This window comes from Nocardia sputorum, from assembly GCF_027924405.1.
In the GTDB taxonomy this organism is placed as follows: domain Bacteria; phylum Actinomycetota; class Actinomycetes; order Mycobacteriales; family Mycobacteriaceae; genus Nocardia; species Nocardia sputorum.
Genome location: NZ_AP026978.1, coordinates 279,806 through 337,476 on the forward strand (window position 1 = coordinate 279,806; position 57,671 = coordinate 337,476).

Below are 57,671 nucleotides of genomic sequence, written 5' to 3' on the forward strand. Positions count from 1 at the left end.
TGGGCGACGGCTGGGCGGTCACCTTCAAGGTGGAAAGTCACAACCACCCCTCCTATGTCGAGCCGTACCAGGGCGCGGCCACCGGCGTCGGCGGCATCGTGCGCGACATCATGGCGATGGGCGCGCGCCCGATCGCGGTGATGGACCAGCTGCGCTTCGGCGCGGCCGACGCGGCCGACACCCGGCGCGTGGTGGACGGCGTGGTGCGCGGCGTCGGCGGTTACGGCAACTCGCTTGGCCTGCCGAATGTCGGCGGCGAGACCGTGTTCGACGCTTCCTACCAGGGCAACCCGCTGGTGAACGCGCTGTGCGCGGGCGTGATGCGGGTCGAGGACCTGCACCTGGCGTTCGCGTCCGGCACCGGCAACAAGATCGTGCTGTTCGGCGCGCGCACCGGCCTGGACGGCATCGGCGGCGTCTCGGTGCTGGCCTCGGACACCTTCTCCGGTGACGAGTCCGGTTCCGGCCGCAAGAAGCTGCCCTCGGTGCAGGTCGGCGACCCGTTCACCGAGAAGGTGCTCATCGAGTGCTGTCTCGAGCTGTACGCGGCGAAACTGGTGGTGGGCATCCAGGACCTCGGCGGCGCCGGATTGTCCTGCGCGACTTCCGAGCTCGCGGCGGCCGGGGACGGCGGCATGCACATCGAGCTGGACAAGGTGCCGCTGCGCGCGGCAGGCATGACGCCCGCCGAAGTGCTCTCCAGCGAATCGCAGGAGCGCATGTGCGCGGTCGTCACGCCCGAGAACGTGGACGCGTTCATGGCCGTGTGCCGCAAGTGGGACGTGCTGGCCACGGTGATCGGCGAGGTCACCGACGGTGACCGGCTGGTGGTCACCTGGCACGGGGAGACCGTGGTCGACGTGCCGCCGCGCACCGTCGCGCACGAGGGCCCGGTCTACGAGCGTCCGGTCGCCCGCCCCGACGAGCAGGACGCGCTGATCGCCGACACCCCGGACCGGCTGGCCCGGCCGCAGACCGCCGACGAACTGCGCGCCACGTTGCTCCAAATGATCTCCAGCCCGCAGCTGTGCAGCCGCAAGTGGATCACCGAGCAGTACGACCGCTACGTGCGCGGCAACACCGTGCTCGCCGACCAGGCCGACGCGGGCGTCATCCGGATCGACGAGCAGACCGGACGCGGCATCGCGCTGGCCACCGACGCGTCCGGCCGCTACACCAAGCTGGACCCCTACGCCGGTGCGCAGCTGGCGCTGGCCGAGGCCTACCGCAACGTGGCCACCACCGGCGCGACGCCGAAGGCGGTCACCAACTGCCTGAACTTCGGCTCGCCGGAGGATCCCGGGGTGATGTGGCAGTTCCAGCAGGCGGTGCGCGGACTGGCGGACGGCTGCGTGGCGCTGGGCATCCCGGTCACCGGCGGCAACGTCAGCTTCTACAACCAGACCGGTCAGACCGCGATCCTGCCGACCCCGGTGGTCGGCGTGCTGGGCGTGATCGACGACGTGCACCGCCGCATTCCGACCGGGGTCGGCCTGGAACCGGGCGAGACGCTGATCCTGCTCGGCGAGACTCGCGACGAGTTCGGCGGGTCCATCTGGTCCCAGGTGGCGCACGACCATCTCGGCGGCGTCCCCCCAAAGGTCGACTTCGCCCGCGAGCAGTTGCTCGCCGAGGTGCTCACCGCCGGTTCGCGCGACGGCATGATCAGCGCCGCGCACGACCTCTCGGAGGGCGGTCTCGCCCAGGCTGTCGTCGAAGCCGCGCTCGCCGGGGAGACCGGCTGCCGAATCCTGCTGCCCGAGGGCGCGGACCCGTTCGTCACCCTGTTCTCCGAGTCGGCGGGCCGCGTACTTGTCGCCGTTCCGCGCTCGGAGGAGACCAGGTTCACCCGCATGTGCACCGCCCGCGAACTGCCGTGGGTGCGCATCGGCGTGGTCGACCAGGGCTCGGATTCGGTCGAGGTGCAGGGCCAGTTCTCGATCACCATGGACGAATTGCGGGCCGCGCACGAAGGCACCCTTCCGAAACTGTTCGGCGCGGGCGCCGTCTGACGAACCGCCCACCTGGGCGGGCCTGGACCCCTCGTTGCCGGGCCCGCCCAGGTGCGCGGGTTCAGGCGACGGAATTGAACGGATCGTGCTCGGAGAGCAGCTTCTCCATCCGCGCCTGATCGATGCGACCGTGGATGGTCGCCGCCTCGTGCTGGTCGCGGACCACCTTCGCGAGCGTGAAGGTGCTCGTGACCAGGAAGAGCATGGACATCCCGAGGAACCCGCGCTGCCAGACGTCCAAGGGCAGCGCGTAGATTCCGATACCGGCTCCGACGAAGCTGATGCCGAACGCGATCGCGGCCTGGGCGACGTAAGCGGCGCTGGCCTTCTGCCGCGCGGTCGTGGTGCTCATGGACAGAAAGTTTCCGGACGACGCGGCGTAGGCACCTGTGTACAACTACTCGAGCGGCGTGGGTAGTTGCCTAGGCCGCGGCCGGTGTGATCCGCGTCCCGGTGCGACCGCGTCGCGGCGGGCGACGCGCCGGACGGTCGGTGGCGACCGCCATACTGATCGAATGCTGGAGACCGCCGGGACCATGCGGAAGCTGCGCACGCGCGCGGTCGCGATGACCCGGCGCGCCGAGGACGTCATCGATCTGAATTACGTCGGCTTGGTGGTGGCGACGGTGTTCTTCGCGTTGTCGGTGACGCCGTCGCTGCTGCCGCGCGACTGGTTGTTCCAAGGGTTGATCAGCGGGATCAATGCCGCGATCGGGTACGGCGCGGGCTGTTTGCTGGAATGGCTGTTCCGGCTGTGGGTGCGGCCGCGGTTGAAGATTTCGCCGCCGCCGACGTGGGCGCGATACGCGGTCAAGTCCGCGGTGCTGCTCACCGCCGCGCTGAGCGCCGCGCTGATGCTGGTGCAGTCGGCGCGGTGGCAGCGCGAGATCACCGCGTTGATGGGCATGGAAGGCACCACCACGCCCGCCTATCTGCGCACCGGTCTGCTCAGCCTGGCCGTCGGCGCCGCGGCGGTCGCGGTCTACCGCACGCTGCGGGAGATCATCCTGTTCCTGGCTCGCGTGCTCAACCGGTGGGTGCGAGTGCCACGGGAGCTCGCGCCGGCCGCCGGGTTCCTGGTGCTGGTGGTGCTGGCGGTGACGATCTTCAACGGTGTCGCCACCCAGGCGTTCTTCGCGGTAGCCAACTCGGCTTTCAGCGTGCGCAACGACCACACCTCGGCGAACGCGGTCCAGCCGCAGCAACCGGAGCGCTCCGGCAGCCCGACCTCGCTCGCGAAATGGGAGACCTTGGGGTTCGAGGGGCGCTGGTTCGTCTCGCACGGCCCCACGGCGAGCCGCATCACCTCGGTCACCGGCCGTCCGGCCAAGGAACCCATCCGAGCCTACGTCGGCCTGGAATCGGTCGAAGGCGACCAGCAACCGGCCGAGCTGGCGGTGGCGGAACTGGAGCGGACCGGAGCGTTCGATCGGAAGGCGCTCGTGGTGGTCACCACCACCGGCACCGGATGGGTGAACTCGCTGGCGGCGGGGGCGATCGAGTACATGTACGACGGCGACACCGCGATCGTCGCCACGCAGTACTCGTACCTGCCGAGCGTGCTGTCGTTCCTGGCCGACCGCAACAAAGCCGCCGCGGCGGGCCGGGACGTGTTCGACGCGGTGTACCAGCACTGGACCGCGCGGCCGCCGGAGGTTCGGCCCAAACTGCTGGTGTACGGGGAGAGTCTGGGCTCGCAGGGATCCGAAGCGGCGTTCGACGGCCTCGCCGACCTGCGGGCCAAGGTCGACGGCGCGCTGTGGGTGGGCCCGCCCAACTCCAACCGGTTGTGGCAGCAGTTCGTCGCCCGCCGCGATCCGGGGTCCAGGGAAGTCGAGCCGCTGTACGCGGACGGGCTCGTGGTGCGATTCGCCACCGACAGCGCCGACCTGGCGCGGCCTTCGTCGGAGTGGCGGCCTCCGCGCATCGCGTATCTGCAGCACGCGTCCGACCCGATCGTCTGGTGGTCGCCGGATCTGATCTTCTCCCGGCCGGATTGGCTGTCGGAGCCGCGCGGCTCGGACGTCTCCTCCCAGATGCGCTGGTGGCCGTTCGTCACGTTCTGGCAGGTGGCCGCGGATCTCACCAACGCGCAAGGCGTCACCGACGGGCACGGACACCGTTACGGCAGCCTGGTGCTGGACGGCTGGGCGGCCATCGCCGCGCCGCCGGACTGGACCGCCGAGCGCGCCGAACGGATCCGGGCCGTGGTCGAGGCCGCGGAGGACTACGAGCGAGAGACCAAGTGAGTTCCGGCGTGGCCGCGAGAGCGCTTGTGGCGGTGGCTGTTCCGCTCGCTTGGAGCAACGCGGTCCTGCCTCGCCTCGGTCTCGGTATACGCGCGCGAACGGCGGCCAATGCCGGTTTCGCCACCCTGTACGCGCTCGCGCTGCGCGCCGACCCGGGCCGGTGGTCGGTGCGTGGCGTTCGCCATGGGCTGGTCGCCGCCTCGGCGGTGACAGCCGGTTACGCTTCGGCCCTTGCCGTTCCGTCGTTGCGATGGCAATTGGCCGAACTCGCCGAACGCGGCCCTGACGTGTCGACCACCGAGTGGGCGGCGGTGCACATTCCCCTCGGGACCGTCTACAGCGAGGAACTCGTTTTCCGCGGCACGCTGGATCCGCTGCTCGACAACGTCTTCGGTCCGCGAGCAGGCGCGTTGCTCGGCGCGGCCGTCTTCGGGCTCTGGCACATCGCACCCGCGCGGGCCGTAGGTGACAGTGTTCCCGCCACCGTGGCCGTCACCACGGCGGGCGGTCTCGTGTTCGGTTGGCTGCGCCGCCACACCGCGGGCGTCGTCGCTCCGGCGCTGCTGCACCTGGCCATGAACGCGGGTGGTGCGATCGCTCCCCGCCTGGCCCGCCGCCTCGAGGGTTCGGTGCGCGAGTCCAGGACGGCGCGGGGAAGTAGGGTCGGGAAGGTGGCAGGACGAGGGACGGTCGACCCCGCTCAGATGCGGGCAGCGGTGGCGGCGGTGAGCGAGTGGTTGCGCGATGAATCGGTCGATCCGCCCGCCCGCGCCGACCTCGGGGCGGCCGTGCGGACAACGGCGCGCTCGCTGGCGGTCTCCGCGCCCGGGCACTCCGTGGAGCTGCGGGTGCCGCCGTTCGTCGCGGTGCAGTGCGTCGAGGGGCCGCGGCACACCAGAGGCACCCCGCCGAACGTCGTCGAGACCGACCCGCGCACGTGGCTGCTCTTGGCCACCGGCCTGCTCGAATTCGACGACGCCCTCGACTCCGGCGCGGTGAGCGCATCCGGCACCCGCGCGGCCGAGATCGCCCACTGGCTCCCGATCGTCCGGGCCGCCGCCTGACGCCGCGCGTACGCGGCGCCTGCGGGCGTCACGCCTGGATGATGTTGCGGCGCTCCAGCCCCTTGCGGTCGTAGAAGCGGGTGACCGCCGCGCCGAAGACCAGCCCGATCACCAGCCCGAGGACGGCCATCCATACGCCGCGGGTGAGTCCCGCCTCGAAATTCGCGTCGAAGTACAGGATCGATCGCACCCCGAGGAACACCTGGTGCATGGGCTCGAAGGAGGCGAGCCAGCCGAAGTACCGCGGCGTCGCCTCGATCGGCACGGTGCCGCCGGAGGACGGCAACCCGAGGATGACGAACAGGATCAGGTTCACCAGCAGGCCCGCCGAGCCGATCGCCGCCAGCATGGACAGCCCGGTCACGCCGACGGCGATCATGGCGAGCGCGCTGTAGAGGTACAGGGCGAGCGGATTGCCGATCGGCATGTCCAGCAGCTCACCGACGACCAGGAACACCGCCGCGACGATGTTCGCCGCCAGCACGAACACGCCCCACTTGATCAGCAGCGTCTTGAACCGCGAGATCGGCGTCGGCGGGTAGTGCACGTACCACGGGCCGTACTCGGTGGGCACGAAGCCGAGCTGCGCGTCGATCATGGTGTGGATCACCATCGCGCCGACCACCCCGGCCAGCAGCAGCAACAAGGAGTAGAAGAACGCGGTCAGCCCTTGGCCGCTGCCGTGCGGCAGCGGGTGGTACTGCTGGGTGACCACTTCGATCGGCGACGCCAGCGCCACCTTGGTGGCGCCGGTCAGCTGCGGCGCGGGCGGACCGCCGGGCCGCGGGGCGAGCTGCGCGGTGACCTGGTCGAGCAGCTGCTTGCCGACCTGCTTGTTCACTTCGGCCAGCGCCTCGTTCCCGACCCGCAGCACGATCTGGGTGCCGAACGCGCCGGTGCGCGGGTTCGTCTGCACGGTGATGATCGGTCGCGGGATGTCGCCCGGTATGACACTGCCCACACCCAGATTGCCGAGCCGCTTGCTGAAATCGCTCGGGATGACGATCGCGCCGTAGACCTGCCCGGACTGCATCTGTCGCTCGGCCTCGTTGATGCTGATCACACGCAGGTCGACCTTGTCCGAGGGCACCCCGTCGGCCAGCGCGCGAGTGATCTGGTCGCCGAAGTTCACCTGCTGCGCGCTGTCCCCGCTGCCGATGGTGTCGCCCACGTCCTGGTTGACGAGGGCGATCGGGAAGTCGTGCAGGTTCTTCTCCGGATCGACGACATAGTCGAGGTACATGATGCCCAGCAGCGCGGTGAGCAAGCTCAACACGGCGAGGGGAAAGAGCACCATCCGAGGCCATGGCCTGCGCGCGGGAGTCGCACCCGACTCCGTCGTGCCCGCGTCGTCCGTAGTCGTCACGGTGCGCACCGTAACAGCTGTGCGGCCCGCGTCGGCCCCGCTTCGGTCGCGCCGGATTGCTGCTCGGATGCGGCGGCGGTGCGAAAGCACGGCTGTCCACCCGTAGAATGAAATCTGCCCCCAGCCCGCCCGAACAGGGAGCAAACGGTGACCAACGCCGAACTGCCGGTCCAGAGCATTTCCGCCACCTCCTGTCCCGCCCCGGACGTCGACGAGAACGAGCCGCGCGAGGAGTGCGGAGTCTTCGGAGTCTGGGCGCCGAGCGAAGAAGTGGCGAAACTCACGTACTACGGGCTCTATGCTCTGCAACACCGTGGGCAGGAGGCGGCGGGCATCGCGGTGTCGGACGGCTCGCAGATTCTCGTCTTCAAGGATCTGGGTCTGGTCAGCCAGGTGTTCGACGAGCAGACCTTGGCAGCCATGCCGGGCCACATCGCCGTCGGCCACTGCCGCTACTCCACCACGGGTGGAGTGACCTGGGAGAACGCCCAGCCCATCTTCCGCACCACCGCGGTCGGTTCCGGAGTTGCCCTGGGCCACAACGGCAATCTGGTCAACACCGCCGAATTGGCCGGTCGCGCACGCGAACTCGGACTGCTCGGCGCCTCCGTGCGGGGCGGCCGCCCGCAGCCCGCCGCGGCGACCTCCGACTCCGACGTGGTCACCGCGCTGCTCGCGCACGCCTCCGCCGACTCCAGCATCGAGCAGGCCGCGATGGAACTGCTGCCCACCTTGAAGGGCGCGTTCTGCCTGACGTTCATGGACGAGCACACCCTTTACGCCGCGCGCGACCCGCACGGCGTGCGCCCGCTGTGCCTGGGCAGGCTGGAGCGTGGCTGGGTCGTTGCCAGTGAGACCGCCGCGTTGGACATCGTCGGCGCCGCATTCGTCCGCGAGATCGAACCCGGCGAACTGCTGGCGATCGACGCCGACGGCGTGCGCTCGATGCGCTTCGCCAACCCCGAGCCCAAGGGCTGCGTCTTCGAGTACGTGTACCTGGCCCGGCCGGACAGCACCATCGCGGGCCGTTCGGTGCACGCCACCCGGGTGGAGATCGGCCGGCGCCTGGCGAAGGAGCACCCGGTCGACGCCGACCTGGTGATCCCGGTCCCCGAATCCGGGACCCCGGCCGCCGTCGGCTACGCGCAGGGGTCGGGCGTGCCCTACGGCCAGGGTCTGATGAAGAACGCCTACGTCGGTCGCACGTTCATCCAGCCCAGCCAGACCATCCGGCAGCTGGGCATCCGGCTCAAGCTCAATCCGCTGCGCGAGGTCATCCGGGGCAAGCGCCTGATCGTCGTGGACGACTCGATCGTGCGCGGCAACACCCAGCGCGCGCTGATTCGGATGCTGCGCGAGGCGGGCGCGGTGGAGATCCACGTGCGGATCGCCTCGCCGCCGGTGAAGTGGCCGTGCTTCTACGGCATCGACTTCGCCTCCCGCGCGGAGTTGATCGCCAACGGGGCGGGAACCGAGGGTGACGTCGCGGACATGGTCGAGGGCGTGCGCCGCTCGATCGGCGCCGACACCCTCGGCTACATCTCGCTCGACGGCATGGTCGCCGCGACCGAACAGCCGCGCTCGCGGCTGTGCGCCGCGTGCTTCGACGGCAACTACCCGATCCCGCTGCCCACCGAGGCCGCCATCGGGAAGAACGTGCTCGAGGGCATGCTCACCGGCCAGTCCGAGGCCGTGCTGCTGGGCGAGAACGCGAACGCGAGCGCGCTCAGCCGCCCGTGAGCGGCTTCTGATCACCGATCCGGTGGTTTGCCCGCTCCGGGCGACCGCCGGATCACTCTGCACCGCGGCGCGTGCTGGTTTCGTCGCAAGCGTTCATGGGTACCGTCATGCACTGTCGCGCAGTGTGGTCTGGCGTACTCGAGACACCACGCCCAGCGCTCCGCGGCAATTCTGGACGTACGACCGGTATTTCCCCGCGGTCGTAGGCGCCGCGCATAATGCCTGCTGACGGGCTCGCGAATTTTCTTCGAAAACGTAACGTGCCGAAAATGCTTCGTAGGTACGGTGCCGATCAGATCGGAAGTTCACCCGTGTCCGCACCGGGCCTGCGATCCCAGCGGAACGCGGTGCGGCGCTCGAGAAGTGGGGCCGTGATGAGGAATTCGAGGTTGGGGCGACGGAGCGGGACGCGAACCATCGCGGCCCTCGGGTTGCTGGCGCTGGCGGCGTCGGTACTGGCCGGCTGCGGTTCCGGGCGAACCGGTGAGGACGACGGCGGCGGCTTGGTGGCGGGCACCACCGACAAGATCTTCTCGCTCGATCCGGCGGCCGCCTACGACAACGGCTCACTGGTCGCCGAGACGCAGATCTACCAGTACCTGCTCAACTTCGCGCCCGGCGACGCGACGCCGCAGCCGGACGCCGCCCAGAAGTGCGAGTTCACCGCGCCCACGGTGTACACCTGCACGTTGAAGGACGGCCTGAAGTTCGCCAACGGCAACCCGCTGACCGCGACCAGCGTCAAGTTCTCCTTCGACCGGATGCTGCGGATCAACGACCCGAACGGCCCCGCGTCGCTGCTGGGCAACCTGGAGAAGACCGACGTGGTGGACGCCCGCACCGTCGCGTTCACGTTGAAGGTGGCCAACGATCAGACCTTCCCCGCGATCCTGCCCACTCAGGCGGGGCCGATCGTCGACGAGAAGGTGTACCCGCCGGACCGGGTTCTGCCGGACCAGGACGTGGTGCAGGGCAAGGGCTACTCCGGCCCGTACACCATCGCCGGTTACGACAAGAACAAACTGGTCGAGTATCGGGCGTTCGCCGACTACAACGGCATCCTCGGCAAGCCGAAGACCGAGACGGTGTCCACGAAGTACTACGCGACCACCGACAACATGAAGCTGGACCTGCAGAACGGTTCGCTCGACGTCGGGTACCGGTCGTTCACGCCCACCGACATCGAGTCGCTGCGCGGCGACGGCAAGGTCACCGTGCACGAGGGCCCCGGTGGCGAACTGCGCTACATCGTGTTCAACCTGAACACCATGCCGGGCGGCACGCCCGCGCAGAAACTGGCCGTGCGCAAGGCCGTCGCGTCCACCGTCGACCGGGCCGCGCTGGCCGACGGCGTCTACAAGAAGACGTATCTGCCCGCGTATTCGTCCGTGCCGCAGGGCGTGCCGGGTGCGGCGGAGCCGTTCAAGGACATCTACGGCGCCCAGCCGAACAAGGACCAGGCGGCGAAGATCCTGGCCGACGCCGGGGTGCCGACGCCGGTCGAGCTGAATCTCCAGTACAACCCGGACCACTACGGTTCCAGCAGCTCGGAGGAGTACGCGGCGATCAAGTCGCAGCTGGAGGCCACCGGCCTGTTCCGGGTGAACCTGCAATCCACCGAGTGGGTGACCTATCAGCGGGAACGCGCCCGCGACGGGTACCCGCTCTTCCAGTTCGGCTGGTTCCCGGACTTCCCGGACCCCGACAATTACCTGTCCCCGTTCTTCGGCCCGAACAACTTCCTGCAATCGCATTTCGAGGACCCGGGCATCTCCGCGCAGTTGATCGCCCAGGCTACCCAGCCCGACAAGGACCAGCGGCTCGCGCAGATCCAGCGGGTGCAGCGTGATCTCGCGCAGAACTTCCTGCCGATCGTCCCGCTGCTGTCCGGCAAGCAGATCGCGGTGTCGGCCGCCGGAGTGCACGGCGTGGAACAGACGCTCGACGCGTCGTTCAAGTTCCGCTACACGGTGCTGAGCAAGTGAGTTCCGGCGACACAGCCGGGCCCGGGACGACGATATCGGCGGACAGCGCGCCGACACCGATCCTGGCCCGGCCCTCCGGCCTGCGGCGACGTGGCGACGACTCGCGCCATCGCGCGCTGCTGCGCTACCTGAGCGTCCGCCTGCTGCTGATCCCGGTGACCGCGTGGATCCTGGTCACGGTCGTGTTCTTCCTGATGCGGGTGGTCGGCGATCCGATCAGCGCGGCCATGGGCGGGCGCATGACCCAGGAGCAGATCGAGGCACGCAAGGAGGCGGCCGGGCTGAACCGGCCGATCCTGACCCAGTACGGGGGCTACCTGTCCGGGCTCCTGCACGGTGATCTCGGTCGCTCCCAGGACAATCGGGAGATCAGCGAGGTGGTGGTCACCTACGGCGCGGCCTCGCTGGAGCTGGTGTGCTGGGCGCTGGTCGTCGCGTTCGCGATCGGCGTCCCGCTGGGCAGATACGCCGCGACCCACCGGGATTCGGCCGCGGACACGACGCTGCGGTTGCTGGCCATCCTGTTCTACGCCGCGCCGGTGTTCTTCGTCGGCCTGCTGTTGAAACTGGTGTTCGCGGTGCGCCTGGGTTGGTTGCCGGTGGCGGGCCGGGCCAGCACGAACGTAGAGCTGCGGCTGCAACACGTCTCACCGAAAACGAACATCATGGTGATCGACGCGATCCTCTACGGCGACACCGGATACCTGATCGACGTGCTGAAACACGCGGTACTGCCCGCCATCGCGCTGGGCCTGCTCACCGCGGGCATCTTCCTGCGCCTGGTCCGGATCAATCTGATCCAGACCCTTCGCGCCGACTACGTGGACGCCGCACGGGCGCGCGGTCTTTCCCGCCGCGTGGTGACCGGCCGGCACGCGTTCCGCAACGCGATGATCCCGATCGTCACGGTGATGGGCATGCAGATCGCCATGATGCTCGGCGCGTCGGTGCTCACCGAGACCACGTTCGAGTGGAAGGGGCTCGGCTACCAGTTCGCGCAGTACCTGTCCGCGCGCGACTTCATCGCCGTGCAGGGCATCGTCGCGTTCATCGCGCTCATCGTGGCGGTGATGAGTTTCCTGGTGGACGTCGTGGTGGCGCTGATCGATCCGAGAGTGAGGTTCTGATGACCGCTCCGGAATTGCTGAACGAACCTCCGATCCTGCCGCCCGTGGCGCGCCGGGGCGTGCCGGGCCTGCGGTTGTTCTCGATGACCGCGGGGTTGCAGCGCGCGACGCTGATCCTCGGACTCGTCTTGGTCGGCGTCTTCGTGGTCGCCGCCGTCTTCGCTCCGCTGATCGCGCCGTACGGATTCGCGCAGAGCGCCGCCGACGGTGTCGATTTCGCCCGCCAGCAAGCCCCGTCGGCGGAGCACTGGTTCGGCACCTCGGTGCGTGGCGAAGACGTGTTCTCCCGGGTCGTCTACGGCGCGCGGACGGCCCTGTGGGTGATCGCGATATCGCTGGTGCTCTCGCTGCTGATCGGTGTGCCGCTCGGGCTGCTGTCCGGCTATGTCGGCCGGTGGCCGGACCGGCTGCTCGTGTTGTTCATGGACGCCATGTACGCGTTCCCCACGCTGCTGCTGGCGATCGTGGTGTCCATCGTGGTCGCGGGCGGCCGATCGACCAGCCTGGGCGGTGTGCTGTCCGCGGCGGTGGCCATCACGGCGGTCTTCGTGCCGCAGTACTTCCGGGTGGTGCGCAACGCCACCGTGGCCGTGAAACAGGAGCCGTACGTCGACGCGGCGCGGGTGACCGGTGCGTCGACGGCGCGAATCCTGTTCCGGCACATCCTGGCCAACGTCACCCAGTCGCTGCCGGTGATCGTCACGCTCAACGGGTCGGAGGCCATTCTCACACTGGCCGGACTGGGCTTCCTCGGTTTCGGCATCGAGCCGACACAGGCTGCGGAGTGGGGCTTCGATCTGAACAAAGCGCTGTCGGACGTGTCCAACGGCATCTGGTGGACGGGCGTCTTCCCCGGCGTCGCCATCGTGCTCGTCGTGCTCGGCATGACCTTGGTCGGCGAGAGCCTGAACGAGGTCCTCAACCCGATCCTGCGCACTCGTCGTGCCGTGGCGGTGGCGAGCGCGCCCGTTCTCGCGCCGAACGGTGGAAGGGAAGCGGCCGATGACTGAGTCGGTCACGGCGGACCGGGGCCGTCCCGCTCTGTCCATCGAATCGCTGTCGGTCACCTTCGCCACCGACGCGGGGCCCGTCCACGCGGTCACCGACGTCTCCTACGAGGTCTATCCGGGCGAAGTGCTGGCCATCGTCGGGGAATCCGGTTCGGGCAAGTCGGTGAGCTCGCGCACGGCGATGGGGTTGCTTCCCGAGACGGCGACCGTGCGCGGCCTGGTCACCCTGGGCACCGAGCAGGTCACCGCGATGAGCGAGAAGCAGCTCACCGCGTTGCGCGGTGGCGCTGTCTCGATGGTGTTCCAGGAACCCGGCTCGGCGCTGGACCCGCTGTTCACCGTCGGCTTCCAGATCGGCGAGGCGCTGCGAGCCCACACGCGGCTGACCAGAAAAGCTGCGAAGGCGCGCGCGGTGGAACTGCTGCGCCTGGTCGGGTTGCCCGACCCGGAGCAGCGGGTGGACTACTACCCGCACCAGCTCTCCGGCGGACAGAAACAACGCGTTGTGATCGCCATCGCGATCGCCTGTGAACCAAAGGTCATCATCGCCGACGAACCCACCACGGCGTTGGATGTCACGGTGCAGGCGGAGATCCTCGACCTGCTGCGGGACCTGCGCGACCGGATCGGCAGTGCGATCGTGCTGATCACCCACAACATGGGCGTCGTCGCCGACATCGCCGACCGCGTAGTGGTGATGCGCGACGGCGCGGTGGTCGAGCAGGCGCCGGTGGACGAGTTGTTCGCCCGTCCCACCGCGGCCTACACACGCGCCCTGCTGGCCGCGGTGCCGCATCTGGGCGCCGAGCAGATCGAGCACGGCCCGACGGACAGCCCCGACGGCCAGGGCGATCCGGTGCTCGAGGTCAGCGATCTGGTGGTCGAGTTTCCCGGCCCATTCGGACGGCCGCGTTTCCGCGCCGTGGACGGGGTGAGCCTGCGCATCGGCCCCGGCGAGACGCTCGGCCTGGTCGGTGAATCCGGATCGGGCAAGTCGACCATCGGCCGCTGCGTCGCCGCCCTGCAACGGCCGACGTCCGGGACGGTGCGGGTGCGAGGGCAGGACATCGCGCGGCTGTCGCCGCGCAAATTGCGGCCGATCCGCCGGCGCTTCGGATTCGTCTTCCAGGACCCGGCCAGTTCACTGAACCCCCGGCTCACTGTGGGGGAGTGCGTCGCCGAGCCGCTGATCGTGCACAACGCCGGAAGTTCGGCGCAGATCCGCGCCAGAGTGCGCGCACTGCTCGATGACGTGCGGTTGCCCGCGGGCGCCGAACACCGCTACCCGCACGAACTGTCCGGCGGGCAGCGGCAGCGCGCCAGCCTGGCCCGCGCCCTGGTGCTCGACCCGGACCTGCTGGTCGCCGACGAGCCGACCAGCGCGCTGGACGTCTCGGTGCAGGCGGCGGTACTGGAGCTGTTCGGGCAACTGCAGCGCGAATGCGGCTGGGCATGTCTGTTCATCAGCCACGACCTGGCAGTGGTCGACCAGCTCGCCGACCGGATCGTGGTGCTGCGCGACGGAGCGGTGGTCGAGCAGGGTGATCGCGATCGGATCCTGCGAGCGCCGCGGGAGGAGTACACCCGACGGCTGGTCGCCGCGGTGCCGGTACCCGACCCGGTGCGCCAACGCGGGCGGCGGGAGCAGGCCGAACGGTTCGACGGGACGGAGACCGACTGATCGTCCGCTTTACGGTTCGCCGTGCCCTATTGTCAAGAGGGCGAGCCAACACCGGTGCGGGCTCGTTATCCGCCTCCGGTAGCGTGAGCAGGCATCTATCCGCCGATTCGGTTTGGAGCTCTCCCCGAAAATGACTGAACAGACCCCCAGTGGTGGTGCCTCGTACGCCGCGGCAGGCGTGGACATCGAGGCAGGTGACCGCGCAGTCGAGTTGTTCGGGCCATTGGCGAAGAAGGCGACCCGGCCCGAGGTCCAAGGCGGCCTCGGCGGCTTCGCCGGGCTGTTCGCGCTGAAGGGCGGCTACCGGGAACCGCTGCTGGCGGCGTCCACCGACGGCGTCGGCACCAAGATCGCGGTGGCGCAGGCGATGGACAAGCACGACACGGTCGGCCTGGATCTCGTCGCCATGGTGGTGGACGATCTCGTGGTCTGCGGCGCGGAGCCGCTGTTCCTGCAGGACTACATCGCCATCGGCAAGGTCGTCCCGGAGAAGGTCGCCGAACTCGTCTCCGGTATCGCGGAGGGTTGTGTGCGCGCCGGTTGCGCGCTGCTCGGCGGCGAGACCGCCGAGCACCCCGGGCTGATGGACCCCGACGACTACGACCTGTCCGCCACCGGCATCGGCGTGGTCGAGGCCGACGCTGTGCTCGGCCCGGACCGGGTCCGGCCCGGCGACGTGGTGATCGCCATGGGGTCCTCGGGCCTGCACTCCAACGGCTACAGTTTGGCCCGCAAGGTGCTGCTCGACATCGACCGCATGTCGCTGACCGGCCACGTCGAGGAATTCGGCCGCACCCTGGGTGAGGAACTGCTCGAGCCGACCCGGATCTACGCCAAGGACTGCCTCGCGCTGATCGCCGAGACCGACGTGCGCACCTTCGCCCATGTCACCGGCGGTGGCCTGGCCGCGAACCTGGCCCGGGTGCTGCCCGCGGGGCTGGTGGCCGAACTGGATCGCGGCACCTGGAATCCGGCGCCGGTGTTCAAGATGATCGCCCAGCGTGGCCGGGTCGAGCGGGCCGAGATGGAGAAGACCTTCAACATGGGGGTCGGCATGGTCGCCGTGGTCGCCCCGGAGGACGTGGACCGGGCGCTGGCGGTGCTGACCGCGCGGCACATCGAGTGCTGGACCCTGGGCACGGTCAAGAAGGCCAAGGATGCCGACGCCCTGCGCGCCGTCCTGGTCGGGGAGCATCCGCGGTTCTGACCGCGGCGAAGACACGTCAGAGTCCCGCATCCTCGTTCGATGCGGGACTCTGTTGTGTTGCAAGCCTTTTCGGCGCCTGTGACGTCAACCCGCGACAACGCTCGAAGGGGGAGGCCCGTCGGCCTCCCCCTTCAGACGTAGATCGGAGTCAGCGGCGCCAGTCGTCGTAGTCGTCCTCGTCCCAGCGGGACAAAGAGTCGTCCGCGTCGTGCTCATCGGACAGCACACCACCACTCCGCTGGGAGTTGGGGCTTCCCGAAAGCTCGCGCTGAAGGCTCGCGAAGTCGGTCGGCGTCGAGCTGTACTTCAGCTCGCGTGCGACCTTGGTCTGCTTTGCCTTAGCCCGGCCACGGCCCATGGCTGACCCCCTCGCGTCACAGCGGGGCGGCCTGGGGTTTGGTGGCGGCCCCGTTCGAATTAATACTCTTCCTGACAGACACTTTAGCGTGTGTCCGGCGGTCTCGCTTCCAGGAGTGGGTGAAGAACTCCCGAACTGGTGCCGTTTGCCCGCTTGTCGCCCCGGCGTGTAATAGCTAGACGACTCCAGGTATGGCGCGAATCACACCGACGCGTGCGCCTCCGCCGAGCACCGCCGGGGCCGCCAGTTCCGCGTGCGCGGCGGTCCACTCGATCCCCATCCGATGCAGAATCGCCAGCGTCAGCGGCATTCGAGCGCGATCGTGGCCGTCTTCGATCTTGTAGGCGAACGCCGATCCGTCCGGCAGCGCGCCGGCGTGCACACCGTCCGCGCCGATCTTGCAGACCAGTCCGGGAGTGGCCTGCATGGCCAGTAGGTCGGGCGCGTTCGTGCCGGAAATCACTCGTGGATGCGCGCGCACCGCGTCGGCGACCCGGCGTTCCGGGGTGCCGGGTTCGGCCGTCGCCATGGTCGAGAACACCCGGGCGAGGTTGACCAGCGAGACCGGGATGATCGGCAGCCCGCAGCCGTCGATGCCCAGATCGGTTTCCGGCTCGCCGGTCAGGTCGGCGACCGTCGCGATCACCGCGCGCTGTAGCGGATGTGCCCGATCCTGGTAGCCGGCGGTAGGCCAGCCGTTGACCGTGCAGGTCGCGAGCATTGCCGCGTGCTTGCCCGAGCAGTTCATGTAGAGGGGATGAGGTCCGCCCGGCAGCGCCGCGACGCGGGCTCGCTCGTCGTACGGCAGGTCGGCCGGGCACGCCAGCGCGGTATCGGGCAGCCCGAAGCGGTCCAGCAACCTGCGCACCAGCGCGATGTGGTCCGGTTCGCCGTAGTGCGAGGCGGTCGCGATGGCCAGTTCGGCGTCGTCGAGCGGCTCGAAGCCGTTGCGCAGCAGGGTGATCGCCTGCATCGGCTTGTTCGTCGAGCGCGGGAAGATCGGCAGGTGCACTTCGCCGAGTTCGAGGGCGGGCTCACCCGCGGCGTCGAGCACCACCACCGAGCCGCGGTGCACGCATTCGCGGAAGCCGGAGCGGACGACTTCGACCAGCTCGACACTCATGGCTGCACCCCCGCGGCGATGTCATCGGTGCTCGTCGTCGTGTGCCGGTGGGTGGCGGCGCGGCCATGCCTGCGCGCGTGCCGTTCCACCTGCATGCGCACGTCGTCGGAGACGGTCGGCTCGTCGGCGAGCAGGATCGCCAGCAGGTCGGGATCGGCGCCGGTGAACAGGTCGCGGACGGTGACGCCGTGCTCGGGGACGTGCACCACCGAGATCCGGTCGCCCGCCGCGATCGTGCCCTCCGTGAGCACCCGCAGGTAGGCGCCGGTGTCGCCGCGCAGGGTGAACCGCTTGACCCACTGCTGCTCGCCGCTCCAGTGCTGGAACGAGGCGCACGGCACGCGCGGGGCGCTGACCTCCAGCAAGGTGTCGCCGACCGACCAGCGTGCGCCGATCACCGAGTCGCTGACCGGAAGGCCACGGACACGGAGGTTTTCGCCGAACCATCCCGCGGGCAGTTCCCGCCCCAGTTCCGTGCCCCAGCGGCGGGCGTCCTCGTCGGCGTAGGCGTAGACGGCCTGGTCCACGCCACCGTGGTCCTTGGTGTTGCAGACGTGATCGCCGGCCAAGCCGAGTGCGCGCACCGCGACGCGCCCCGCCACCGGTCGCTTATCGATCGCGCTGCGACCGACCCGTCCCGGCACCTCGATCTCGGCGTGCACGACGCACGCCGCGAGCACTTCTCCGATATCACCGACGCGCACGGGCGGCGCTCCTCTCGTCACGGATGGGGAGCTCGGCACTGAGCAGGGGTGGGGCTGTCGGCGGGGAGAAGCCCCATGCCGGCCGGTGTTTCGCCAACGGATCAGCGCCCGCGCAGCCGGTCGACCGCGAGGCGGCCCGCCTGCGGCTCGTCGTCGGTGGGGACCGAATCGGGGTCGATGGACGCCGCGACCGGCCCCGCGACCAGCGCGGTGTCCGCCGGAACCGTGCGCTTGACCAAGGCGAGGGCGATCGGGCCGAACTCGTAGTGATCGATGACCGTGCCGAGCCTGCCGACCGCGCGGCCACCCGCGGTGACGTCGTCGCCGGTGGCCGGGCGCTCGTCCGCCGAGCCGTCCAGGTGCAGCAGCAGCAAGTGCCGCGGCGGCTTACCGAGGTTGTGCACTCGGGCCACGGTCTCCTGGCCGCGATAGCAGCCCTTGTCCAGGTGGACCGCTCCATGTTCGGCCACGCTGCCGATCCAGCGGGCCTCGTGGGGGATGGTCCGCTCGTCGGTGTCCAGCCCGATCCGCGGGCGAACGGCGGCGACGCGCAGCGCCTCGAACGCCCACATCCCCGCCGGGGTGGCGCCGGCCGCGGTGAGCCCGGTCCACAAGTCGGTCAACCGGTCGCGCGGGATGACCAGGTCGAAGGCGTCGGCCGTCGGCCACGGCATTCGGCGCAGGAAACCGCCGCCGGGCAGCGGTGTCGCCTCGTAGACACCGGGAAGGGCGGCGATGCCGAGCGTCTCGGTCAGCCCGGCGACCTCCGGTCCGAGCAGGCTCAGCACGGCGTGGTCGGCGGCTTCGACCGGCTTGGCGTCGGCCCAGAACACCATCCTTTGCAGGAACGCGAGCAGGTCGGGTCCGCGCTCGGCCTCCGTATCGATCCAGACGGTGCCGTCCAGTTCGGTGAGCACGAAATGGTGCTGGACCCTGCCGTTCAGATCGAGATCGAGGTTCTCGGCGGACTGCCCGTCGCCCAAGGCGGCGACATGCTGACTGGAGATCGTGTGCAACCAGGTCAACCGCTCCGCGCCGGTGATGCGCAGGACGAATCGGTGCGAACGGTCGACGATCGCGGCGCGCTGCGCCGCGGCGCGCTGTTCACCGAACGGATCGCCGTAATGCCAGGCGACGGCGGCATCGGGCGAACCCGCCGCTCCCGCGACGGCTCCCGACACACTGAGCAGGGGGCTGGGCGCAACGACCACGGACACCCCTCCCACTTTAGGCGGCGTCGTCCAGCGGTGCGCGAACCGGGCTACGGGGCCGGAGTCCGGCATAGCCGATCGGCATTGTCCGAGCATTACGGCGGGCGCTGTGGTGCGGCTCCACAAAAGGTCTGGCAAAAGCGGCCGTGACATAGGCATTGTCCGCTCACACCGCCTACGCTCGTCGCATGGTGGATCGAGTTCTGGTAACTCTCGATGGCGCGGTCCGAGATGCGGACGCGCCGTTGCTGTTCGCGGACGATATCGGCGTATTGCGTGGCGATGGTGTTTTCGAAACGGTGCTCGTGCGCGCGGGAGTCGCGTGCGCGGTCGAATTTCATCTAGGCAGACTGCGTCGCTCCGCACAGGCGCTCGATCTGCCCGAGCCGGAACTGGGCAAATGGCGTGAGGCGGTGGAGACCGCCGCCAAGGAGTGGGGTAGCGAACGCGAAGGCGTGATGCGGCTGGTGCTGACTCGCGGCCGCGACTCCGAGCTGGCCGGCACCCCCGACAAGGTCAAGACCGGCGACCTCGCAGCCGCCGTGCCGGTGCCGACCGCCTTCGTGCTCGTGGCGCCGGTGCCCGAGCGCGTGGCGAAGGCCCGCACCGAAGGCGTCGCCGTGGTGACCTTGTCGCGCGGCATCTCGATCGACCTCGCGCAGGCCGCGCCGTGGCAGTTGCTCGGAGCCAAGACGTTGTCCTACGCCACCAACATGGCCGCCCTGCGATTCGCCGCGCGAATGGGCGCGGACGACGTGATCTTCACCAGCACCGAGAACCGAGTGCTGGAGGGCCCGCGCTCCTCCGTGGTGATCGCCCGCGACAAGCAGTTGATCACCCCGCCCGCGAAGAACGGCGTGCTGCCCGGCGTCACCCAGCGCGCGCTGTTCGCCGAAGCCGAGAAGGCGGGCTGGCAATGCCGCTACGACTCGCTGTTCACCGCCGACCTGCTCACCTGCGACAGCATCTGGATGCTCTCGAGCATCTCCCTTGCGGCGCGGGTCAATTCGCTCGACGGGCTGCGGATGTCCGCTCCGGACAACGCCGAAGAGATCATCGGGCTGGTCGATCGCGGCATCGAGCGGGCGGGAGCCATCGGCGACTGGTGACGGCCTGCGCCTGGTGGTGATCAGCGTCGCTCCGTGATCTCCGTCCTACCCGGACGGGCGCGGGGCGGCGATGAGCACGGGAAACGGGCCGAAACGGGCGGAATCAGCCCTGGTGCGTGGTCTAGGACTCATTGTCCGGAATCGCCTCCGACGTAGGCTTACTACGACACGTCGTAGACACGCAGGAGGCCGGCTTGAACGCCTTGGACATCTCCCGATGGCAGTTCGGCATCACGACCGTCTATCACTTCCTCCTGGTGCCCCTGACCATCGGTCTCGCGCCGCTGGTGGCCGCCATGCAGACGGCGTGGGTCGTCACCGGCAAGCAGCACTGGCTGCGGCTGACCAAATTCTTCGGCAAGCTGTTCCTGATCAACTTCGCGCTCGGCGTCGCGACCGGCATCGTGCAGGAGTTCCAGTTCGGCATGAACTGGAGCGAGTACTCCCGGTTCGTCGGCGACGTCTTCGGCGCACCGCTGGCGCTGGAAGGCCTGATCGCCTTCTTCATGGAGTCGACCTTCCTCGGCCTGTGGATCTTCGGCTGGACCCGATTGCCGAAACTGCTGCATCTCGGCGCGATCTGGATGGTCGCGATCGGCGTGAACGCTTCGGCGTACTTCATCGTCGCGGCCAACTCGTTCATGCAGCATCCGGTCGGCGCCCGCTATAACCCGGAAACCGGCCGAGCGGAACTGGCGAGCATCGTGGAGGTGCTCACCAACAACACATTGCTGGCGGCCTTCCCGCACGTCGTGGCCGGTTCCTTCCTCACAGCGGGCACGTTCGTCACCGGCATCGCGGGCTGGTGGATGGTGCGTAACGCGCGCAGCGGCGATGCGGCGAAAATGGCCGAGGCGCGGGCGATGTGGCGGCCCGCGGCACGGGCGGGCATCGCGGTGCTGATCGTGTCCATGGCCGCGCTGGTCTACACCGGTGACGTGCAAGGCAAGCTGATGTTCGAGCAGCAGCCGATGAAGATGGCCTCGGCGGAATCCTTGTGCCACACCGCACCCGACCCCGACTTCTCCGTGCTCACCGTCGGTACGCACAACAATTGTGACAGCGTGACGCACGTACTCGAAGTGCCGTACGTGCTGCCGTGGCTGGCGAAGGGCGAGTTCACCGGCGTGACGCTGGACGGCGTCGTCGACCTGCAGAAGGCCTACAACGAGAAGTTCGGCGTCGGCGACTACCGGCCCAACCTGTTCGTCACCTACTGGTCGTTCCGCGCCATGATCGGCTTGTCGGCGGGCTCGGCGCTGCTCGCGCTCGCCGGGCTGTGGCTCACCCGTCGCGGGCGGGTACCCGACCAGCGCTGGTTCTCCTGGCTGAGCCTGCTGGCCATCCCGACGCCCTTTCTGGCCAACAGCGCCGGATGGGTGTTCACCGAGATGGGCCGCCAGCCCTGGGTGGTCGCGCCCAATCCCACCGGCGATCCGAACCTGCGCCTCACCGTGCAGGAAGGCGTGTCGAACCACTCGCCCGGCGTCGTGCTCTTCTCGCTGATCACCTTCACGCTGCTGTACGGCGCGCTCGCGATCGTGTGGTTCTACCTGATGCGCCGGTATGTGATCCACGGACCCGACCCGGCCGTGCGCGCCGCGACGGAGCCGAAGGACACGGACGCGTCTTCGGGCGGCGCCCGTGCCGAAGAAACTGCCGTCGAACAACTTTCGTTCGCCTACTAGGAGCCGGCGATGAGTTTGCAAGAGTTCTGGTTCGTCCTGATCGGCGTGCTGTTCACCGGCTACTTCGTGCTGGAGGGCTTCGATTTCGGCGTCGGCATGCTCATGCCGGTCCTCGGCAAGGGGTCCGACCGCCGCAGGCGCGCGGTGCTCAACACGATCGGGCCGGTGTGGGACGCCAACGAGGTGTGGCTGATCACGGCGGGCGCGGCGATGTTCGCCGCGTTCCCGGAGTGGTATGCCAGCCTGTTCTCCGGCTTCTACCTGGCGTTGCTGCTGGTGCTCGTCGCGCTGATCCTGCGGATCTGCGCCATCGAATACCGAGGCAAGATCGACGACCCGCGCTGGCGGGCCCGCTGCGACATCGGCATCGGCATCGGTTCCTGGGTTCCTGCGCTGGCCTGGGGATGGGTGTTCGCCAATGTGGTGCACGGCGTTCCGCTGAACGAGAAGAAGCAGTTCGCGGGCTCGGTGGCGGATCTGTTCGGGCCCTACGCCCTGCTCGGCGCGCTGGCGACCGGGCTGCTGTTCGCGCTGCACGGAGCGATGTTCCTGGTGCTCAAGACCGCGGGCGAGGTCCGCGACGACGCACGGCGCGCCGCCCGGCTGCTGTCGGCCCCGACGGTGGTCGTGGTCGGCGGCTTCGGATTGTGGACCCAGCTGTCCTACGGTGCGGGCTGGACGTGGATCCCGTTGGGGCTGGCCGTACTCGGCCTGGCCGTCGCGGTGGCCGCCGAACTCGCGCAACGTGACGGGTGGGCGTTCACCGGCACCACGGTGACGGTCGCGGCGGCGACCGCGCTGCTGTTCGGGTCGCTGTTCCCGAATGTGCTTCCCTCGACCATCGACGCGGCGTTCGACCTGACGATCCACAACGCGTCCTCGACGCCGTACACACTGAAGGTGATGAGCTGGGCGGCGCTGCTCGTCACGCCGGTCGTGCTGGTGTACCAAGGCTGGACGTACTGGGTGTTCCGCCAGCGGATCACCGTCGAGCAGATCCCGCCCCCGGTCGGCCTGCCCTTGCGGCCCGTGCAGGATTGACGCCATGGCCCGCCCGCCGATCGATCCGCGCCTGTGGCGGTACGCCCGCTCCGCGCGCACCTACCTCGCGCTGACCGTGGCGCTGTCATTGGCCGTCACCGGAGCGATCGTGGCGGCCGCGCTGCTGATCGGACGGGTGCTGGCCGGTGTGGTCACCGATCCGGACGCGCGCACGCTCGGCGCGTGGACGGGCGAACTGATCGTGCTCGCGCTCGTCGTCGCGGTGCGGGTGCTCGCCACCTGGTCGCAGTCCCGGCTGGCGCATCGGGCGGGCGCGAGCGTGGTGGCGGAGCTGGAGGGAGCGGTGCTCGCGGCCGGCGCACGGCTGTCGCCGCGCGAACTCGACACACGCCGGACGGAGTTGGCGGTGGTCGTCGGCTCGGGGCTGTCCGGGCTGCGCGGCTATCTCGTCGGCTACCTGCCCGCGCTGCTGCTGGCGGTGCTGGTGCCGCCGGTCGTGCTCGCGGTCATCGCCGCACACGATCCGACGTCCGGGGTGATCGCGGTAATCACCTTGCCGCTCATCCCGATCTTCATGGTCCTCATCGGACTGCTGACCCAGGGGCGGGCCGAAGCCACGCTCGCCGCCACGACCCGGTTGTCCGACCAGTTGCTCGACCTGTTCGCGGGCATGCCGACGTTGCGAGCGCTCGGCCGCGAGACCGGCGACGCGAAACCGGCTGCGTGGGTAGGGCAGGGCCAGGCCGGGCACCCGCGCACCATGCAGCACCGCGTCCGCGATCTCGGTGACGCCTTACGGCAGCGCACGATGCGCGCGCTGCGCATGGCGTTCCTGTCCTCGATGGTGCTGGAGCTGCTCGCGACCCTGAGCGTGGCCCTGATCGCGGTCTCCATCGGCCTGCGGCTGGTGTTCGGCGAGATGAGTCTCTACGCGGGCTTGGTGGCGCTGATACTCGCCCCCGAGGTGTACCTGCCGCTGCGCATGGTGGGCGAACGATTCCACGCCGCCCAGGACGGCATGGCGGCGGCCGACAAGGCCTTCGCGATTCTCGAGCACACGCCGGCCGAGCGCGTCGGTGGCGAGACCGGCACGGCGATGGGCCCGCATGACGAGTCGATCGAGCGGGGGTCCGGCGACCGCGTGGAGGGTGCGGCGACGAATAGGGGCGTCGACTTCTTCGAGCGGCGGCTGGACAACGACGTGGAGGGGGCGGCGACGGCCCCTGACGATGAGTCGTTCGGGTGGCGGCCTAGCGTCGGTGTCGAGGGCGCGGTGGCGACGGACGGCGAGTCGTTCGGGTGGCGGCCCGGCGTCGGTGTCGAGGGCATGGAGACGCCGCCGGGCGTTGATCCGAGCGATCGTCGCATCGTGCCGAAGGAAACCAGGGGGACGGTTCGTCCGGGCAACTCGGCAGACCCCGGTGTGATCGAACTGCGCGATCTCTCGATCCAGGCGCGGGACGGGTTCGCCCCCGCTGGTTTGTCGTCGATCTTGCGGCCCGGGTCCCTCACCGTGCTCGCCGGTCCCAACGGAAGCGGCAAATCGACCGTCATACAGGCGATCCTGGGCTTGCTCACGCCCGACCGGGGCGCCGTGACCGTCGACGGCGTAGACGTCCGTGACCTGGACCCGGACCGATGGTGGGCGCGGGTGGCCTGGCTGCCGCAGCGGCCGGTGCTGGTGCCCGGCACGCTGCGGGACAACCTCGAACTGCTCGGCGCGCGAACGGTCGGCCACGTCGCCCGCGGCCCGGCGCGCGTGCTCGACGATCTCGAAGCCGCCTGTCTGGCCACGGGTTTCGATGCCGTACTCGATGATCTACCCGGCCGCTGGGACACCGTGGTCGGCCCCGGCGGCATCGGACTGTCGCTCGGCCAGCGCCAGCGCCTCGCGCTGACCCGGGTACTGGCCACCGATCGTCCTGTCCTGCTGCTCGACGAGCCGACCGCACACCTCGACGCCGCCGCCGAAGCCACCGTGCTGGCGGCCCTCCAAGTGCGAGCCCGCGCGGGCGCGACGGTCGTCGTCATCGGCCACCGCCCGACCGTCCTGGCCGCCGCCGACCAGGTCGTCCAGGTACGCGCCGAGCCGGCGGGAGTGTTGCGATGAGCCGAGAGCTGACGCTTCGTGCGGATTCCGTCCGCTGGACGTCGTGCCGGTGCCTCGCGAGGTTTCGCCCCGCAGGTCTAGGCTCACTCCGGTCATCTTCCGCGGGTGGGCGTCACGGGGGAGGCCATGCGTTGCTGAGTCGTATGCGCGGGAGGGCGCGCAAGTCGGCGCACAGCCTCGATTCACCGTGGCCATATCGGGCTCGTCCGCGCCGGCGAATCGACGCGGGGCCCACGCAAGAGGAGCGGTTGCGATGACGCGGGACGTTTCGCACGGCACCGGCACCACGGTGTTCGGCGATCTGCGCCGGATGTGGGCGCTGCTCGAATTGTCCCGCGCGCGAGTCGCGGTGGCGATCGGGTGGGGCGTGCTGGCCTTGGGCAGCGGGCTCGGGCTCGCGGCGCTGGCGGCCTGGCTGATCGCACGAGCCTGGCAGATGCCGCCGGTGCTCGACCTGAGCATCGCCGTCGTCGCGGTGCGCGCGCTCGGCATCTCCCGGGGCCTGTGCCGGTACCTGGAGCGTCTTGCCACGCACGACGTCGCGTTGCGCGCCATGACCACCGCGCGAACCACGGTCTACCGCACACTGGCGCGCTCGGATTTCTGGCTGCGCCGACCCGAGATCTCGCGGGGCGCGGACGACAAGCCGGGCACGAAGCCGCCGCGCCGCGGTGATCTCCTGGTCCGCATCGGCAGCGACATCGATGACTTGGGCGCCGTGGTGGTCCGCGTGTTCGTGCCGATCGCGGTCGCCCTCGTCCTCTCGGTCGCGGCCGTCGCACTCCTGGCCACGATCTCGCTCCCGGCGGCTGCCATCCTGGCGGGGGCGCTGGCGCTGTCGGGTGTCGTCGCGCCGTGGTTGTCGGCCAAGGCGGCGTCCGATGCGGAACGCGCCGTCCGCGCCGACCGTGCGGAGTTCACCGCGCAGGCCATGACCGTCCTCGACCACGCCGCCGAACTGCGCGTCGCCGGTCGCCTGGACGCCGCGCTGGCCGCCGCCGGAGCGGCGTCGCGCCGGGCGGTCGCCGCCGAGGACCACGCGGCCGCGCGCAGCGCCTGGTCGGCCGCCGCCACCCCGCTCTCGATCGGCGCCGCCGTGTTCGGCGCCCTCCTGATCGGCATCACCCTTTACGGCCCGGATGGGGGCACGGCGGGCGCGATGACACCTATGGCGCTTGTCGTGCTCGTCCTCTTGCCGCTCTCGGCTTTCGAAGCGGTCGGCCCGCTGCCTGCGGCAGCGCAGACCTTGACGACCGCCCGTGCGGCTCTGCATCGCCTGGACGACTTCGCACCCGGCGCCCCCACCAGCACGGCGGAGGACTCCCGGGCACCGCGGAGAAGCGCCGCGGACTCGGCCCGTTCGACCGACGCGGCGGTGCCAGAACTGCCCCGAGCACGACGGATCGCAGTGGTCGGCCCCAGCGGCGCGGGCAAGACGACCCTACTGATGAAGTGGGCGGGGTTGTTCGGCACGCCTCGCCCCGGCGTCACCTTCTTCGCCGAGGACGCGCATCTGTTCGGTACCTCCGTGCTGGAGAACCTGCGCGTCGCGCGTGGCGATCTGACCGCCGAAACAGCCGAGCAAGCGTTGCGGACCGTCGGCCTCGGAGACTGGCTGGACGGGCTTCCGAAGGGCGTGCACACCGACCTGGTCGGGGGAGCGGCAGCCGTTTCGGGAGGCCAGCGCCGCCGGATCCTGCTCGCGCGGGCGCTGGTGTCCTTGGCGCGGGTATTGCTGCTGGACGAACCGACAGAACACCTGGAAGCCGAGGCGGGGGCGAAGCTGCTGCGCGACTTGCTGGACATCGACAGCGGCCTCGTCGAATCCGACCGCACCGTGGTCGTCGTCACCCATCAACTGCCGGACGACCAGCGGGCCGACGTGGTGCTGCGGATCACAGCATCAGGCCAGGTCGGACTGGATTTCGCAGCGCCTGCGGCACCCCTCGGCGCCGTGGATTCCGCCGACCGAGAAATTCCGTTGCCGAGCTGCTGACGCATCGCTAGATTCGTTCGTACACGAGGAAGGAGGTGGTTCGAAGAATGGATATTCATAGGACACGTGAGGTGGCTGTCCGCTAGCGCCACCGCTGCAGGTGGATTTCGCCCGCGCGAGCGCTGAGCGAATTCCAGGCAGTCACCCGGCCCCCGAGCCCCGGTCGGTCCGACCGGACCCGTGCGAGGAAACTCGTACCGGTATGGCTCGGGGGCTGTTCTGTTCCGCCTCTCCGGGTCTTCAGGCCGTACCAGTTGGGTGCGGCGCAGGTTGGTCACAGGTCCTGCGTCAGGGCGTAGGTGCGTTTTGGGGTGGCTGGCGAGTTACCCATGTACTTGCAAGATCAGTTATCGCCTTGGCTGTCGGTGCGACGCTAGTTGGCATCCCAAAGTTGCTTTGGTCAGTGCAATCTCTGAGCTCGTTGGCACATGGGGAAATCAGCGCGAATGTTCCGGGCTGAGCAGCACAGCACAGACGGCCTGGACGCAGCTGCCGCGTCACCTCGACCTGCACGGTCCGGAGAGGGGATCAGCCGATGTAGCGCTGGAGGCGGGCCGAGAGGCGGGGTTCGAGGGGGCCGTCGGCCACCACCCGTTCCTCGACGTAGGCCAGGTCGCCGCCCTCGACGATGCCGTAGAGGCGCTTGGCGCCGCCCACGACGACGCCGGACTGGCTGCGGATCACCACGTCGGTGGCCAGTTCCCAGGACGACTGGGTCAGCGCTTGCCCGTAGAACAGCTCCACGATGCCGCTGCTGTGCGACAGCAGCAGTTCGATGACCTCGTCGTTGCCGTCGATGCCGACTCGCCAGAAGCCGCTCTCGCGCAGGTCGGGGCCGCCGTAGTCGCCGTCGGCCTCGATGATCCAGGACCGGGATTCCCAGGCGAGGTAGTCACCGCCGTCGTGCGAGACGACGATCTGCTGACCGAACCGGTAGTCCCCGCGCTCGGGATCGTTGCCCTCGCCCTCACCGCGCCACACGCCCACCAGCGGGAGCAGCGCGAGCATGGAGGCGCTCAGATCCGGACCGAGGCGCAGGTTTGCGGTGTCCTCGGGCAGCGGGAGATCCGGTAGCACCGGGATGTTCCGGGCGCCGGTCGATTTCGCCCGTTCGGCAGCTTCTGCCACGGCCTGGTCACCGCTGCGGCGACCGGCGGCATCGACCGGAGCGTTGCCGTTCAGTTGTTCACTCGCTCGCTCGGCCGGGTTGGAACCTTCGCTCGCGAGTTCGCTCATGATTCGGTGAACAGCCGGTAGAAGACGTAGAGGCCGAACCAGCCGATCAAAACGGCCACGGCCACCAGCAGAATCTCGAAGAAGAGGACCACGTTCCGAGTCTAACGACCCCCTTGTGGCGGCACGCAAACGGCCCCGGTGCTTCCGCGGAGCGGAAAGCGACCGGGGCCGTTCGACGAGTGCGCGGTCTTACTTGGCCACCGCGACGTCGACCGCGTGGATGCCCGCGCCTTCGGGGCGGACCTCGGCGGAGCCGTTGCCCGCCGAGGACAGCGCGCGAACGGTCCACGAGCCGGGAGCCGCGAAGAACCGGAAGTCGCCGGTACCCGATGCGACGACCTCGGCGGTGAAATCACCGTTGCCGTCGAGCAGGCGTACGAACGCCCCGCCCACCGGCTGGCCGTCGGCGCTGAGGACGCGGCCGGTGATGACCGTCTCCTTCTCCACGTCGACGCCTGCCGGGATGGCCTGACCCTGGGTAGGTGCTGCACACATGTCGATTACTCTCCCAACTCGATCGGAGCGCCGACGAGGGAGCCGTACTCGGTCCAGCTCCCGTCGTAGTTCTTGACGTTCTGGTGGCCCAGCAGTTCCTGCAGCACGAACCAGGTGTGCGAGGAACGCTCGCCGATCCGGCAGTACGCGATGGTCTCCTTCTCGCCGTCCAGGCCCGCTTCTTTGTAGATCTCGGTCAGCTCGGCGTCGGACTTGAAGGTGCCGTCCTCGTTCGCGGCCTTGCTCCACGGCACGTTGATGGCGCCGGGGATGTGGCCCGGACGCTGGCTCTGCTCCTGCGGCAGGTGGGCGGGCGCCAGGATCTTGCCGGTGAACTCGTCGGGCGAACGCACGTCGACCAGGTTCTTGGTGCCGATGGCCGCGATGACCTCGTCGCGGAAGGCGCGGATGCTCAGGTCGGGCGCCGACGCCTTGTACTGGGTGGCGGGCCGGTTCACCGGCTCGGTGGACAGCGGACGGCCGTCGAGCTCCCACTTCTTGCGGCCACCGTCGAGCAGCTTGACGTTGTTGTGGCCGTACAGCTTGAAGTACCAGTAGGCGTACGCGGCGAACCAGTTGTTGTTGCCGCCGTACAGGATGACCTCGTCGTCGTTCGAGATGCCGCGCGCCGAGAGCAGGTCGGAGAACTGCTCCTGGTTCACGAAGTCACGACGAACCTGATCCTGCAGGTCCTTCTTCCAGTCGAGCCGGACGGCACCCTCGATGTGACCACCGTCGTAGGCGGAGGTGTCCTCGTCGACCTCGACGAAGACCACGCCGGGGGCGTTGAGGTTCTCTTCGGCCCAGTCAACGGAGACCAGGACATCGGAGCGAGCCATTGTTTTCCTTTCAGAGATGACGTGCAGGGTCAGTTCGATGCCGGTAACGGGCTCCGGCGGAGGCGGGCTACCAGCGGATAGATCCGGCAACCCAAGCAGATCCCGAACGCCGCGTTCAGGAACGCCGCGAACAGGGCGAAGCCGGCGAACACCGCGCCGACGACTGTGGAGCCGAGCGCGAAGCCCAGCAGGCTGACGGCCGCGAAAACGAAACCGAGCAGCTGCGCGAACCGCAGCGGAGCCGTCGGCTCGGTCTCACTCGTCGGCGCGAGGCGCGGCGCGACGAAGGCGGCGTAGATCCGGCCGTACGGGTGGCGGCGCGGACCGAGGGCGGCGCCGACCGCGAAAACGATCGCCTGCAGGGCGATCAGCACCGCCGCGGCCACCGGCGAGACCGCGGCGGCGAGCACGACGACGACGAGGACGCCGGTGGTCACCCAGGCGGCGAACCGCGGTCCGCGCACGTCGACCTGATCGGCGGAGACGGGCGTGGCTTCGGAACTGTTACGGATCTCGGTGGACATTGTGCGTACTCCTGCGCTGAAAAAGTCCGATGACTGGAGATTTGCCAATTCGCCGGGGGATCGTGAGATCACTCGCGCGGCGGGCAAGGGTCGGCGTCAGGAAATCTGGACGAGCCGACCGATCAGCGGCACAGGCAGCAACAACCACCGAGCCGACACAGATCCACTGTGCGGCGTCGGGTGAGCATCAGCTCGTGGTTGGAAAGCACGTCAGCAGTTTACCCAATTCGGCGGGGAAATTGGACCCGGGGTGGATTACACCCGTCCAGGGGAGTTGTCATCGCAGCTCAGGCCGCTGTGGTCAGTGGCTCGAGCGCGGAGTGCAGATCCGTGGCCTTCGGGACGCCGGAGATGCGGAACCGCTCCCTGCCCTCGATGTCGAAGACGAACGTGGTGGGCAGCGAGAGGACGTTCAGCTCGCGCGCGAGCGCGGGCTCGGCGTCGATGTCCACCTCGATGTCCTGCGGCGGCTGCGGCGATCCCGCGAGCTGATCTGTGACGTTGGCAACCACCCGGCGAACGGCGTCACACGGTCCGCACCAGTCGGCGGAGAAATGCAGGACCGCGGGCCCGGCGCCGGTCACGCCGACGGACGCCAGCAGTTGCGCGCGAGCGGAGTCGGACAGGTCGATGCCGTCGGCCGCGCGGATCTTGCCGTCGCGCCGACGCAGCAGGACGCCCACCGCCAGCGCGGCGAGCAGGACCACTGCGAGGATGGTGAGTTGGATCATGGTCGCTGCAATCGGTCTAGGTCGATCGTGACGTTCACGCCCTTGCCCTCCACGACGATCTGACCGCCCTGGGCGGAGACCTTGGTGGGCCGGACACCGAACGGCAACTCCTTGGTGTCGATGGTACGGGTGAACCGGGCGAGCACCGCGGGCCGATCGGCCTCGGTGATCACCGCCACAGGCATGGTCTCGGTGCCGGGCGGGCCGCGATAGAAGCCGGTCGCCACGATTTTCACCTGGTCGCCGTCGAGCGAAAGGTCGGCCTGCACACTGACCTTCTCGCCGCCGTACTGTGCGCCCGGCGTCTCCGGCAGGGTGCCGGTGAGCACCAGCGCGCCGGTGGTGGTCATCCCCGACCCGCCCGAGCCGCCGGTCCCGTCGGACTTGTCGGCGGGACGCGAATGCACCTGCAGATCGGGGATGGCGAACAGCCTGCCGAGTTCGGTCGGCTCCACGCGCAACCGGCTGTCGACCCGCTCCACGGGAACCCCGCGCAGACTGCCGTCGACCAATTCGCCGACCGGCAGCCGCACCCCGGTCAGCGTGGCCTCCAGCGCGATCTCACCGGGGATGTCCAGACGCTTCGCGCGCGCCCGGATCTCCACGTGGTCGTAGCGGCTGTCCCATGCCTGGCCGAGAAAGGGGAAGCCGTGGATGGTCACCTCGGGATCCGCGGTGAGATCGGCGCCGTCGCGCAGCGCCCGGGACACGCGGTACTCCGAATAGGCCGCGGTACTGAAGTCGACGACCACGGCGAACCCCGCCAGACACAGCAGGCCGATGATCAGCTTGCGCATGCTCCCCCGTCTCTCCGGGTCTCGGGCCGCGGCGGCCGGGAGCCGCGCGGCGCGCGTTCGGCTGCCGTGCCGGGCGCGCCGCCGGTGGCGGGCATGCCCGATACGTAACCCATGTAGGCACCATATCGGTTGGCCCGAGCCGGGCACCGGAGTGTCCACCGGTGCGACTGTGGACCCCGGAATGCGTGGTCATGCCTTGTTACGCGCTAATCTTGCATCCGATTACCTGTGATTAGCGACGCGGGCGCGGCGGTGCTGCCGCATCCGCGTGGCTACGAGATGGGAGGAGGGCCCGTGGAGCTGCTCCTGCTTACCTCCGACCCCAACCCCGAGTCGGTGTTGCCTTCGCTCGCCTTGCTCGCGCACAACGTGCGCCCGGCGCCCACCGAAGTGGCTTCGCTGCTCGAGGCAGGCAGCGCGGACGTCGCGCTGGTGGACGCGAGGACCGACCTGGCCGCGGCCCGCGGCCTGTGCCGCCTGCTCGGCAGCACCGGATCCTCGGTGCCGGTAGTCGCGGTGCTCACCGAAGGCGGCCTGGTCGCGGTGAACGCGGACTGGGGACTCGACGACATCCTGCTGCCCGGTACCGGCCCCGCCGAGCTCGACGCCAGGCTGCGGCTGCTGGTCGGGCGCAACGGCGGTGTGGCGAGCCCGGAGAACACCGGCAAGATCACGCTCGGCGAGCTGGTGATCGACGAGGGCACCTACACCGCGCGGTTGCGTGGGCGCCCGCTCGATCTCACCTACAAAGAATTCGAGCTGCTGAAGTATCTCGCGCAGCACGCGGGCCGCGTGTTCACCCGCGCGCAACTGCTGCAGGAGGTATGGGGCTACGACTTCTTCGGCGGGACCCGCACCGTGGACGTGCACGTGCGGCGGTTGCGCGCCAAGCTCGGCACTGAATACGAGTCGCTGATCGGCACCGTGCGCAATGTCGGTTACAAAGCCGTGCGCCCGTCGCGGGCGTCGGCCAAGGGGGAGCCGGTGAGCTTTCCGGAAGACGACAACGAGGGCACCGACGATTCGCCGCTCACGCCGGTCAACGGCTCCGCCCAGTAATCCCCGGCGGACGGTGGCCGATTCCGGCGGTGCCCGCACCGTTCCCGGCCGAAATTCTCACCGCCGCCACGACGTTGCCGACAGTGGACCCCGCGCGGGGTCCACCGGCTCGAGGAACGGAGGCCGATGAGCGGCGCGACGACACAGTGGACCGACCGTCCCGACGCGGACACGGCGCAGGCGATCACCGCTCTGCTGACGCGCGCCACCGCGGCCGACGGCGTCGCCCCGGTCTCGGAACAGGCCGTGCTGTCGCTCACGTCGGGCGACCACACCGCAGCGCGCCACCTGCTCGCCTGGCGGGCCGGAGCGATCGCCGGTTACGCCAATCTCGTTCCGCGGCATGGCGAACATCCCGCGATGGCCGAGGTCGCCGTCGATCCGGCCCAGCGCGGGCACGGAGTGGGTACCGATCTGGTCACGGCGGTGTTGGCCGAGGGAGGGCCGGGGGCGCGGGTCTGGGCGCACGGCGACCGGCCGGCGGCCAAGGCTGTCGCCGCCCGGCTCGGGCTGCGGACCGCGCGTGAGTTGTGGCAGATGCGGCGCTCTCTGGCAACTCCAGAGCTACCGGAGCTTGTGGTTCCGGACGACCTCGTGTTGCGCACCTACGCCGGTCCCGCCGACGACGCGGAATTGCTGCGGGTGAACGGCGCCGCCTTCGCTTGGCATCCCGAGCAGGGCGGGTGGACCGAGCGCGACATCGAAGTCCGTCGCGCCGAGTCGTGGTTCGATCCGGCGGGGCTGTTCCTGGCGTTCGACCCGGCCGCTCCCGATCGTCTGCTCGGATTCCACTGGACCAAGGTGCATCACGCGGAGAATCCGCCCGTCGGCGAGGTCTACGTGGTCGGCATCGATCCGGCCGCGCAGGGCCGGGGACTCGGTCGGCTGCTCACCCTCGCGGGATTGCGGCACCTGCGTGACCGCGGATTGGCCGAGGTGTTGCTCTACACCGAGGCCGACAATGTCGCCGCGGTGCGCACTTATACCCGTCTCGGATTCGCTCCGGCGCACGTCGACGTGGCCTATGCCGCGGCGGAGGCTGAATAGCAGGCGGCAGAACGGATGCGCGCGAGTAAAACTGCGGCAAACGTCACATCCACCGGCTGCAATCGCGCCGGGCTGTTCACTCTCCGTTCACTCAGGTCGGTCCAACTGTCAACCACGTGACCTTAGGTTGTGTGAGGGCAGCACACTGCTGCCTGGTGCGCAAGTTCCCCGCGAACAGCACCACAGCACCCGTCCGGGCCGGTGAGGGACCGGACGAGTAGGACGCCATTCCGGAGGAATAGTGAATCTCAAGCGCAGCAGCGCCCTCGTTGGTGTGCTGGCCGTCGGCGCCATGACGCTGGCCGCCTGTGGCAGCGACGACAACACCTCGACCGACACGGGCAATGTGGCGAAGGTCGACGTCGCCTGCGGCGGCAAGAAGGCCCTCAAGGCCAGCGGTTCCTCCGCGCAGAAGAACGCGATGGAGCGCTTCATCGCCGCGTACGAGAAGAACTGCGACGGCGCCACGCTCAACTACACCTCCAGCGGCTCGGGCGCGGGCGTGAGCGAATTCATCGGCGCCCAGACCGATTTCGGTGGCTCCGACTCGCCGCTGAGCGCGAAGAAGGACGAGCCGAAGAAGGCCGCCGACCGCTGCGCCTCGCCCGCGTGGAACCTGCCGACCGTGTTCGGCCCGGTCGCGATCACCTACAACATCGACGGCGTAACCGATCTCGCGCTGGACGGCCCGACCGCCGCCAAGATCTTCAACGGCACCGTCACCACCTGGGACGCCCCGGAGATCAAGGCGCTGAACCCGAACGCCAAGCTGCCGTCCGAGCCGATCGCGGTGATCTTCCGCAGCGACGAGTCGGGCACCACCGACAACTTCCAGCTCTACCTGGATTCCGCCTCCGACGGCGCCTGGGGCAAGGGCGCGGGCAAGGCCTTCAACGGCGGCGTCGGCGCGGGCTCGAAGGGCAACGAGGGCACCTCGGCCGCGGTGAAGACCACCAAGAACTCGATCACCTACAACGAGTGGTCCTTCGCGAAGGCGCAGAACCTGTCGATCGCTCGCATCATCACCTCGGCGAGCAAGGACCCGGTCACGCTGAGCGTCGCGTCGGCGGGCAAGGCGATCGAGTCCGCGAAGATCTCCGGCCAGGGCAACGACCTGGTCATCGACACCTCCTCGTTCTACAAGCCGTCGGTCGCGGGCGCGTACCCGATCGTGATGCCGACCTACGAGATCGTGTGCTCGAAGTACTCCGACGCCGACACGGCGACGGCGGTCAAGGCCTTCCTCACCTCGGCGGTCACCAACGGCCAGCAGGGCTTGGACGAGGCCGGGTACATCCCGATCCCGGAGCAGTTCAAGACCAAGCTGACCACCGCCATCAACGCCATCTCCTGATAGCAGCCCCCACATGACCGTCCACGACGAGGTTGCCGCCACAGGCCAGTCGGATTCGACCGGCCTGCGAGCAGGCGGAGATACTGCGCTCATGCCGAGCAAGCCGAGCACCGACCCGGGCACGAAGAGTCGCCGCCCGCACAGCACGCGAGCGGAGATCGTCTTCCGCTCGCTGGCGACCACAGCGGGTGCGATCATCGTCGCCGCCATCGCATTGATCGCGCTGTTCCTGCTCATCCGGGCGGTGCCGTCGGTGCTGGCGAACGAGTCGAACTTCTTCACCAGCACCGACTTCAACACCTCGGACGCCAACCACCTCCGGTTCGGCATCCGGGATCTGTTCATGGTCACGGTGCTGAGTTCGATCTTCGCACTGGTGCTAGCCGTTCCGATCGGCATCGGCATCGCGCTGTTTCTGACGCACTACGCGCCGAAGACGCTGGCGCGGCCGTTCTCGGTGATCGTCGATCTGCTCGCGGCGGTGCCCTCGATCGTGTTCGGTCTGTGGGGAATCCTGGTGCTCGCTCCGCAGTTGGAGCCGATCCAGACCTTCCTGAACGACAACCTGGGATGGCTGTTCCTCTTCTCGGACGGCAACATCCCGCTGGCCAGCGGCGGCACGATCTTCACCGCGGGCGTCGTGCTCGCGGTGATGATCCTGCCGATCATCACATCGGTCAGCCGTGAGGTGTTCAACCTCACCCCGCGCGCCCACATCGAGGCGGCGCAGGCACTCGGCGCCACGAAGTGGGAAGTCGTGCGGATGACGGTGCTGCCGTACGGCCGCAGCGGCATGATCGCCGGCGCCATGCTCGGCCTCGGTCGCGCGCTCGGCGAGACGATCGCCGTGCTCATCGTGCTGAAGACGGCCGCTCAGCCGGGACAGTGGTCGGTGTTCGACGGCGGCTACACCTTCGCCTCCAAGATCGCCTCGGCCGCGGCGGAGTTCAGCGCCCCGCTGCCGACCGGCGCCTACATCGCGGCAGGCTTCGTGCTGTTCGCGCTGACCTTCGTCGTGAACGCGCTGGCTCGACTCGCCGCGGGCGGAAGGGTGAACGGGTGATGACCTCCTCGACTCTGGACCGGCCGATCAAGCCGCCCACTTTCCGTGATGTGAGCCTGTCGCGCAAGGTGCGCAACAACGTCGCGACCGGCCTGGTCTGGCTGGCGTTCGGCATCGCGCTCGTGCCGCTGGCCTGGGTCCTGATCATGGTGATCAGCAAGGGCTTCAGCGCGGTGGTCCGGGCGGACTGGTGGCAGAACTCGCTGAAGGGCGTGCTGCCCAATCAGGTCGCGGGCGGCGTCTACCACGCGATCTACGGCACCATCGTGCAGTCCTTGGTCGCGACGGTGATCGCCGTCCCGCTCGGCATCATGGCCGCGGTGTACCTGGTCGAGTACGGTCGCGGCGTGCTGGCCAAGACCACGACCTTCATGGTCGACATCCTGGCCGGCGTGCCGTCGATCGTCGCGGCGCTGTTCATCTTCGCGCTGTGGATCGCGACGCTCGGCTTTCCGCAGAGCTCGTTCGCGGTGTCGCTGGCGCTGGTGCTGCTGATGCTGCCGGTGGTCGTCCGGAGCACCGAGGAAATGCTCAAACTGGTGCCCGACGAACTGCGCGAGGCGTCCTACGCGCTCGGTATCCCGAAGTGGAAGACCATCGTGCGGATCGTGGTGCCGACCGCGCTGCCCGGCATGATCAGCGGCATCCTGCTCGCCATCGCCAGGGTGATGGGCGAGACCGCTCCCGTGCTGGTGCTCGTCGGCTACAGCAAGTCGATCAACATGAACATCTTCGACGGCAACATGGCGTCGCTGCCGCTGTTGATCTACCAGGAGCTGGCCAACCCCGAAGCTGCCGGACGCGAGCGGGTGTGGGGCGCGGCTTTGACCCTCATCATCATCATCGCCCTCCTGTACCTGGCGGCTGCGGTCCTCAACCGCCTGCTCACCCGGAACCGATAGAAGCGGAACGGATTACCGAAATGGCCAAGCGGATCGACGTCAAAGATCTGAACATCTACTACGGCAAGTTCCATGCCGTATCCGATGTCTCGCTGACCGTGCTGCCGCGCAGCGTGACCGCCTTCATCGGTCCCTCGGGCTGTGGCAAATCCACCGTGCTGCGTTCGCTCAACCGCATGCACGAGGTAACCCCGAACGCCAGGGTCGAGGGCGCGGTGATGCTGGACGGCGAGGACATCTACGGCAACCAGGTCGACCCGGTGGGCGTGCGCCGCACGATCGGCATGGTCTTCCAGCGGCCCAACCCGTTCCCCACCCTGTCCATCAGGGACAACGTCGTCGCGGGTCTGAAGCTGCAGGGCGTGCGCAACAAGAAGGAACTCGACGAGGTCGCCGAGCGCTCGCTGCGCGGCGCCAACCTGTGGAACGAGGTCAAGGACCGCTTGGACAAGCCGGGCGGCGGCCTGTCCGGCGGCCAGCAGCAGCGTCTGTGCATCGCGCGCGCCATCGCCGTGTCGCCCGACGTGCTGCTGATGGACGAGCCGTGTTCGGCGCTCGACCCGATCTCCACCCTTGCGATCGAGGATCTGATCACCGAACTGAAGAAGGAATTCACCATCGTCATCGTCACCCACAACATGCAGCAGGCCGCGCGCGTGAGTGACCAGACCGGCTTCTTCAACCTGGAAGCCCAGGGCAAGCCGGGCAAACTGATCGAGATCGACGACACCGAGAAGATCTTCTCCAATCCGTCGCAGAAGGCCACGGAGGACTACATCTCCGGCCGCTTCGGCTGATCCGCTCCGCGGAGCGAACATCGACCGACGCGGCATAGGCAACGGAAGGCCCTGGGTAGCGCATCGGCTACTCAGGGCCTTTCGGGTGTTCGGGTCGGCTACTCGTTCTGAGGTGGGGTCTCGAACAACGGCGACGGCGTCGCCTCTACCCGACGGGTGTGTTCCGAATCCGATTGCCGGTTCGCCGTGTGTGCTCCCAGCAACCCGGTACTCGCGGGCGCGGTCGACGGTGCGCTGGGCGTGGAAGGATTACTGGATGCGGTGGGTTCGGTACCGGTGTAACTCGCTTGCCGGACCGACGCCGGTTGCTCCGTCTTCGATTCTGCGGCTTTGTCCGAATCAGGATCGCCGGTCTTGCTGTCGTCGGTCTTCGACGCGGAATCATCCGCCTTTTGATCGGTGGCTTTCGCGTTCGGATCGGCTTCGGAGGGTTGGCCCGTCGGGGAATCGGTGGAGGCCTTGTCCGGTGCGGATGTGCTGTCTTTGGCGGGCTCCCCGGTGGACGGGGAATCGGCGGCCGTGCCGTCGGCCGCCTGATCGACGCTGGTGATCACCGTGTCGGCGGCGTTCGCGAATTTCTCCGCAGCCGTGCCGGCGGAGTCGATCAGATTCTTTCCTGCGTCGCCACCCGCTTTGATGATGTCGTCGAGATCGTCATCGAGCTTCCCGACCGATTCGATCAACGTCGGCATATCTCCGGTGATACCGCCCACGGCGGTGATGAGATTCGTGACGTCCGAGGGCGTCCAAGAATTCGGGTCGCTGGCGGGGCCGGTGGAGCCGGAGGACTTGGATTCGTCTTTCCCGTCGCCGCTGTCGTCTGTCTTCTTGCCGCTCTCGTCGGTCTTGTCGCCGGATTTGTCGCCCGCCTTATCGCCGCCGTCACCGGTTTTGTCGCCGCTGTCGCCGGTTTGGTCGCCTGTCTCGTCCTCACCCGACTTCGACTTGTCGGTCTCGTCTTCGCCGGTGGGCTGTTCCTCGGCGATCGGGCTCGCCTGCGGCGTGCCCGCGGGCGTGGTGGAAGGGTCGGTGGGGTCCTGTTCGGTATCTCCGGTGTCGGACTGCGGGCTGTACACCGCGAGCATCGGATCCGTCTGCGGTGTCCCGTCGAGCGGGTCGCCCTCCCCGAGTTGGTCGCTGCGGGTACGCACGTTCGCGCGGGCCTGCTCGATCTTGGTCGCGATGTCCGATTGGGTGCCGAGCAATTCGTTCAGCGCGGTCGTGATGGCGGTCTGGTGGGTGTACTGGGTGTCGCCATCGTCATCCGAGACGTCCGGGCCTGGAGTGACCTGCCAGTCCTCGGAGACGGTGAATCCGGCCGCGACGGCTTCGTCGACCTTGTCCAGCAGAGCTTGCCGGAACCCGGCCAGGCTGGTGCCGCTGTCGATCAACGTCTGCGCGAGGTCGTCGGTATCCAGCGCCACTTTGTTCGCCGCGTCGCGATCGCCTGCGATCCGGTCGTACGCTGCGTAATAGGCATCGCCGCTCCAATGCGCTCCCGCCGCCCGGATCTGCGTGACCGTTTCATCGATCAGCGTGACGAATTCGCTGTTGCGCCTCCGTATCTCGGCTCCGGCTTCGCCCAATTTCCACGGCTGCCATTCCGACCGCACCTGGCTGAGGGTTGGTGTCGTGCTCGTCGTCCTCACAGATGCGCGCCCATCGCGTCGAGGCCGTCACGGAACTCCTGGTCGGATACCTCGTAGTTCGCGGCGCCGCCTTTCGCGATGTTCGAAACGCGTTTGCAGCGCATGGCCATTCGCTGCCATGCGTCCTCGATATTCGAACCCGCCGCCGAGCAGACCTCGCTCAGCGTCGAACCCGGTAGCACACCGCCGAGCGCATCGGTGGTGGCCCGTACGGTCAAAACCCCGATCGCACCGCCGATTTTGTCCATCGACGCGGCCAACGCACGTAGCTCCGCTGGATCGACGTTCATAACGCCCCCCTTCATACCGGATCCCCTCCGGCGTAACGCTATACCAGAGCAATCCCGCCCCGCGCGGCCAAATCTATCATTCGCCGCCCGCGAAAGGTCAAGACCGGCAAGCCTTTCGGCTACCCTTCCGCATCCGGGTCCGGCGGGAGGACGCCGGTGACCAGGAAGATGACCCGGCGGCCGATCTCGACCGCGTGGTCGGCGAAGCGTTCGTAGTAGCGACCGAGCAGCGTGACATCGACGGCGGCGGCGACGCCGTATTTCCAGTCCCGGTCCATCAGTAATGTGAAGAGGTGGCGGTGCAGATCGTCCATCGCCTCGTCGTCCTCGTTGAGCTGCGCCGCGCGCTCCGGGTCGCGTGTTTCCAGCACCTCCCGCGCGCCGGCACCCATGTTCACCGCGATGCGGCCCATCTCGGCGAAGTAGCCGTTGACGGACTCCGGTAGCGCGTGGTTGGGATGACGCCTGCGCGCGACCTTGGCCACGTGCAGCGCGAGCGCGCCCATCCGGTTCACGTCGGCGACGATCTGGATCGTGCTCACCACCTGCCGCAGATCACCGGCGACCGGTGCCTGCAGCGCGAGCAGGGCGAAGGCCTTCTCCTCGGCGTCCTGAATCAGTTCCGCGATCCGGTCGGACTCGCTGATCACCTGCTCCGCCAGCGCGAGGTCCGCCTGGAGCAGGGCCTGAGTCGCCCGCTCCATGGCCGAGCCGGCCAGGCCGGCCATCTCACCCAGCAGGTGGGCGAGTTCGGCCATTTGCTCGTTGTAGATGACACGCATGGAAACTGACACTAGTTCGCCGCGCTGACCAAGTCACGAACGCGGAGTGAATGACCGGTGTGCATCATTAGCGCGCCGGTTGCCGTTGATGATTCAACGACTGCGCGCCCATGCCGTCGCCGGGCCTGAAACGGCGGGATCGTGTGGATTTGTGATCTGCGTCGCACCTGTGCCCGGTGGTCACAGCGCGCTACTTGCAGATGTCCTCGGCCGCGTTGACGTGTTCCAAGTCCGACGGCAGCACGGCGGGCGTCGAGTCCGTCGAGGTGCTCGTCGCGACGTTGCCGATCTCGTCACCGACCGGCGTCGGCGCCTTCACGGTGACGCCGGACTTCGAGTCGCCTCCGATGACGACCTCGACGATGCCGCCGAGATCGTCCGCGGCCTCGATGGTCGCGCCGGGGATCGAGGTCGCCACGGTCGCGGCCTCGGCCTCCAGGCCGGGGGCGTAGCGGACCTTCGTCGTGGTGGAGGTGCCGTTGGCGTAGTTTCCGGTGTTGTAGATCGCGAAGCCCTGGTTGCCGAGTTTGGTGGCCGCCGTGCGCGCCAGCCCTTCGACTCCGGAGCCGTTGGACACCAGCAGCGAGACAGTCGAAGGATCCACCGCCTTGTACTTGGTCGGTGTCGGAGCGGCCGGTGCCGGAGCGGGGGCGTTCGCCTGAACGGTCGGCTTCTCGCCTGGCAGAGGCTGATCGTCGCGGATCGCCTTGAAGATCGCCTTGATGTCGGATTCGCGGGGGATCTCGTTGCCGTAAGTGGTGGTGCCCGCGGTTGGAACGGTGATGAAGGTGACCACGCCGGCATCAATCTTCTGCAGTGAACGTCCCAGCATCAGTAGGTCGGTCGTTTCGACCTTGTTGACCCAGGTGTGCTCGCGAAGCGCAGTGATGAAGCCGTTCAGCTTGCCCGGATTGAACAGCACCCTGCTGGACAGCGTGCTGCGCAGCAGCGAAGCGAGGAAGCGTTGCTGTCGGTTGATGCGGTCGTAGTCGCTGCGCTCCTCGCCGTAGACGTGCCTGGCACGCACATACTTCAGCGCGGTCTGGCCGTCGATGCGCTGCTTGCCCGGGTGCTCGAGGATGGTGCCGAGCACGTCGTCGACGAGCGGCTTGGACGCGCAGACCTCGACGCCATCGATCTGGTTGACCATCGACTCGAAACCGGCGAAGTCGATACCGATGAAGTGATTGATCGACGCGCCGGTGAGGCGCTGAATCGTGGAGACGAGGCACATCGGGCCGCCGAGGTTGTAGACGGCGTTGAGCTTGTCGCCTATGGCGGATGGGAACTTCTCATCGGTGTATGAGCCTTTTTCGTTGTCCCACCCATTGCACTGGGGCCTGGTCACGTCCAGGTCGCGCGGGAAGGACACTACGACGACCCGACTCCGGTCCTTCGGGATGTGGACCAGCATGGTGGTGTCTGCGCGGGCACCCTCGGCGTCGTCCAAAGTGCCCGCACCGAGCTGGCCGTTGGCCCCTGCGCGTGTGTCGGTGCCGACGAGCAGGTAATTCTCGTCGCCGAGCTGGGCATTGGAATCGATGATGTCTTCGGAGTTCTCGTCGAGAGCGGAGACCTGGGTGAAGCCGTCCGTGGTCGACCGCAGATAGCTCCAGCCGCCGCCAGTGACCAGCAGAGCGAGCACTGCGCACACTGCACCCCCCGCCCTTCCCGCGGTCCGCAGCCGCTTGTTGCGGCGCTCCTTGGAGGCCTGCAGGCGGGTCTGGGCGGTACCGACGGCCTTCGGCTTGGCGTCCTTGCCGTCTTTGGTGGGCCATCCCACGCCCTTGCGCTTGGCGCGCGTGGGCTCCTCGAGCGGAGGAAGTACGTCGGTGACCTCTTCGGCCTGCTCCGGCTCCGGAGGAGCGGCGGGCGCCGGGCGCTCGGCGGGGCGGCGGCTCGGGGGGCGGGCGGCCGGTGTGGCGCCCGTGATGTCCTGGACCACGGGTGAACTGCCGGTCTGGCGTGGCGGCGAGTCCGGCGCGCGCCGGGGACCGGCTGCGGCGCCGCGGCCGTTGGCGGCGGCCGGGTCGGCGGGCCTGCGCGGAGCTTCCTGCCGTGCGTCGGCACGGTTGATTCGTGCCGATGGAGGGCCTGCCTGCGGCGGTAGTGGCTCAGGGCGGCGGCCTCGGTTCGCCGGGGGCCCCGGAACCGGTGGCGGCTCGACGCGGCGCCCTCGTCCGTTGGCGGTGGGGTCCGGGGGACCGGGTTCCGTACGGCGGCCTCGGCTCGGCGCAGCGGCCGGATCCGAGGAGGCAGGCTCCGCGCGGCGGCCGCGGCGTCCGGTGCGTTCGTTGTCGACCCGCTGGACGAGATCCTGCACGGTCAGGGGCGCGGAGCTCTGGTCGGGAGCGGCGTCGGTATGGCGGGAACGACGAGATGTGCGTGTGGCGTCCTGTTCAGGGTTGTCCGCCGCGGGGTACCGCTCCCACGGGGCGCGACCTCCGGGACGTGGCGAACGCCCGTGCCGATCGTCACCCACCAACGAACCTCGCTTTTCGTCCTGCTTTTCCGCTCAGGTCACACTCGACCGGCGGCACCGATTCCGCAATGATAACGATTCCGCCACGGCGAGCCACCCCAGTGTGAAATCGAAGAGGTCACAGTGGTGTTGCGCTTGGGATTCGCTGTGCGGTTGCCGGATTACCCTCCGCTGTGCATCACATCCGCCGCGCTCGGCACCGCGGGATCATCCGGATCGTCGAGCCAGCCGTGTGGCAGCGCGACCTTGCCCGGCGAACCCTGCCTGCCGCGCGGACCCTCCGCGTCCTTCGGGAACGGAACGGCCGGGTCGAGCTGGCCGACGAGATCTTCCAATTGCGTGAGACTGCCCACCGTGGCGAACGCGCGACGAAGATCGGATCCGACCGGGAAGCCCATCAGATACCAGGCCATGTGCTTGCGCAGATCGCGCATGGCCTTCTCCTCGCCGAGATGCTCGGACAGCAGCGCGCCGTGCCGGTACAGCACCGCGCCCACCCGGCCCAGATCGGGCGGCTCCGGCAGCGGCTCACCGCGCAGCGCCGCCTGCAACTCGGCGAACAGCCATGGCCTGCCGAGGCAGCCGCGACCGACGACCACGCCGTCGCACCCGGTCTCGTCCATCATGCGCACGGCGTCGGCGGCGGAGAAGATGTCACCGTTTCCGAGCACCGGGATGGAGGTGACCGCCTCCTTGAGGCGGGCGATCGCGGTCCAGTCGGCTTCGCCGGAGTAGCGTTGCGCGGCCGTGCGCGCGTGCAACGCGACCGCCCGCGCACCCTCGGCTTCCGCGATGCGTCCCGCGTCCAGATAGGTGTGGTGCTCGTCGTCGATCCCGATGCGAAACTTCAGAGTGACCGGGACCCCCGCCGGTTCGGCCGCGCTCACCATGGCGCGCACGATGTGCCGGAACAACGTCCGCTTGTAGGGCAGGGCTGCGCCGCCGCCGAGCCGGGTGACCTTGGGTACGGGGCAGCCGAGGTTGAGGTCGATGTGGTCGGCCCACCCCTCGCCGACGATGATGCGCACGGCTTCGCCGAGCGTGGCGGGGTCCACGCCGTAGAGCTGCATCGAGCGGGGGTGCTCGTCGGCGTCGAAGGACATCATGTGCAGCGTTTTCTCGTTGCGCTCGACCACCGCCCGCGCGGTGATCATCTCGCACACGTAGATAGAGCTCGGGCTGCCGAATTCCCGGCACAACTTACGGAAGGCCAGATTCGTGATGCCCGCCATCGGCGCGAGCACGACCGGCGGATCGACCGGATACGGCCCGATCCGCAGTTTCGCCGTCGCCTCGGTAGTCATCGTCACGCCGACCAGTGTCTCATTTCCGCACGTAAGTCGGCCGGAGCGGGTCGCCCGCCCAGTACGCATGTCGCGATGCGGGCGCTACACCGGTCCGTTCATACCGCGCCGCCGTCCGGTCCCGGACGGCGGCGTGCTGTCGCTGCGGTCAGCCTACGGAGCTGCCCGCCATCTGGCGGTCGCGCTTCGCGGCTTCGCGGGCGAGCATGCGGTCGCGCTGCTCCTCGAACTTGACGACGTCCTTGCTCAGCTTGTCCAGGAACAGGCCGAGGCGCTCGCGGACCGCCTCGCCGCGGGCGGTGAAGTCCGTGCGCTCGAAGATGTTCCACTTCTTCAGCACCGGCTGGACGACTTCCTCCAGGTGCTGGCGCAGGTCGTAGATGCCGTGCTTGGCCATCAGCACGCCGTTGCGGCGGAAGTTGGGCATGCCGGCGCCGGGCATCTGGAAGTTCTCCAGGATCAGGGTGATCGCCTCGATGGCCTGGTCGGGGGCAAGGTCGAGGGCGGCGCCGCACATGTTGCGGTAGAAGATCATGTGCAGGTTCTCGTCGGCGGCGACGCGCTGCAGCATGCGGTCGGCGATCGGATCGTCACAGACCTTGCCGGTATTGCGGTGGCTGACCCGGGTGGCGAGTTCCTGGAAGGTGACATACGCGACGGAATGCAGGAATCCCGCGTCGGCTTCGGCAGGGGAGGCGAAACCGTTCGTCATGTGGACCATGCGGGCCTCTTCGAGGGCGACCGGATCGACGCCGCGGGTGACGACCAGGTAGTCCCGCATCACGATACCGTGGCGATTCTCCTCGGCGGTCCAGCGGCCCACCCAGGTGCCCCAGGCGCCGTCCTGCGAGAAGTTCTCGGCGATCTCCCGGTGATAGGAGGGCAGGTTGTCCTCGGTGAGCAAGTTGGTGATCATGGCCGCCTTCGCGACCTCACTGAGCCGGGACTGCTCCGGATCCCAATCCACGCCGCCGAGTGCCGCGAAGTTGCGGCCGTCGTCCCACGGGACGTAGTCGTGCGGATGCCATTCCTTTGCCAGGGAGAGGTGCCGGTTGACGTTTTCTTCGGCAACCGGCTCCAACTCCGTCAGAAGCTCGAGTTGAGTCAGATCCCTTGCCATGTATGAACCCTTCAGTGTGTGCTTCCGGTCGTGCAGGTCATCCCAAGGTAGACCGATACCGATGCGGCCATACCTTACGGCACCGTAGGTGTGATGCGAAACGCATCCGTTAGACGATCGATGCCCTGGTGATCCACCTCATACGACGCCTTCGCCGTTCGGTGATCTACACGAGTGTATGGGTTATTCCCGCAGCAATGGGACTATCGACGCGGCCCACGGAGCGTTAGCCGCACGTGACAGATCGCACCGCCGCATTCACGGCGCGAGGTACACGATGAAACGCCCTGGTACCCGCGCGTGTCGGCCACCGCGGCGCACCTAGCTGCGACGTTACTGTGAATTGTCTGCCAACGACGTCAGGCGGACATCCTTGCCGGAAGGTTGATTCGTCTCGGCGTTTCGACGCCATGTCGGGCTTGTCTCAACCGGACGTGTTCAGTCAGCGGCGGAACGGGTTCGCAGACGAGCGAGACTGTTGCACGGCTACCGGGTGTCAGGGTGGTCGGGACCAAGAGGCCGCTCGCGATCGACGGGGGTCTTCTCCGGCAGCGGTATCGCCTTGGCTGTCTGACCCGCTGACTGGTATGCAGCGGCGAGGTTGTTGCGTGTGGTGAGAGTGGTGGAGTGGTCGGGACCGAGAATCCGCTCGGCGTCGGTGAGGTTGCGCCCTAGGAGGGGAATCGCCTCGGCTGTCCGACCGGCTGACTGGTATCCAGCGGCGAGATTGTTGCGGAAAAGCAGGGTGGTGGGGTGGTCGGGTCCCAGGATCCGCTCCGAGTCGGTGAGGTTGCGCTCGAGTAGTGGGATTGCGTCAACCTTCCGACCCGCCGAATGGTAGGCGTTGGCGAGGTTGTTGCGGGAGGTCAAGGTGGCGGGGTGGTCGGGACTGAGGACCCGCTCGCGATCGATGACATTGCGCTCTGCCAGCGGAATCGCCTCGATCACCCGACCCGTCAATTGGTATGCGCTAGCGAGGTTGTTGCGGGTGCGCAGGGTGGCGGGGTGGTCGACACCGAGGATCCGTTCACGATCGATGAGGGTTTTCTCGTACAGCGGTATCGCCTCAGTCAGTCGCCCCGCCAACCTGTAGGCATAGGCAAGGTGGTTACGGGAGGCCAGGGTGGCGGGGTGGTCGGGACCGAGGACCCGCTCTCGATCGACGACATTGCGCTCCAACAGCGAAATGGCCTCGATCACACGACCCGTCAATTGGTATGCGCTGGCGAGGTTGTTGCGGGAAGTCAGGGTGGCGGGGTGGTCGACACCGAGGACCCGCTCGCGATCGATGAGGGTTTTCTCGTACAGCGGTATCGCCTTCGCCGCACGCCCGGCGTCCCGGTAGGCGTCGGCAAGGTTGTTGCGGGAAGTCAGGGTGGCGGGGTGGTCGGTGCCCAGGATGTGTTCGACTTCGGTGAGGTTGTTCTCGTACAGCGGTATCGCCTCCGCCAGCCGACCCGCCTCCCGGTAGGCATTGGCGAGATGGTTGCGGCACGTCAGGGTGTTGGGATGATTGGGGCCATGGGCTCGCGCGCATTGAGCGAGAAACGGCTCGGCGATAGTGATCGCTCGATCTAGGCTCACAGTTTCGATCAAGTGGCGTATCGCCCAGAAGCGGCAAGCAACGGCGTCGTCGCGGACATCAGGTGAGGCGTGGGTAGGTACGCCACTTGCCCAGAGCGCTTCGATCTGGTCGACCAGATCAGCACCTACGGCGCGATAGACCCATGCCTGTTCGTGCTGGACAAGCCGTGGTCGCAGTACGGCGAGTGCGCTGGTGAGGAGATCGTCGCAGTCGTCGGCGTCCCGGTCGCGTTCGAGCAGCACACGGGCGGTAAGTCGATGCGCGAGTAGGCGGTCTTTTGCAGTGGACCAGTTCAGCAGTGAGTGCTGGGTGCCGCGGTCGATCGCCTCGTCGACCAGTTCGTCCAGTTTCGGGTCGGGATGGTGCAGCAATTCCCGGCGTATCCCGGACGGGGCGAGCACAGCGAACAATCTCAACAGCCAACGCACCACACTGTCGAGATCCGCGTCGCCGCGGGAAGCCTCAGCGGCCTGAATCGACAGCAGGATCGCCTGGTCGACCCGCAGCGGGTGATCGGCACCGTCCCTGCGGCGTAATACTCGTGGTAGGGATTGTGCCCGAAGCCGCTGCAGGTAGGTCTCGTAGCTCAGGGGTGGCCGCGCGGCGGTGATTACGGCTGCGGCCGCGGACAGCGCCAGTGGCAGGTAGCCGAGCTCTTTGGCCAATTTTTGCTCCCCGTCGGGATCATCGACGAGGCCGGTGGCCTCACGAAGGTAGGCCAAAGCCTGTTCGCGGGTGTAGCCGGTGCCTGCGTCTACAGTGACGTCGGCGAGCCACGTAATGGCGGTGTTGGTGGTGGTGATCAGGACCCGGGTGCCGCCGCGGGTGGGCAACACCGCGCGGAGCTGTTCGGGGTCGGTGGCGTTATCGAGTACCAGCAGGTATCGATCGGAGCTGTTGTTGAGGTGGTTGCACAGCCGCCGGGCCGATCGCAGCGTGTCCTCGCCAGGCGCGGAAAGACCCAAATAATCGGCGATCTCGGACAACCCGGCATGCAGGGTGTCGGCGGTTTCGGCGTTCACCCACCCGACCGACCCCTCCTCGTGGTCGAGGACGTGGCGGGCATAGGCGGCGGCCAGCTGCGTCTTGCCCGCCCCGCGCATCCCGGTCACCACCACGGCCACACGCCCCTGTGCCAGTCCCTCTTCCAGATCGGTGAGCTGCTCACGGCGCACGAAATGATCCGGTTCCCGTGGCACCGAACCGACCACCGCCCGACCCGGAACAGCGGGCTGCTTCGTGGGCGAATGGATGTCGATCCGCAGATCTCGACCGACTCGCACCTGGTCGAGGTCGAATGCCGGTAGACCCGCGGAGGCCCCCTGCTGGGTGTGTGACGCGTCCGGGCCGGGGATTACCCGCGCGCCACCGAAGGGTCCTCATCATCGGGCCTTCCGGCCCGCACCCCGCTGACCCTGATCGAGCCACCCGCTTTGACGTCGGTGGCCTCCACTCCGCTGCCTGCGGCCGCGGTGACGTCGCGGATCTCGATCTCCCCGCCGGCCTCGACCCGGGTCAGCTGCACACCCACCGCCGCGGCCGCCGCGGGGGCCTGCTCCTCGATCACTCGCAGCAGTTCCTCCGCCGCTGCCCGCACTTCCAGGTCCTCCCCGGCGCCGGCCTTGCCGAGTTCTTTCGCCAGGAGTTGACGCCGCAGCGGCTCCTGCGGGTCCCGCTCCACCCCGATGATCTCGGCCTCGATCACCCCGTACCGGCGAGACAGCAAATCCTTCAGCGCCTGATAGGAATCGGCCACCACCCGAGTGGCCACATCGGTCAGTCCCGTCGCTGCACCAGCCGCCACCGCAGCCGCGATCAACGTCACCGGATCCATCCGTCGAACCTCCCACTCGACTCACCACCGCGAACCAGCGGCGGACCCGCACAAACTAGCGGAAGACACATTCTCGCAGGGTCATTCATATCGACGACAGAAGTGGACGCCTCCGGCCGGACCTCGCCGAGGAGTTCACCGACAATTGTGCCCTTCATCACATCTTGGCCGCTCTCAATTTGCCCTGGCCAAACATCTGGGGCGGATAGTGCCGTCACTGCGACCAGGCCATTTCGTCGATCCACGGCTCGCATATCGGTCCCTCGCCCTGTCGGTCGGCGGTGGCGGGGATGGCGACGAAGGAATCTGCGAATGACCGTCGATCGAGGCCCTCGAGCTCGGATCGCGGTGCCGGGCGTTGCTTGGGGTACTCGAGTGGATTGCACGCGACTGGAAGGGTGCGGCTCCGGCGTGGCCCTTCACGTCGGCATAACAAGTGCCTGGCTGCGGAGAACTCCCGGAAACAACGCGGGCGCCCGGAGTGACCCGGGCGCCCGGCGCCTGTGCCCCCAGTAGGGCTCGAACCTACGACCTGCGGATTAAAAGTCCATTTTGACGCAAGATATCAAATCGCTGGACATGCGTCAATTTAGGTGACAAATCTGCAGTCCGAACAGCGAATCTGTGGACATTACTGCCCGGGCGTTCGGGGCGCGAGTGCGCATAGAGGTACATCCGTCTGCCCCATGACTGCCCCTCGCGGGAGCGGCATCTGCCCCATGGACGGCCGGGGTGGCTCTGATTGATCGGCTTGGAGGGGTCATCGAGCGGAGCCGGAAACGCAGGGCCTGTGCAATGACCTTCCTGTCGACTCCCGGCAGTCGGTTGGATGTCGCAGCCAAGCTCAGCCGGCGCGTGGGGTCGACCGGGGACAGGTGAGGCAGTGAAAGCTCTACGAGAAACGCTTCCTGAGCGACTTCTGAGGAGGGGTTAGGGGGTTCAATATGTGCTGTCCGTCGCCGAGCCTGGCCGAGTTGCGTCGAATGGCCATCGTGTATCGCCCCCACCTGGTGTCGTCCGACCATCGCACGTCGAGCATCTGAGTCAGCGGAGGGAGCATGGCCCGTTCCAAAGTGGCCCCAGACAAGTCTGTGTAGCTCAAGCCCGTGCTCGTTAGATCACCGGTCAACACCGCATCGCGCAGATCGGCATGATTCAAGATTGCATGAGTCAAGTTCGCGCCAGTGAAATCCGTCTCCGTTAGGTTGGCGTCGCTCAGGTTTGCGTCCGTCAGGTCTGCACCACGCAGGTTTGCGCGATGCATGTTGGCGCCGGCCAAGTACGCAGCAGTCAGGGTTGCTCGTTCCAAAGACGTACCGCTCAGGTTGGCGTGATACATGTTGGCGCCGGTCAAATCTGCCCTTTCCAGGTTGGCGTCAGTCAGATCTGCTTCTGCCAGGTTGGCGCCGGTCAGGTCAGCTCTGGCCAAATTTGCGCCGAGCAGGACTTGACCTGTCAGGTCCTGCTCACGAAGGTCCTCGCTTTCTTGGATCAGGGTTTGACCTGTGATGTCTTGCGCACGAACGCCCCTAGCTGTCGTAGGACGTGGGGTAAGGCTCACGCCGAGCAGTGAAGCCCAGTACCTGTGCCAGAAGCTGTACCCCGCCCGCCCTCGAGGTGCGGCTGCCGCGGGATGGCGCGTCATTCCTAACAGCGATGCCCAGTACCGTTCGATGAACCTTGCCTGTGTCACGAGGAGCTGCCCTCATCAGCGATCTCATCGATATTTCGTGCAGATCCGAACTGCCTCAACAGGGCAGGGGCCGAAGCGCCAACCGCGATTGCGGCCAGTGGGCTGGTCACTTGGCTGTGAAAGATCAAGCCTCCTATCGCTCCGAAGACCAACCGAGTGACTGCAACTGCGAGATCCGGCCAAAGGTCGATGTACTCACGCCAAGACTGGAGGGGCTCTTGTCTTTTTGCTGACTTACGCCGGTTCGCCCTGCGGACTGTCGCTCGGTCCGACCTCCATTGCAATAAGTTGCCCCCCAGGGCGACGAGTTCAACGATCGCGCCACCGGCCATACCGAAAACGAGGCCTAACTGCCAAATCACGGTGCGAGCTCCCCTTGAACCCGAGTTACGGAATCCAGTCCTGCCGCGATCTTGTCGACCGCCACCGTGAGTATGCACTAGGGACGGGTCGGAGATGGCCGCTATCAGGGGTGCCGAGCGCAGAGGCCAATGCCCACGTTGGACGCGCAAACCAACGCGTATGTTCTGCGCCTGCGTGGGTGGATGCGTGGAGTTGCAAAGAAGGAAGTGGCGACGATGCCGAGCACAACGAGGCGGAGCGGTGATCGCGCCGTGGCGGCAGGACGCGCGCCTACGATTGCGGCACCGCGAAGCCGCGGATGTCCGAACTGGGCTGCCGACGCGTGATCGGCCGTGTTGGCTGCACCGACCTGCTTACCGCACTGAACGACTATTGCCAGCTGGCTCACCTCGAAGCACCGACTGCGAGACAGCTGCCACTGCGGAAGACTAGTGGCCGCTCGCGGCCGATAGTCAACCATGCGGCCGTCGAGGTCGGCACAATCGACTGGGTGACAGGATTCGTATTGACACCAGAGCGTCGTGAAGAGCTGTCCGATCTTCTTGGGGACGAAACACGCTTTCGCACTTCGTATCCCAGGGTTGCGGAGTACCTCGATACTGCCGCTGCCATACCTGGAAGCGGTGATGCCGAGGCCGACAGGGCCTTCGACATTCGTTTGCTGCACTACATGACGGGCGGTGACAGTGAGAATCCGTACTGGGACATCGTTGGTCCGTCCGTCAGTGTGGCCCCGGCCGAGCGTGGTGGTCGTCGCGAGGTCAACGGCGGTGTAGCGAAGGGCAGTGCGCGACTGGCCTACGCGCAGACGGTTCTCCAGGAGGCATACGCGTATGCGATCCCGTCGCCCGAGACGCTGGAGTGGATCACCGCCGTTTGCGCGGGTCGAGGGCTGTTGGAGATCGGCGCCGGGCGCGGATACTGGGCCGAACAGCTGCGACGCCGCGGTGTCGATGTTTTGGCATTCGACTCGGAACCGCCCGGCCAGATCGAGAATGTGTCGTTTCGTGGGGGAGCGGGGCAGTTGGATGTCTGGCACGAAGTCGGCGACCTCGCCGGCCTGGCCGCAGCGCGGGAAGCTGGCGAGGAGTCGCGTCGAGTTCTTTTCTTGTGCTGGCCGCCGGGCTGGGGAGATCCGATGTCAACCGACGCGTTGGAAGCGTTCGAAGAAGCCGGAGGCGACACGCTGATCTACGTTGGCGAACCTCGCGGCGGCAAGACAGGCACTGATGCGTTCTTCGACAAGCTTGATTCCGGGTGGGAGCGGGTTGGCGAGGATACGCAGTTCGTGTCCTGGTGGAACCTGCACGACAAGGCGGAGAGCTGGACTCGTCGGAAATAGCACCGGAAGTCGCGCAAACGCGTCGCCCCACTCCCCACACACTGCCATGATGTATGTATACGTAGTTGTGTATTGGTAGGGGTGACTAACTCCTGCCCGAATGGACGAAGCGAGGGGATTGACAGTGGCTGAACCGGCATACGTGAAGATCGCGGGTGAATACGCACGCAAGATCAGGGCTGGCGAACTCCCGCCGGGGACCCAGCTGCGGAGCTACCCCGAACTGGCGAAGCGCCACGGCGTGTCGCAGATCGTGATCCGCAATGCGATCGAGTTGCTTCTCGGTCAGGGGCTGGTGCGGACCGAGCGGCGGAAGGGCACCTTCGTTGCCGACCGGCCGAATCTGACCAGGGTCTCGCCCGAGCGGCAGTTCGAGCAGCCCGAGACGACATTCGAGAACGAAGCAACGGAGCCGGTCGAGGTGGAGCGTGACATCGAGAGTGTGTCCGCTACGGAAGACCTCGCGGACAAGCTGGGCGTGAAAGTCGGCTCTGAGTTGACGCATGTAGTCGTGCGTGCATCGGAGGGCGGGCGACCGATATCTGTGTCGGATAGCTATCAGCCGGTCGATGGCGCCGACGTCTCGGCCGCGGCGTTCCTGGAGGAGACCATCACGGACTCTCTGCCGCCGGCGAGCCATGCCGAGTGGCTCAAGACTCCGTCCGGCGAGCTGGTCAAGGCTGTATTTCAGCGCTACATCGCCAGCGATGAGCAAGTCCTCATGATCTCGAACATCTCGTATCCACGTGACCGCTACGACGCGTTCCTGTTCCGGATGGCACTAGAGCCTGAATCGGTCGCCACGAGCAGGCGGGAGACCTCCACCTGACCTGAAATCGGACCGACTTCGGTCGAAGCGTATAGGGGCCTGATCAATTCGTTGATCAGGCCTTTTTCGTGCCCTTTGGCGTCTACACATGTGTAGAGCTTGTGCGCATACGCAACTACACATACGCTGTTGTGTATACATAGTGACAAGTCGCCAAAGGAGTGACATATGAGCAGACGAAGTGGCTCGGCCAGTGGACCGAAGACGCTGATCAGCCTTCGCGATGCGGCGCAACTGGCCGGGGGAGTCCACCCGCGGACCGTTCGTCGCTGGGTAGACGGCGGCCTTTTGCAGGGCTTCCAGGTCGGCCCGCGGCTCATCAAGGTCGATCGGGATCAGGTCCTCGCGCTGGTCCGTCCCTTGAACGAGACCGGAGTCGCGTAATGCGGGCGCGCACTTTTGGTTTGGTCGCCGCCGCGGTCGCGGTCGGCTACCTCGTGTTGACGGCGCCGGAAGTCGTCGGGATCACCGTGATGGTGCTGGGCGGAGTCGCGCTGTGGCGATCCTCGCGGCAGTGGGGGCTTCGGCGATGAGCATCTACCTGCGCGATGGGGATCGGGAGCGTCAGGCACCCCCCGAGGGCGTGTTGCGGGATTACCTGGGCTATTACGTGGTCGCCGCCAGCGAGTCGGGTGCTCCGGTGGATACCGGAGTCGTCGCGGATATCGCGGTGCACGGGTCGTTCCGGGTGCAGTACGCGGCGCATGTCGACCGGGTATGTGTTCGGGTGTTTCCGGCGTCGTCGTCGGCGTATGCCGGGATGACGATGCAGTTGACGCTTGCGCAGGCAATCGGGCTGCGCGCGCTGCTCGACGCCGGCATCGCGGATGCGCTGGCCGCGCGTGATGACCGCGAGGCTGACATGGGCGAGGCGGTCGACGGCAACGGTGCCGAGCGGAACGAGGCGGAGCGGTGACCGCGCCGTGGCGGCAGGACCCGCCTGTTCAGGGGTACACGGTCACTCATTTCGACCGCCGTGGCGGTCACAACCCGCTGCACTCGATGGCTGGTCCGGAGTTCACCGGTGCGAGTGCGGTGTTCGCCCCGCTGGGGTTGTTGCCGCCGATGGTGCGGCTCGCCGCGTTCGGTGTGCTGCTGATCATCGGCATGGGTGGCTGCACGGCGGCGTGGATCGATCAGCAGGACTACGTGCCGTCGCCGAACATCTGCCGCCCGCTCAATGCCGGGGTTCCTCCGGAACCCGCGGGTTCGTGCGTGCCGCGTGAGGAGGTGGCGCGGTGAGCGAAGGTATTCCGACCTACCGGTGGCGGATGGCGCCGGGGCATTTGCGGACGAAGCGGCAGCTTGAGGCCGCGGGGCTGCGTCCGAACGGCCAGGACATTCAGGGCCGGATCCCGTTCCGCCGCTACGGCCGTGAGCAGGTGGCGCATCTGTTCGACGTGAATCAGGCCGCGCCGAAGCGGCCCGCGACGCCCGCGCAGCTGGCAGCTCTGGCGAAGGCGACGCGTGAGCACCAGCTGCGTGCGGCGGAGCGTCACGGTGTCGACCGCGCCGCGTTCGACCAGGCGGGCGGAGATCCGGGTCCGGGCTGGAACACATCCACCAGCGCTCTCGCGGACTACCGGCCGGGTTCGTCCCTGGCCGACGTGTTCAGGCGAGAGACCGAACGGCAGGGGTACGACCGATGAGTTTTCGACTCTCGCCGCGTGATCTGGCTGGCCTGACGGTCTTGGCCGAGATGTACGGGGCGCCGCTGGATGTGGTCGCCGAGATGTTGGGCGTGAGCATCAACCGCGCCTATCGGATCACGGCGAAGTGGGAAGCCGCCCAGATGATCAGCGCCAAGCGCATGCGCCCTGTTCCGGGTCCGTCGTGGATCTTCCCGACGAAGTCCTCAGCGGAGGCCCTGCTGGGTCGGTCGGTGCGTTATTGGGTGCCAACGCCGAAGATGGCCGCTCACACCAAGGCCGTGTTGCAGCTGCGGCTGGCTTTGGTCGGTTTGGATCTGGACCGCTGGATCTCGGAGCGCTCGATGCGCGCGGATGTCGGTCTGGTGAAGGCCGGTCAGCCGCGCCCGCACATCCACGACGGCCGCTACATCACTGCCGCTGGTGAGTTGTGGGCGGTCGAGGTCGAGCTGACTGCCAAAAGCTCTGCGGCGGCGCGTTCCTCGCTGCTCCAGGCGCTGAAGGTCGCCGAGAAGGCTCAGTGCACTGGCTTGACCTATTACTGCCGCGGTGAAGCGGTGAAGAACGTGATCCGGGCTGCTGCGGCCGGTCTGGATCTGTCGGATGGCCCGAAGTTGCGTTTGGTCGATCTGGACGAGCTGCTGGCCAAGAAGAAGGCCGAATCCTCCTCGCTCGCTTCGCGTCCCGGGCTTCGGGTGATCGCGGGCGGAGCCGCCGCTGATCACGAAATCTCCCAGGTCGCAGACCCGAACGAAGGAAAGGCGGTCTGATCATGACCGATTGCACTCCGATCATCACCCCGACCGATTGCGCGCCCTACGCGCCGACCCCGGTCGCTACCCCGACGCCGACGCCCACACCCGGTACGCCGATTCTGATCGAGCGGAAGATGCCGCCGATCGGCCTGGACCACGACCCGTTGGGGTGGCTTCCCGATTTCAGCACGTGGTCGCTGGAGGGCTTGGGCGATGGCGCGCTGCTGATCGCGGCGTGCGTGATCGCGATCCTGGTCATGACGATCATGATCCTGATCCCGGCGACCGCGCTGGCGTGGAAGCCGACCCGGTTGCGGAACTGGCTGATCGGTTCGGTGTTGGCGATGCCGGGCGCGACCGCGCTGTGGGCGTGGGATGTGTTCGAGCCCGGCCGCATGGCGACCGAGGCCAGCCACCAGTTCCTCCAGGGCCAGTACACCGCCGGACTGCTCGGGATGGCGGTAGTGCTGGTGCCGCTGGCGTGGCTGACCGCGACCATCGCCCACACCAACCGCCGCGTGCAGCTGGCCACCGTCGGGTTGAAGTCCCCGGCGCGCACGGAGCGGGCGTTGTGGGCGCAGGCGCAGCGCGAGCAGCGCGCCGCCGCGCGGCTGTCTCGCCGGCGTCTTCCTTTCACCACGGGCGGGTTGTCGCCGGAGATGGTGATCGGGCGCCTGGCGCTGGAGACCGACCAGGCCCCGGCGGCGTCGGTGCTGCGGCAGCTGCTGGGGCGTACCGAGACCCGGCTGATCGTGCCGTGGATCAACGCCGCGGAGCACCAGACCACCGTCGCGGGCTCCGGTTCGGGCAAGACGACGCTGATGGTGCGGTTGTTGGTGTCGTGGTTCATCACCACCTGGATGCGGCACCGGCAGTGGTGGCGGCTGGATCGTCCCGGTCGGCCGCTGGTGATCGTGGTCGACTGCAACGGCGGCCCGGAGTCCCGCAAGGTCGCCGCCCGGATGCGCACATGGTTCACGGCGTTGGGTGTGCCCGCGCCGCGGATCGGGATCTTCCCCGACGATGTGTCGCTGGGCATGTGGCCGCGCAAGGACTTCGACGCGCTGGAGGTCAAGGCGCAGAAGGCCATCGTGGACGATCTGCGTTCGATCCTCTCGGCGATGGTCTCCGGCGGCAGCACGCCGGCCACCGACACCGAGAAGTACTTCCATGAGATCCGCGAGACCCTGATCCACCTGATCGTGGACGCCCCGGCCCGGGTCGAGGTCATCGACGGTGTGCCGACGCCGATCGGGCACAACCCGCCGCGCAGCTGGCTGGAGTTCCTGTCGCGGTTCGACGTGGAGCGGCTGTCGAAGCTGTGGGGCGGGCAGCCCGGCGCCGAGGTCTGGACCGGCGTCATGGGCATCGACATGGAAATCAAGTCGACCATCGACGGCAAGCAGCCGGTCATGAACTCCGCCCGCGCGGAGTTCGCCAACCTCTACCGCGCGCTGGGGGATGCGTTCGACGGCGACAAGGAACTCACCGACTTCGACGTCCTCTACATCGTGCTGGAGGGTGTGAAGACCCCGGATCGGGCCCGCGCCCAATTCGGCGCCATCGGCACCATGCTCGAACAGCTCGCCGACAAGGAACACGGCCGCACCTCGCTGATGGCGGTCGACGAGTTCTCCGCAGTCTCCGACGGCAAGACCCGCGCGGTGAAGTGGGTCGAAAGGTTGCGCAAGGCCGGCATCGGGTCGTGGTGGATCGCGCAGTCCTGGCAAGGCCTGGGCCACGACGACGACAACCGCACCGGCCTGGTCGCCGCCGCCTCCGGTGGCTCGCTGCTGATGCGCTCCTCGGACCCGGAAACCCTGGCCAAGAAGTACGGCACCCGCGCGAAGTTCGAACTGTCGCGCAAGTTGATCGGCGGCAACCGCGACGGCGACGAGGGCAACGTCAAGCCCGGCGATCAGTTCCTGATCCCGCCGAACCGGCTGCGCGCCATGGCCAAAGGCGACGTGGTGCAGGTGGCCGGTGGCCGCGCCCGCTGGGGGCGGGTCTCCCCGCTGGACGACGCCGAGCTCAAGCGGCTGCGCCCGCTGTCCGGCATCGCCGATTTCACCGACCCGAAGCCCGAACACGACACCGACGACGCCACCGGTCTGGCGCCGGTGATCGACCTGACCAAGCGCCGCCCGGCCTGAACCACCACTACGACAAGGAGTCACGAGCAATGGCTTTCCCGAAACCGATCGAACCCGAGGACCACGGCGAGGAGCTGGGCGGACGCAGCGCCGCCGAGCAAGCCCGCGAGCAGCAGGTCCTCGAAGCACTCACCGCCGACATGGAAGGCAGCGAGGCGCAGAAGCTCGCCGCGCAGCTGCTGACGCCGGTGGTGCCCGACGGCGGCAGCGTCGGGCGCACCGTGACCCCGCATGTCTCCCGGCTCACCAAGGCCC

General features: G+C 67.9%; 50 protein-coding genes and 1 pseudogene (2 of these 51 running past the window's edge). 30 read left to right on the forward strand and 21 right to left on the reverse strand.

Going from position 1 to position 57,671, the window contains the following annotated elements:
* On the forward strand, window positions 1-2,012 hold the 3' portion of the coding sequence (purL, locus tag QMG86_RS01405; protein WP_281877196.1) for a phosphoribosylformylglycinamidine synthase subunit PurL. Its footprint begins 283 nt before the window's first position; 2,012 of the gene's 2,295 nt are visible here — the last part of the coding sequence; its start codon lies beyond the left edge, outside the window; it ends in the stop codon at window positions 2,010-2,012.
* A 61-nt stretch (window positions 2,013-2,073) separates the two neighbouring features.
* Here the strand turns inward: purL and QMG86_RS01410 are convergent, their stop codons facing one another.
* The gene (locus tag QMG86_RS01410) at window positions 2,074-2,364 is read right to left on the reverse strand and encodes a YiaA/YiaB family inner membrane protein (RefSeq protein WP_281877198.1); all 291 of its coding nucleotides are present in this window, start codon (window positions 2,362-2,364) and stop codon (window positions 2,074-2,076) included.
* Window positions 2,365-2,527: 163 nt separating this feature from the next.
* Here QMG86_RS01410 and QMG86_RS01415 point away from each other — a divergent pair, with 163 nt between their 5' ends.
* The 3 genes and pseudogenes from QMG86_RS01415 (at window position 2,528) to QMG86_RS01425 (ending at window position 5,325) form a co-directional block, all read left to right on the forward strand.
* The gene (locus QMG86_RS01415; RefSeq protein ID WP_281877199.1) at window positions 2,528-4,261 is read left to right on the forward strand and encodes an alpha/beta hydrolase; all 1,734 of its coding nucleotides are present in this window, start codon (window positions 2,528-2,530) and stop codon (window positions 4,259-4,261) included.
* Window positions 4,262-4,572: 311 nt separating this feature from the next.
* Window positions 4,573-4,785, forward strand: a pseudogene (locus QMG86_RS01420) (CPBP family glutamic-type intramembrane protease); the annotation flags it as partial.
* Window positions 4,786-4,932: 147 nt separating this feature from the next.
* Window positions 4,933-5,325, forward strand: coding sequence for a sterol carrier family protein (locus tag QMG86_RS01425; protein WP_434085661.1), 393 nt, complete (start codon window positions 4,933-4,935; stop codon window positions 5,323-5,325).
* A 28-nt stretch (window positions 5,326-5,353) separates the two neighbouring features.
* On the opposite strand, the gene QMG86_RS01430 is transcribed toward QMG86_RS01425, so the two are convergent.
* Window positions 5,354-6,622, reverse strand: a complete 1,269-nt coding sequence (locus QMG86_RS01430) for a YhgE/Pip domain-containing protein (RefSeq protein WP_281880721.1) — start codon at window positions 6,620-6,622, stop codon at window positions 5,354-5,356.
* Between the two features lie 216 nt (window positions 6,623-6,838).
* On the opposite strand from QMG86_RS01430, the gene purF reads away from it, so the two are divergent.
* The 6 genes from purF to purM all read left to right on the forward strand — a co-directional run bounded on the left by purF (window position 6,839) and on the right by purM (window position 15,441).
* Window positions 6,839-8,431: an amidophosphoribosyltransferase gene (gene purF / locus QMG86_RS01435; RefSeq protein WP_281877200.1), complete on the forward strand. Its 1,593-nt coding sequence runs from the start codon at window positions 6,839-6,841 to the stop codon at window positions 8,429-8,431.
* 416 nt (window positions 8,432-8,847) lie between these two features.
* Entirely contained in the window at window positions 8,848-10,416 is a 1,569-nt protein-coding gene (locus QMG86_RS01440) for an ABC transporter substrate-binding protein (RefSeq protein ID WP_434086188.1), read from the forward strand.
* 116 nt (window positions 10,417-10,532) lie between these two features.
* On the forward strand, window positions 10,533-11,543 hold the full coding sequence (locus QMG86_RS01445) for an ABC transporter permease (protein ID WP_281880722.1): 1,011 nt from the start codon (window positions 10,533-10,535) through the stop codon (window positions 11,541-11,543).
* Window positions 11,543-12,553, forward strand: coding sequence for an ABC transporter permease (locus QMG86_RS01450; protein ID WP_434085521.1), 1,011 nt, complete (start codon window positions 11,543-11,545; stop codon window positions 12,551-12,553). Before QMG86_RS01445 ends, QMG86_RS01450 begins: the two co-directional genes overlap by 1 nt.
* Window positions 12,546-14,234: an ABC transporter ATP-binding protein gene (locus QMG86_RS01455; protein ID WP_281877202.1), complete on the forward strand. Its 1,689-nt coding sequence runs from the start codon at window positions 12,546-12,548 to the stop codon at window positions 14,232-14,234. The genes QMG86_RS01450 and QMG86_RS01455 overlap by 8 nt, the downstream gene beginning before the upstream one ends.
* 130 nt (window positions 14,235-14,364) lie before the next feature.
* A complete protein-coding gene (gene purM, locus QMG86_RS01460) occupies window positions 14,365-15,441 on the forward strand; it encodes a phosphoribosylformylglycinamidine cyclo-ligase (protein ID WP_159842220.1) in 1,077 nt (358 codons plus the stop codon).
* Between the two features lie 148 nt (window positions 15,442-15,589).
* Here the strand turns inward: purM and QMG86_RS01465 are convergent, their stop codons facing one another.
* The 4 genes from QMG86_RS01465 to ygfZ all read right to left on the reverse strand — a co-directional run bounded on the left by QMG86_RS01465 (window position 15,590) and on the right by ygfZ (window position 18,843).
* On the reverse strand, window positions 15,590-15,799 hold the full coding sequence (locus QMG86_RS01465) for a DUF3073 domain-containing protein (RefSeq protein WP_063053670.1): 210 nt from the start codon (window positions 15,797-15,799) through the stop codon (window positions 15,590-15,592).
* Between the two features lie 175 nt (window positions 15,800-15,974).
* Window positions 15,975-16,922, reverse strand: coding sequence for an asparaginase (locus QMG86_RS01470; RefSeq protein WP_281877204.1), 948 nt, complete (start codon window positions 16,920-16,922; stop codon window positions 15,975-15,977).
* Window positions 16,919-17,626 carry an MOSC domain-containing protein gene (locus QMG86_RS01475; RefSeq protein WP_281877205.1) on the reverse strand — a complete coding sequence of 236 codons (708 nt, stop codon included), beginning with the start codon at window positions 17,624-17,626 and terminating at the stop codon, window positions 16,919-16,921. Before QMG86_RS01475 ends, QMG86_RS01470 begins: the two co-directional genes overlap by 4 nt.
* Before the next feature lie 101 nt (window positions 17,627-17,727).
* Window positions 17,728-18,843: a CAF17-like 4Fe-4S cluster assembly/insertion protein YgfZ gene (ygfZ, locus tag QMG86_RS01480; RefSeq protein WP_281877206.1), complete on the reverse strand. Its 1,116-nt coding sequence runs from the start codon at window positions 18,841-18,843 to the stop codon at window positions 17,728-17,730.
* 182 nt (window positions 18,844-19,025) lie between these two features.
* Between ygfZ and QMG86_RS01485 the strand changes: the two genes are divergently transcribed.
* The 5 genes from QMG86_RS01485 (at window position 19,026) to cydC (ending at window position 26,742) form a co-directional block, all read left to right on the forward strand.
* Entirely contained in the window at window positions 19,026-19,946 is a 921-nt protein-coding gene (locus QMG86_RS01485; protein ID WP_281877207.1) for an aminodeoxychorismate lyase, read from the forward strand.
* A gap of 194 nt (window positions 19,947-20,140) precedes the next feature.
* A complete protein-coding gene (locus QMG86_RS01490) occupies window positions 20,141-21,634 on the forward strand; it encodes a cytochrome ubiquinol oxidase subunit I (RefSeq protein ID WP_281877209.1) in 1,494 nt (497 codons plus the stop codon).
* A gap of 9 nt (window positions 21,635-21,643) precedes the next feature.
* Window positions 21,644-22,675, forward strand: coding sequence for a cytochrome d ubiquinol oxidase subunit II (cydB, locus tag QMG86_RS01495; RefSeq protein WP_281877211.1), 1,032 nt, complete (start codon window positions 21,644-21,646; stop codon window positions 22,673-22,675).
* Between the two features lie 4 nt (window positions 22,676-22,679).
* Window positions 22,680-24,746, forward strand: a complete 2,067-nt coding sequence (locus tag QMG86_RS01500; protein WP_281877213.1) for an ABC transporter ATP-binding protein/permease — start codon at window positions 22,680-22,682, stop codon at window positions 24,744-24,746.
* 253 nt (window positions 24,747-24,999) lie between these two features.
* Window positions 25,000-26,742 (forward strand): thiol reductant ABC exporter subunit CydC, encoded by a 1,743-nt coding sequence (gene cydC, locus QMG86_RS01505; RefSeq protein ID WP_434086146.1) that lies wholly within the window; start codon window positions 25,000-25,002, stop codon window positions 26,740-26,742.
* A gap of 528 nt (window positions 26,743-27,270) precedes the next feature.
* Here the strand turns inward: cydC and QMG86_RS01510 are convergent.
* The 6 genes from QMG86_RS01510 to QMG86_RS01535 form a co-directional block, all read right to left on the reverse strand.
* Window positions 27,271-27,978 (reverse strand): heme-binding beta-barrel domain-containing protein, encoded by a 708-nt coding sequence (locus tag QMG86_RS01510; protein WP_281877214.1) that lies wholly within the window; start codon window positions 27,976-27,978, stop codon window positions 27,271-27,273.
* 189 nt (window positions 27,979-28,167) lie between these two features.
* Window positions 28,168-28,473, reverse strand: coding sequence for a DUF1416 domain-containing protein (locus tag QMG86_RS01515; RefSeq protein ID WP_159842239.1), 306 nt, complete (start codon window positions 28,471-28,473; stop codon window positions 28,168-28,170).
* Between the two features lie 5 nt (window positions 28,474-28,478).
* The gene (locus QMG86_RS01520) at window positions 28,479-29,312 is read right to left on the reverse strand and encodes a sulfurtransferase (protein ID WP_159842241.1); all 834 of its coding nucleotides are present in this window, start codon (window positions 29,310-29,312) and stop codon (window positions 28,479-28,481) included.
* 29 nt (window positions 29,313-29,341) lie between these two features.
* Complete coding sequence (locus QMG86_RS01525; protein ID WP_281877215.1) at window positions 29,342-29,836, reverse strand: DUF4395 domain-containing protein; 495 nt, start codon at window positions 29,834-29,836, stop codon at window positions 29,342-29,344.
* Between the two features lie 287 nt (window positions 29,837-30,123).
* Window positions 30,124-30,567 carry a thioredoxin family protein gene (locus tag QMG86_RS01530; RefSeq protein ID WP_281877216.1) on the reverse strand — a complete coding sequence of 148 codons (444 nt, stop codon included), beginning with the start codon at window positions 30,565-30,567 and terminating at the stop codon, window positions 30,124-30,126.
* Window positions 30,564-31,364, reverse strand: a complete 801-nt coding sequence (locus QMG86_RS01535) for an LmeA family phospholipid-binding protein (RefSeq protein ID WP_281877218.1) — start codon at window positions 31,362-31,364, stop codon at window positions 30,564-30,566. The genes QMG86_RS01530 and QMG86_RS01535 overlap by 4 nt, the downstream gene beginning before the upstream one ends.
* A 294-nt stretch (window positions 31,365-31,658) precedes the next feature.
* Here QMG86_RS01535 and QMG86_RS01540 point away from each other — a divergent pair, with 294 nt between their 5' ends.
* From QMG86_RS01540 to pstB, 6 genes are all read left to right on the forward strand, one after another.
* A complete protein-coding gene (locus QMG86_RS01540) occupies window positions 31,659-32,423 on the forward strand; it encodes a winged helix-turn-helix transcriptional regulator (RefSeq protein WP_281877219.1) in 765 nt (254 codons plus the stop codon).
* Between the two features lie 126 nt (window positions 32,424-32,549).
* Window positions 32,550-33,470 carry a mycothiol synthase gene (mshD, locus tag QMG86_RS01545; RefSeq protein ID WP_281877221.1) on the forward strand — a complete coding sequence of 307 codons (921 nt, stop codon included), beginning with the start codon at window positions 32,550-32,552 and terminating at the stop codon, window positions 33,468-33,470.
* Between the two features lie 241 nt (window positions 33,471-33,711).
* A complete protein-coding gene (pstS, locus tag QMG86_RS01550; protein ID WP_281877222.1) occupies window positions 33,712-34,824 on the forward strand; it encodes a phosphate ABC transporter substrate-binding protein PstS in 1,113 nt (370 codons plus the stop codon).
* A gap of 91 nt (window positions 34,825-34,915) precedes the next feature.
* The gene (pstC, locus tag QMG86_RS01555; RefSeq protein ID WP_281877224.1) at window positions 34,916-35,887 is read left to right on the forward strand and encodes a phosphate ABC transporter permease subunit PstC; all 972 of its coding nucleotides are present in this window, start codon (window positions 34,916-34,918) and stop codon (window positions 35,885-35,887) included.
* Window positions 35,887-36,789, forward strand: coding sequence for a phosphate ABC transporter permease PstA (gene pstA, locus QMG86_RS01560; RefSeq protein WP_281877225.1), 903 nt, complete (start codon window positions 35,887-35,889; stop codon window positions 36,787-36,789). Before pstC ends, pstA begins: the two co-directional genes overlap by 1 nt.
* A gap of 20 nt (window positions 36,790-36,809) precedes the next feature.
* Entirely contained in the window at window positions 36,810-37,586 is a 777-nt protein-coding gene (gene pstB / locus QMG86_RS01565) for a phosphate ABC transporter ATP-binding protein PstB (protein ID WP_281877227.1), read from the forward strand.
* 98 nt (window positions 37,587-37,684) lie between these two features.
* Here the strand turns inward: pstB and QMG86_RS01570 are convergent, their stop codons facing one another.
* The 9 genes from QMG86_RS01570 to QMG86_RS01610 form a co-directional block, all read right to left on the reverse strand.
* On the reverse strand, window positions 37,685-39,199 hold the full coding sequence (locus tag QMG86_RS01570; protein ID WP_281877229.1) for a hypothetical protein: 1,515 nt from the start codon (window positions 39,197-39,199) through the stop codon (window positions 37,685-37,687).
* Between the two features lie 32 nt (window positions 39,200-39,231).
* On the reverse strand, window positions 39,232-39,525 hold the full coding sequence (locus QMG86_RS01575; RefSeq protein WP_281877231.1) for a hypothetical protein: 294 nt from the start codon (window positions 39,523-39,525) through the stop codon (window positions 39,232-39,234).
* A 119-nt stretch (window positions 39,526-39,644) separates the two neighbouring features.
* Window positions 39,645-40,307: a phosphate signaling complex protein PhoU gene (phoU, locus tag QMG86_RS01580; RefSeq protein ID WP_067795247.1), complete on the reverse strand. Its 663-nt coding sequence runs from the start codon at window positions 40,305-40,307 to the stop codon at window positions 39,645-39,647.
* Window positions 40,308-40,497: 190 nt separating this feature from the next.
* Window positions 40,498-42,252, reverse strand: a complete 1,755-nt coding sequence (locus QMG86_RS01585) for an LCP family protein (RefSeq protein WP_281877233.1) — start codon at window positions 42,250-42,252, stop codon at window positions 40,498-40,500.
* A 698-nt stretch (window positions 42,253-42,950) separates the two neighbouring features.
* Window positions 42,951-44,093, reverse strand: a complete 1,143-nt coding sequence (gene dusB, locus QMG86_RS01590; protein WP_281880725.1) for a tRNA dihydrouridine synthase DusB — start codon at window positions 44,091-44,093, stop codon at window positions 42,951-42,953.
* 148 nt (window positions 44,094-44,241) lie between these two features.
* On the reverse strand, window positions 44,242-45,213 hold the full coding sequence (locus QMG86_RS01595; protein WP_281877234.1) for an acyl-ACP desaturase: 972 nt from the start codon (window positions 45,211-45,213) through the stop codon (window positions 44,242-44,244).
* Between the two features lie 486 nt (window positions 45,214-45,699).
* Window positions 45,700-47,973, reverse strand: coding sequence for an FxSxx-COOH system tetratricopeptide repeat protein (gene fxsT / locus QMG86_RS01600; RefSeq protein WP_281877235.1), 2,274 nt, complete (start codon window positions 47,971-47,973; stop codon window positions 45,700-45,702).
* 179 nt (window positions 47,974-48,152) lie between these two features.
* Complete coding sequence (locus QMG86_RS01605; RefSeq protein ID WP_281877236.1) at window positions 48,153-48,632, reverse strand: Het-E N-terminal domain-containing protein; 480 nt, start codon at window positions 48,630-48,632, stop codon at window positions 48,153-48,155.
* 892 nt (window positions 48,633-49,524) lie between these two features.
* A complete protein-coding gene (locus tag QMG86_RS01610; RefSeq protein ID WP_281877237.1) occupies window positions 49,525-50,193 on the reverse strand; it encodes a pentapeptide repeat-containing protein in 669 nt (222 codons plus the stop codon).
* A 793-nt stretch (window positions 50,194-50,986) separates the two neighbouring features.
* On the opposite strand from QMG86_RS01610, the gene QMG86_RS01615 reads away from it, so the two are divergent.
* The 9 genes from QMG86_RS01615 to QMG86_RS01655 all read left to right on the forward strand — a co-directional run.
* Window positions 50,987-52,030 (forward strand): class I SAM-dependent methyltransferase, encoded by a 1,044-nt coding sequence (locus QMG86_RS01615; RefSeq protein WP_281877239.1) that lies wholly within the window; start codon window positions 50,987-50,989, stop codon window positions 52,028-52,030.
* Window positions 52,031-52,154: 124 nt separating this feature from the next.
* A complete protein-coding gene (locus QMG86_RS01620) occupies window positions 52,155-52,859 on the forward strand; it encodes a GntR family transcriptional regulator (protein ID WP_281877240.1) in 705 nt (234 codons plus the stop codon).
* Window positions 52,860-53,027: 168 nt separating this feature from the next.
* The gene (locus tag QMG86_RS01625) at window positions 53,028-53,243 is read left to right on the forward strand and encodes a helix-turn-helix domain-containing protein (RefSeq protein WP_281877241.1); all 216 of its coding nucleotides are present in this window, start codon (window positions 53,028-53,030) and stop codon (window positions 53,241-53,243) included.
* A 112-nt stretch (window positions 53,244-53,355) separates the two neighbouring features.
* Window positions 53,356-53,775 (forward strand): hypothetical protein, encoded by a 420-nt coding sequence (locus QMG86_RS01630; RefSeq protein WP_281877242.1) that lies wholly within the window; start codon window positions 53,356-53,358, stop codon window positions 53,773-53,775.
* Between the two features lie 86 nt (window positions 53,776-53,861).
* Window positions 53,862-54,101, forward strand: a complete 240-nt coding sequence (locus tag QMG86_RS01635; RefSeq protein WP_281877243.1) for a hypothetical protein — start codon at window positions 53,862-53,864, stop codon at window positions 54,099-54,101.
* On the forward strand, window positions 54,098-54,508 hold the full coding sequence (locus QMG86_RS01640; RefSeq protein ID WP_281877244.1) for an RRQRL motif-containing zinc-binding protein: 411 nt from the start codon (window positions 54,098-54,100) through the stop codon (window positions 54,506-54,508). The genes QMG86_RS01635 and QMG86_RS01640 overlap by 4 nt, the downstream gene beginning before the upstream one ends.
* Window positions 54,505-55,278: a hypothetical protein gene (locus QMG86_RS01645; protein WP_281877246.1), complete on the forward strand. Its 774-nt coding sequence runs from the start codon at window positions 54,505-54,507 to the stop codon at window positions 55,276-55,278. The genes QMG86_RS01640 and QMG86_RS01645 overlap by 4 nt, the downstream gene beginning before the upstream one ends.
* 2 nt (window positions 55,279-55,280) lie before the next feature.
* Entirely contained in the window at window positions 55,281-57,416 is a 2,136-nt protein-coding gene (locus QMG86_RS01650) for a type IV secretory system conjugative DNA transfer family protein (RefSeq protein ID WP_281877247.1), read from the forward strand.
* Window positions 57,417-57,445: 29 nt separating this feature from the next.
* On the forward strand, window positions 57,446-57,671 hold the beginning of the coding sequence (locus tag QMG86_RS01655; protein ID WP_281877248.1) for a hypothetical protein. It continues 293 nt past the right edge of the window; the window shows 226 of its 519 coding nt (coding positions 1-226); the start codon lies at window positions 57,446-57,448; the stop codon falls past the right edge of the window.

Excerpts from the sequence above, each read along its gene's own strand:
- QMG86_RS01410 (WP_281877198.1), bottom strand. The coding sequence starts at position 2,364 with ATGAGCACCACGACCGCGCGGCAGAAGGCCAGCGCCGCTTACGTCGCC.
- QMG86_RS01415 (WP_281877199.1), top strand. The coding sequence starts at position 2,528 with ATGCTGGAGACCGCCGGGACCATGCGGAAGCTGCGCACGCGCGCGGTC.
- QMG86_RS01430 (WP_281880721.1), bottom strand. The coding sequence starts at position 6,622 with ATGGTGCTCTTTCCCCTCGCCGTGTTGAGCTTGCTCACCGCGCTGCTG.
- QMG86_RS01450 (WP_434085521.1), top strand. The coding sequence starts at position 11,543 with ATGACCGCTCCGGAATTGCTGAACGAACCTCCGATCCTGCCGCCCGTG.
- QMG86_RS01455 (WP_281877202.1), top strand. The coding sequence starts at position 12,546 with ATGACTGAGTCGGTCACGGCGGACCGGGGCCGTCCCGCTCTGTCCATC.
- purM (WP_159842220.1), top strand. The coding sequence starts at position 14,365 with ATGACTGAACAGACCCCCAGTGGTGGTGCCTCGTACGCCGCGGCAGGC.
- QMG86_RS01465 (WP_063053670.1), bottom strand. The coding sequence starts at position 15,799 with ATGGGCCGTGGCCGGGCTAAGGCAAAGCAGACCAAGGTCGCACGCGAG.
- QMG86_RS01470 (WP_281877204.1), bottom strand. The coding sequence starts at position 16,922 with ATGAGTGTCGAGCTGGTCGAAGTCGTCCGCTCCGGCTTCCGCGAATGC.
- QMG86_RS01485 (WP_281877207.1), top strand. The coding sequence starts at position 19,026 with ATGGTGGATCGAGTTCTGGTAACTCTCGATGGCGCGGTCCGAGATGCG.
- cydB (WP_281877211.1), top strand. The coding sequence starts at position 21,644 with ATGAGTTTGCAAGAGTTCTGGTTCGTCCTGATCGGCGTGCTGTTCACC.
- QMG86_RS01500 (WP_281877213.1), top strand. The coding sequence starts at position 22,680 with ATGGCCCGCCCGCCGATCGATCCGCGCCTGTGGCGGTACGCCCGCTCC.
- cydC (WP_434086146.1), top strand. The coding sequence starts at position 25,000 with ATGACGCGGGACGTTTCGCACGGCACCGGCACCACGGTGTTCGGCGAT.
- QMG86_RS01510 (WP_281877214.1), bottom strand. The coding sequence starts at position 27,978 with ATGAGCGAACTCGCGAGCGAAGGTTCCAACCCGGCCGAGCGAGCGAGT.
- QMG86_RS01515 (WP_159842239.1), bottom strand. The coding sequence starts at position 28,473 with ATGTGTGCAGCACCTACCCAGGGTCAGGCCATCCCGGCAGGCGTCGAC.
- QMG86_RS01520 (WP_159842241.1), bottom strand. The coding sequence starts at position 29,312 with ATGGCTCGCTCCGATGTCCTGGTCTCCGTTGACTGGGCCGAAGAGAAC.
- QMG86_RS01525 (WP_281877215.1), bottom strand. The coding sequence starts at position 29,836 with ATGTCCACCGAGATCCGTAACAGTTCCGAAGCCACGCCCGTCTCCGCC.
- QMG86_RS01530 (WP_281877216.1), bottom strand. The coding sequence starts at position 30,567 with ATGATCCAACTCACCATCCTCGCAGTGGTCCTGCTCGCCGCGCTGGCG.
- QMG86_RS01535 (WP_281877218.1), bottom strand. The coding sequence starts at position 31,364 with ATGCGCAAGCTGATCATCGGCCTGCTGTGTCTGGCGGGGTTCGCCGTG.
- mshD (WP_281877221.1), top strand. The coding sequence starts at position 32,550 with ATGAGCGGCGCGACGACACAGTGGACCGACCGTCCCGACGCGGACACG.
- pstC (WP_281877224.1), top strand. The coding sequence starts at position 34,916 with ATGCCGAGCAAGCCGAGCACCGACCCGGGCACGAAGAGTCGCCGCCCG.
- pstA (WP_281877225.1), top strand. The coding sequence starts at position 35,887 with ATGACCTCCTCGACTCTGGACCGGCCGATCAAGCCGCCCACTTTCCGT.
- pstB (WP_281877227.1), top strand. The coding sequence starts at position 36,810 with ATGGCCAAGCGGATCGACGTCAAAGATCTGAACATCTACTACGGCAAG.
- QMG86_RS01575 (WP_281877231.1), bottom strand. The coding sequence starts at position 39,525 with ATGAACGTCGATCCAGCGGAGCTACGTGCGTTGGCCGCGTCGATGGAC.
- phoU (WP_067795247.1), bottom strand. The coding sequence starts at position 40,307 with ATGCGTGTCATCTACAACGAGCAAATGGCCGAACTCGCCCACCTGCTG.
- dusB (WP_281880725.1), bottom strand. The coding sequence starts at position 44,093 with ATGACTACCGAGGCGACGGCGAAACTGCGGATCGGGCCGTATCCGGTC.
- QMG86_RS01595 (WP_281877234.1), bottom strand. The coding sequence starts at position 45,213 with ATGGCAAGGGATCTGACTCAACTCGAGCTTCTGACGGAGTTGGAGCCG.
- QMG86_RS01605 (WP_281877236.1), bottom strand. The coding sequence starts at position 48,632 with ATGGATCCGGTGACGTTGATCGCGGCTGCGGTGGCGGCTGGTGCAGCG.
- QMG86_RS01615 (WP_281877239.1), top strand. The coding sequence starts at position 50,987 with ATGTCCGAACTGGGCTGCCGACGCGTGATCGGCCGTGTTGGCTGCACC.
- QMG86_RS01625 (WP_281877241.1), top strand. The coding sequence starts at position 53,028 with ATGAGCAGACGAAGTGGCTCGGCCAGTGGACCGAAGACGCTGATCAGC.
- QMG86_RS01635 (WP_281877243.1), top strand. The coding sequence starts at position 53,862 with ATGGCTGGTCCGGAGTTCACCGGTGCGAGTGCGGTGTTCGCCCCGCTG.
- QMG86_RS01645 (WP_281877246.1), top strand. The coding sequence starts at position 54,505 with ATGAGTTTTCGACTCTCGCCGCGTGATCTGGCTGGCCTGACGGTCTTG.
- QMG86_RS01650 (WP_281877247.1), top strand. The coding sequence starts at position 55,281 with ATGACCGATTGCACTCCGATCATCACCCCGACCGATTGCGCGCCCTAC.